Annotated in this window: 54 protein-coding genes, 1 other RNA gene and 1 pseudogene (2 of these 56 cut by a window edge); 15 read left to right on the forward strand and 41 right to left on the reverse strand. The window is 55.3% G+C overall.

Annotated features, from left to right (window positions below):
• The 6 genes from rodA to FFI61_RS10595 all read right to left on the reverse strand — a co-directional run.
• Window positions 1-228: the 5' end (the start) of a rod shape-determining protein RodA gene (gene rodA, locus FFI61_RS10570; RefSeq protein WP_200202039.1), read on the reverse strand. It extends 915 nt beyond the left edge of the window; 228 of the gene's 1,143 nt are visible here — the first part of the coding sequence; its start codon is at window positions 226-228; its stop codon lies beyond the left edge, outside the window.
• The gene (gene mrdA / locus FFI61_RS10575; protein ID WP_200202040.1) at window positions 228-2,123 is read right to left on the reverse strand and encodes a penicillin-binding protein 2; all 1,896 of its coding nucleotides are present in this window, start codon (window positions 2,121-2,123) and stop codon (window positions 228-230) included. The genes rodA and mrdA overlap by 1 nt, the downstream gene beginning before the upstream one ends.
• Before the next feature lie 9 nt (window positions 2,124-2,132).
• Window positions 2,133-2,603, reverse strand: a complete 471-nt coding sequence (gene rlmH, locus FFI61_RS10580; RefSeq protein ID WP_200370271.1) for a 23S rRNA (pseudouridine(1915)-N(3))-methyltransferase RlmH — start codon at window positions 2,601-2,603, stop codon at window positions 2,133-2,135.
• Between the two features lie 2 nt (window positions 2,604-2,605).
• On the reverse strand, window positions 2,606-2,956 hold the full coding sequence (gene rsfS / locus FFI61_RS10585) for a ribosome silencing factor (RefSeq protein ID WP_200202042.1): 351 nt from the start codon (window positions 2,954-2,956) through the stop codon (window positions 2,606-2,608).
• A gap of 70 nt (window positions 2,957-3,026) precedes the next feature.
• Window positions 3,027-3,677 (reverse strand): nicotinate-nucleotide adenylyltransferase, encoded by a 651-nt coding sequence (gene nadD / locus FFI61_RS10590; RefSeq protein ID WP_200370273.1) that lies wholly within the window; start codon window positions 3,675-3,677, stop codon window positions 3,027-3,029.
• A gap of 5 nt (window positions 3,678-3,682) precedes the next feature.
• Window positions 3,683-4,939 (reverse strand): glutamate-5-semialdehyde dehydrogenase, encoded by a 1,257-nt coding sequence (locus FFI61_RS10595; RefSeq protein ID WP_200370275.1) that lies wholly within the window; start codon window positions 4,937-4,939, stop codon window positions 3,683-3,685.
• Between the two features lie 134 nt (window positions 4,940-5,073).
• On the opposite strand from FFI61_RS10595, the gene FFI61_RS10600 reads away from it, so the two are divergent.
• From FFI61_RS10600 to FFI61_RS10610, 3 genes are read left to right on the forward strand one after another with little or no spacing between them, the layout of a single operon-like run.
• On the forward strand, window positions 5,074-6,090 hold the full coding sequence (locus tag FFI61_RS10600; RefSeq protein ID WP_200370277.1) for a GGDEF domain-containing protein: 1,017 nt from the start codon (window positions 5,074-5,076) through the stop codon (window positions 6,088-6,090).
• The gene (locus FFI61_RS10605; protein ID WP_200370278.1) at window positions 6,087-7,085 is read left to right on the forward strand and encodes a GGDEF domain-containing protein; all 999 of its coding nucleotides are present in this window, start codon (window positions 6,087-6,089) and stop codon (window positions 7,083-7,085) included. The genes FFI61_RS10600 and FFI61_RS10605 overlap by 4 nt, the downstream gene beginning before the upstream one ends.
• The gene (locus FFI61_RS10610; RefSeq protein ID WP_200370280.1) at window positions 7,082-8,533 is read left to right on the forward strand and encodes a bifunctional DedA family/phosphatase PAP2 family protein; all 1,452 of its coding nucleotides are present in this window, start codon (window positions 7,082-7,084) and stop codon (window positions 8,531-8,533) included. The genes FFI61_RS10605 and FFI61_RS10610 overlap by 4 nt, the downstream gene beginning before the upstream one ends.
• Before the next feature lie 5 nt (window positions 8,534-8,538).
• On the opposite strand, the gene FFI61_RS10615 is transcribed toward FFI61_RS10610, so the two are convergent.
• Both FFI61_RS10615 and FFI61_RS10620 read right to left on the reverse strand, forming a co-directional pair.
• Window positions 8,539-9,117, reverse strand: a complete 579-nt coding sequence (locus FFI61_RS10615) for an LON peptidase substrate-binding domain-containing protein (protein WP_200370282.1) — start codon at window positions 9,115-9,117, stop codon at window positions 8,539-8,541.
• Window positions 9,114-10,367, reverse strand: a complete 1,254-nt coding sequence (locus tag FFI61_RS10620) for an HDOD domain-containing protein (protein WP_200202049.1) — start codon at window positions 10,365-10,367, stop codon at window positions 9,114-9,116. Before FFI61_RS10620 ends, FFI61_RS10615 begins: the two co-directional genes overlap by 4 nt.
• A gap of 169 nt (window positions 10,368-10,536) precedes the next feature.
• On the opposite strand from FFI61_RS10620, the gene ilvD reads away from it, so the two are divergent.
• Window positions 10,537-12,372 carry a dihydroxy-acid dehydratase gene (ilvD, locus tag FFI61_RS10625; protein WP_200202050.1) on the forward strand — a complete coding sequence of 612 codons (1,836 nt, stop codon included), beginning with the start codon at window positions 10,537-10,539 and terminating at the stop codon, window positions 12,370-12,372.
• Between the two features lie 83 nt (window positions 12,373-12,455).
• Here the strand turns inward: ilvD and FFI61_RS10630 are convergent, their stop codons facing one another.
• Window positions 12,456-12,848, reverse strand: coding sequence for a peptidoglycan-binding domain-containing protein (locus FFI61_RS10630; protein WP_200202051.1), 393 nt, complete (start codon window positions 12,846-12,848; stop codon window positions 12,456-12,458).
• A 123-nt stretch (window positions 12,849-12,971) separates the two neighbouring features.
• Window positions 12,972-14,051, reverse strand: a complete 1,080-nt coding sequence (locus FFI61_RS10635; protein ID WP_200202052.1) for an AI-2E family transporter — start codon at window positions 14,049-14,051, stop codon at window positions 12,972-12,974.
• Between the two features lie 115 nt (window positions 14,052-14,166).
• Here FFI61_RS10635 and FFI61_RS10640 point away from each other — a divergent pair, with 115 nt between their 5' ends.
• On the forward strand, window positions 14,167-14,520 hold the full coding sequence (locus FFI61_RS10640; RefSeq protein ID WP_200202053.1) for a hypothetical protein: 354 nt from the start codon (window positions 14,167-14,169) through the stop codon (window positions 14,518-14,520).
• Between the two features lie 145 nt (window positions 14,521-14,665).
• Window positions 14,666-15,565, forward strand: coding sequence for a haloalkane dehalogenase (locus FFI61_RS10645; protein WP_200202054.1), 900 nt, complete (start codon window positions 14,666-14,668; stop codon window positions 15,563-15,565).
• A gap of 7 nt (window positions 15,566-15,572) precedes the next feature.
• Here the strand turns inward: FFI61_RS10645 and FFI61_RS10650 are convergent, their stop codons facing one another.
• Window positions 15,573-16,361: an acyl-CoA thioesterase gene (locus FFI61_RS10650; RefSeq protein WP_200370283.1), complete on the reverse strand. Its 789-nt coding sequence runs from the start codon at window positions 16,359-16,361 to the stop codon at window positions 15,573-15,575.
• Window positions 16,362-16,557: 196 nt separating this feature from the next.
• Here FFI61_RS10650 and FFI61_RS10655 point away from each other — a divergent pair, with 196 nt between their 5' ends.
• Complete coding sequence (locus tag FFI61_RS10655) at window positions 16,558-18,090, forward strand: DEAD/DEAH box helicase (protein ID WP_200370284.1); 1,533 nt, start codon at window positions 16,558-16,560, stop codon at window positions 18,088-18,090.
• Here the strand turns inward: FFI61_RS10655 and FFI61_RS10660 are convergent.
• From FFI61_RS10660 to FFI61_RS10675, 4 genes are all read right to left on the reverse strand, one after another.
• Complete coding sequence (locus tag FFI61_RS10660; RefSeq protein ID WP_200370285.1) at window positions 18,069-18,584, reverse strand: dihydrofolate reductase; 516 nt, start codon at window positions 18,582-18,584, stop codon at window positions 18,069-18,071. The two genes, FFI61_RS10655 and FFI61_RS10660, sit on opposite strands and share 22 nt — an antisense overlap.
• 189 nt (window positions 18,585-18,773) lie before the next feature.
• Window positions 18,774-19,613: a thymidylate synthase gene (locus FFI61_RS10665; RefSeq protein WP_200370286.1), complete on the reverse strand. Its 840-nt coding sequence runs from the start codon at window positions 19,611-19,613 to the stop codon at window positions 18,774-18,776.
• Entirely contained in the window at window positions 19,610-20,398 is a 789-nt protein-coding gene (lgt, locus tag FFI61_RS10670) for a prolipoprotein diacylglyceryl transferase (protein WP_200370287.1), read from the reverse strand. Before lgt ends, FFI61_RS10665 begins: the two co-directional genes overlap by 4 nt.
• 10 nt (window positions 20,399-20,408) lie before the next feature.
• Entirely contained in the window at window positions 20,409-21,206 is a 798-nt protein-coding gene (locus FFI61_RS10675) for a sulfite exporter TauE/SafE family protein (RefSeq protein WP_200370289.1), read from the reverse strand.
• A 95-nt stretch (window positions 21,207-21,301) separates the two neighbouring features.
• Between FFI61_RS10675 and FFI61_RS10680 the strand changes: the two genes are divergently transcribed.
• The 4 genes from FFI61_RS10680 to dxs all read left to right on the forward strand — a co-directional run bounded on the left by FFI61_RS10680 (window position 21,302) and on the right by dxs (window position 25,297).
• Window positions 21,302-22,075, forward strand: coding sequence for an NRDE family protein (locus FFI61_RS10680; protein WP_200370358.1), 774 nt, complete (start codon window positions 21,302-21,304; stop codon window positions 22,073-22,075).
• A 55-nt stretch (window positions 22,076-22,130) separates the two neighbouring features.
• On the forward strand, window positions 22,131-22,385 hold the full coding sequence (locus FFI61_RS10685; protein WP_200202062.1) for an exodeoxyribonuclease VII small subunit: 255 nt from the start codon (window positions 22,131-22,133) through the stop codon (window positions 22,383-22,385).
• Complete coding sequence (gene ispA, locus FFI61_RS10690) at window positions 22,385-23,281, forward strand: (2E,6E)-farnesyl diphosphate synthase (protein ID WP_200370291.1); 897 nt, start codon at window positions 22,385-22,387, stop codon at window positions 23,279-23,281. Before FFI61_RS10685 ends, ispA begins: the two co-directional genes overlap by 1 nt.
• Window positions 23,282-23,365: 84 nt before the next feature.
• On the forward strand, window positions 23,366-25,297 hold the full coding sequence (gene dxs, locus FFI61_RS10695) for a 1-deoxy-D-xylulose-5-phosphate synthase (protein ID WP_200202064.1): 1,932 nt from the start codon (window positions 23,366-23,368) through the stop codon (window positions 25,295-25,297).
• A gap of 101 nt (window positions 25,298-25,398) precedes the next feature.
• On the opposite strand, the gene ribA is transcribed toward dxs, so the two are convergent.
• The 6 genes from ribA to FFI61_RS10725 form a co-directional block, all read right to left on the reverse strand.
• Complete coding sequence (gene ribA, locus FFI61_RS10700) at window positions 25,399-26,013, reverse strand: GTP cyclohydrolase II (RefSeq protein WP_200202065.1); 615 nt, start codon at window positions 26,011-26,013, stop codon at window positions 25,399-25,401.
• 63 nt (window positions 26,014-26,076) lie between these two features.
• Window positions 26,077-26,559: a cyclic pyranopterin monophosphate synthase MoaC gene (gene moaC, locus FFI61_RS10705; protein WP_200202066.1), complete on the reverse strand. Its 483-nt coding sequence runs from the start codon at window positions 26,557-26,559 to the stop codon at window positions 26,077-26,079.
• Between the two features lie 107 nt (window positions 26,560-26,666).
• Complete coding sequence (locus FFI61_RS10710) at window positions 26,667-27,650, reverse strand: Nudix family hydrolase (RefSeq protein ID WP_200370292.1); 984 nt, start codon at window positions 27,648-27,650, stop codon at window positions 26,667-26,669.
• Between the two features lie 2 nt (window positions 27,651-27,652).
• On the reverse strand, window positions 27,653-28,870 hold the full coding sequence (gene argJ / locus FFI61_RS10715) for a bifunctional glutamate N-acetyltransferase/amino-acid acetyltransferase ArgJ (RefSeq protein ID WP_200370293.1): 1,218 nt from the start codon (window positions 28,868-28,870) through the stop codon (window positions 27,653-27,655).
• A gap of 121 nt (window positions 28,871-28,991) precedes the next feature.
• Window positions 28,992-31,724: a preprotein translocase subunit SecA gene (gene secA, locus FFI61_RS10720; protein ID WP_200202069.1), complete on the reverse strand. Its 2,733-nt coding sequence runs from the start codon at window positions 31,722-31,724 to the stop codon at window positions 28,992-28,994.
• 179 nt (window positions 31,725-31,903) lie between these two features.
• Window positions 31,904-32,857 carry a peptidoglycan DD-metalloendopeptidase family protein gene (locus FFI61_RS10725; RefSeq protein WP_200370294.1) on the reverse strand — a complete coding sequence of 318 codons (954 nt, stop codon included), beginning with the start codon at window positions 32,855-32,857 and terminating at the stop codon, window positions 31,904-31,906.
• A gap of 212 nt (window positions 32,858-33,069) precedes the next feature.
• Here FFI61_RS10725 and FFI61_RS10730 point away from each other — a divergent pair, with 212 nt between their 5' ends.
• The gene (locus FFI61_RS10730; protein WP_200202071.1) at window positions 33,070-33,516 is read left to right on the forward strand and encodes a DciA family protein; all 447 of its coding nucleotides are present in this window, start codon (window positions 33,070-33,072) and stop codon (window positions 33,514-33,516) included.
• A gap of 11 nt (window positions 33,517-33,527) precedes the next feature.
• Here FFI61_RS10730 and lpxC read toward each other — a convergent pair whose 3' ends face one another.
• From lpxC to rsmI, 18 genes and pseudogenes are all read right to left on the reverse strand, one after another.
• Complete coding sequence (gene lpxC, locus FFI61_RS10735; protein ID WP_200370295.1) at window positions 33,528-34,445, reverse strand: UDP-3-O-acyl-N-acetylglucosamine deacetylase; 918 nt, start codon at window positions 34,443-34,445, stop codon at window positions 33,528-33,530.
• 323 nt (window positions 34,446-34,768) lie between these two features.
• Window positions 34,769-35,810 (reverse strand): annotated as a pseudogene (gene ftsZ, locus FFI61_RS10740) (cell division protein FtsZ); the annotation flags it as partial.
• A 97-nt stretch (window positions 35,811-35,907) separates the two neighbouring features.
• Entirely contained in the window at window positions 35,908-37,143 is a 1,236-nt protein-coding gene (gene ftsA / locus FFI61_RS10745) for a cell division protein FtsA (RefSeq protein WP_200202074.1), read from the reverse strand.
• A gap of 36 nt (window positions 37,144-37,179) precedes the next feature.
• Entirely contained in the window at window positions 37,180-38,019 is an 840-nt protein-coding gene (locus FFI61_RS10750; RefSeq protein ID WP_200202075.1) for a cell division protein FtsQ/DivIB, read from the reverse strand.
• Window positions 38,012-38,977 (reverse strand): D-alanine--D-alanine ligase, encoded by a 966-nt coding sequence (locus FFI61_RS10755; RefSeq protein ID WP_200370359.1) that lies wholly within the window; start codon window positions 38,975-38,977, stop codon window positions 38,012-38,014. Before FFI61_RS10755 ends, FFI61_RS10750 begins: the two co-directional genes overlap by 8 nt.
• Window position 38,978: 1 nt before the next feature.
• Window positions 38,979-40,424 (reverse strand): UDP-N-acetylmuramate--L-alanine ligase, encoded by a 1,446-nt coding sequence (gene murC / locus FFI61_RS10760; RefSeq protein WP_200370299.1) that lies wholly within the window; start codon window positions 40,422-40,424, stop codon window positions 38,979-38,981.
• Window positions 40,417-41,523, reverse strand: a complete 1,107-nt coding sequence (gene murG, locus FFI61_RS10765) for an undecaprenyldiphospho-muramoylpentapeptide beta-N-acetylglucosaminyltransferase (RefSeq protein WP_200202077.1) — start codon at window positions 41,521-41,523, stop codon at window positions 40,417-40,419. The genes murC and murG overlap by 8 nt, the downstream gene beginning before the upstream one ends.
• Window positions 41,516-42,718, reverse strand: coding sequence for a putative lipid II flippase FtsW (gene ftsW / locus FFI61_RS10770; RefSeq protein ID WP_200370301.1), 1,203 nt, complete (start codon window positions 42,716-42,718; stop codon window positions 41,516-41,518). The genes murG and ftsW overlap by 8 nt, the downstream gene beginning before the upstream one ends.
• Window positions 42,718-44,073, reverse strand: a complete 1,356-nt coding sequence (murD, locus tag FFI61_RS10775; protein ID WP_200370303.1) for a UDP-N-acetylmuramoyl-L-alanine--D-glutamate ligase — start codon at window positions 44,071-44,073, stop codon at window positions 42,718-42,720. The genes ftsW and murD overlap by 1 nt, the downstream gene beginning before the upstream one ends.
• A gap of 15 nt (window positions 44,074-44,088) precedes the next feature.
• Window positions 44,089-45,174 (reverse strand): phospho-N-acetylmuramoyl-pentapeptide-transferase, encoded by a 1,086-nt coding sequence (gene mraY / locus FFI61_RS10780; RefSeq protein ID WP_200202080.1) that lies wholly within the window; start codon window positions 45,172-45,174, stop codon window positions 44,089-44,091.
• The gene (locus FFI61_RS10785; RefSeq protein ID WP_200370305.1) at window positions 45,159-46,553 is read right to left on the reverse strand and encodes a UDP-N-acetylmuramoyl-tripeptide--D-alanyl-D-alanine ligase; all 1,395 of its coding nucleotides are present in this window, start codon (window positions 46,551-46,553) and stop codon (window positions 45,159-45,161) included. The genes mraY and FFI61_RS10785 overlap by 16 nt, the downstream gene beginning before the upstream one ends.
• Complete coding sequence (locus FFI61_RS10790) at window positions 46,550-48,034, reverse strand: UDP-N-acetylmuramoyl-L-alanyl-D-glutamate--2,6-diaminopimelate ligase (RefSeq protein WP_200370307.1); 1,485 nt, start codon at window positions 48,032-48,034, stop codon at window positions 46,550-46,552. The genes FFI61_RS10785 and FFI61_RS10790 overlap by 4 nt, the downstream gene beginning before the upstream one ends.
• A 4-nt stretch (window positions 48,035-48,038) precedes the next feature.
• Window positions 48,039-49,778: a peptidoglycan D,D-transpeptidase FtsI family protein gene (locus FFI61_RS10795; RefSeq protein WP_200370309.1), complete on the reverse strand. Its 1,740-nt coding sequence runs from the start codon at window positions 49,776-49,778 to the stop codon at window positions 48,039-48,041.
• A 32-nt stretch (window positions 49,779-49,810) separates the two neighbouring features.
• Window positions 49,811-50,215 (reverse strand): cell division protein FtsL, encoded by a 405-nt coding sequence (gene ftsL, locus FFI61_RS10800; RefSeq protein ID WP_200370313.1) that lies wholly within the window; start codon window positions 50,213-50,215, stop codon window positions 49,811-49,813.
• A 2-nt stretch (window positions 50,216-50,217) separates the two neighbouring features.
• The gene (gene rsmH, locus FFI61_RS10805; RefSeq protein ID WP_200370315.1) at window positions 50,218-51,201 is read right to left on the reverse strand and encodes a 16S rRNA (cytosine(1402)-N(4))-methyltransferase RsmH; all 984 of its coding nucleotides are present in this window, start codon (window positions 51,199-51,201) and stop codon (window positions 50,218-50,220) included.
• Window positions 51,198-51,650 carry a division/cell wall cluster transcriptional repressor MraZ gene (gene mraZ, locus FFI61_RS10810; RefSeq protein ID WP_200202086.1) on the reverse strand — a complete coding sequence of 151 codons (453 nt, stop codon included), beginning with the start codon at window positions 51,648-51,650 and terminating at the stop codon, window positions 51,198-51,200. The genes rsmH and mraZ overlap by 4 nt, the downstream gene beginning before the upstream one ends.
• 302 nt (window positions 51,651-51,952) lie before the next feature.
• An RNA gene (gene rnpB / locus FFI61_RS10815) (RNase P RNA component class A) lies at window positions 51,953-52,315 on the reverse strand.
• Between the two features lie 56 nt (window positions 52,316-52,371).
• The gene (gene rsmI, locus FFI61_RS10820; RefSeq protein WP_200370317.1) at window positions 52,372-53,268 is read right to left on the reverse strand and encodes a 16S rRNA (cytidine(1402)-2'-O)-methyltransferase; all 897 of its coding nucleotides are present in this window, start codon (window positions 53,266-53,268) and stop codon (window positions 52,372-52,374) included.
• 131 nt (window positions 53,269-53,399) lie between these two features.
• On the opposite strand from rsmI, the gene FFI61_RS10825 reads away from it, so the two are divergent.
• Genes FFI61_RS10825 through FFI61_RS10835 form a run of 3 tightly spaced genes read left to right on the forward strand, consistent with a single transcriptional unit; the run spans window position 53,400 to window position 56,257 of the window.
• The gene (locus tag FFI61_RS10825) at window positions 53,400-55,262 is read left to right on the forward strand and encodes a penicillin-binding protein activator (RefSeq protein ID WP_200370319.1); all 1,863 of its coding nucleotides are present in this window, start codon (window positions 53,400-53,402) and stop codon (window positions 55,260-55,262) included.
• A gap of 29 nt (window positions 55,263-55,291) precedes the next feature.
• Window positions 55,292-55,660 carry a YraN family protein gene (locus tag FFI61_RS10830; RefSeq protein ID WP_200202089.1) on the forward strand — a complete coding sequence of 123 codons (369 nt, stop codon included), beginning with the start codon at window positions 55,292-55,294 and terminating at the stop codon, window positions 55,658-55,660.
• A gap of 6 nt (window positions 55,661-55,666) precedes the next feature.
• A complete protein-coding gene (locus FFI61_RS10835; RefSeq protein ID WP_200370321.1) occupies window positions 55,667-56,257 on the forward strand; it encodes an SIS domain-containing protein in 591 nt (196 codons plus the stop codon).
• Between the two features lie 58 nt (window positions 56,258-56,315).
• On the opposite strand, the gene FFI61_RS10840 is transcribed toward FFI61_RS10835, so the two are convergent.
• Window positions 56,316-56,726 carry a ClpXP protease specificity-enhancing factor gene (locus FFI61_RS10840; protein ID WP_200202123.1) on the reverse strand — a complete coding sequence of 137 codons (411 nt, stop codon included), beginning with the start codon at window positions 56,724-56,726 and terminating at the stop codon, window positions 56,316-56,318.
• Window positions 56,727-56,785: 59 nt separating this feature from the next.
• Window positions 56,786-56,883 carry the 3' end of a glutathione S-transferase N-terminal domain-containing protein gene (locus tag FFI61_RS10845; protein ID WP_200202091.1) on the reverse strand. It continues 532 nt past the right edge of the window, so 98 of the gene's 630 nt are visible here — the last part of the coding sequence; its start codon lies beyond the right edge, outside the window; its stop codon occupies window positions 56,786-56,788.

Below are 56,883 nucleotides of genomic sequence, written 5' to 3' on the forward strand. Positions count from 1 at the left end.
CTGGGCGAAAACCAACATCACAACAAATGCGACGGCAAAGCGCACGCCCTGGGCCTTTACGACATCCAGATTTCGGTCGGCGCCGCTGTACAACACGAAAAAGCCGCAGGAAATCAGGACAATGAGCAAGAAAAGCAGAATAGGATCCAGATGCAGTGCAGACCATAAACCTCTCGGGCGACCAAGGGGGTTGCTGGCTGTTGAACTGAACACTTCCCGGGGGGCCATCAAGGAGCCTCTCTTTGCGAATCGGTTTTGCTGACCAGAGAACCTGCAGCGGCAGAAAACTCCAATATCCAGGCATCGAACAGGGCCCGAGCTACAGGAGCTGCTGTGCTGCTTCCTCCGCCGCCGTTTTCAACAATCACAGCGACAGCAATCTGTGGTTTTTTGACCGGTGCAAAGCCAACAAACAGTGCGTGGTCGCGTAACCGCTCCCGCACCTCTTCGGCGTCATACTCTTCATCTTCTGCAAGACTGAACACCTGGGCGGTACCGGTTTTTCCAGCCATGCGGTAGGGGGCACCACGGCCGGCAGCGCGGGCTGTGCCCTTCACTCCATGCATAACTTCAGCCATGGTCTCAGCAATAAACTCCCAGTCACTCGGGTCCTTGAGTTTCAACGGCTCGTGGGTTTCCGACGGTAAAAACTCTTCAACGGATCGGTCACCCTGGATGTCTTTGAGCAACCGCGGTTCTACCCACTCGCCGCGATTGGCAATCAACGCGGTTGCTGTGGCCAGCTGCAGTGGCGTAGACAACATAAACCCCTGGCCAATACCGAGATTAACAGTGTCTCCCGGATACCAGGGTTCATTACGCGTGGCGCGCTTCCAATCCGGGGACGGCAGAATTCCGCTCAATGCGCCGGACACGTCCAGAGTTGCATCCTCGCCAAAGCCAAAGCGGGCCAAATAGTTGACCATGGTATCCACGCCCATTTCCACAGCCGCTTCATAAAAGTAAACGTCACAGGACTGCGCCATCGCGTAGGTCAGATCAACCCAACCGTGCCCGCCTCGCTTCCAGTCCCGCCAACGCCGCCCAGAGGAGTTGATCTGAAAGTGCCCCGGGTCCCAAATGGTGTGATCTCTTGTTACTGCGCCACTATCGAGTGCCGCAATCGCCAACATGGGCTTGAGCGTTGATCCCGGGGGGTATTGCCCCCTCAGAGCCCGATTGAACAAAGGTTTGTCATTACTCTCACTCAGCTCCCGATAATCTGGCACGCTGATTCCAGTCACAAACTTGTTGGCATCGAAACCCGGCACGCTGGCCAGCGCCAGTATCCCGCCTGTGGCAGGCTCAATGGCAACGATTGCTCCCCGGCGTCCGTCAAGGAGTTCGTGAGCCCGCGCCTGCAAACGCAAATCCAGATGCAGTTTGAGATCCTCACCGGGCACCGGATTTTCGCGTTCCAGCACTCTCAGAGTGCGACCTCGGGCGTTGGTTTCTACATGCTGGTAACCAACCCTGCCGTGCAGCAGTTCTTCATAAAATCGCTCGACACCAGACTTGCCAATGTAGTTGGTGCCGGCGTAATTAACCGGGTCAATCCGCTGCAATTCATCACGATTGATCCGGCCAACGAAACCCAGAGCGTGGGCAGTCAGCTCACTGTGCGGGTAATATCTAACCAGCTCCGCCTCCACCTCTACCCCAGGCAACTCGTGTCGGTGCACAGCCAGACGGGCAATCTCGTCTTCGTTAAGGTCGTAGCGCAGTGGAATTTCCTGAAATGGACGGCGAGGCTCGCGCAAGCGGCGCTGAAACCGTTCCAGATCCTCATCGGAAATATCAAGAATACCGACAAGCTGCTCCAGTGCGGCATCAATCTCGCCAACCCGTTCAGGCACTACGGTCACGCTAAAAACGGGGCGATTTTCTGCCAGCAAAACCTGGTTGCGATCATAAACAAGACCACGGGGAGGCGGCACAGACTGGACCTGCACACGGTTTTTATCAGAGAGGGTGGTGTAAATATCATGCTCGACAATCTGGAGCTGATACATACGGGCGACAAGCACCGACAAAAGGAAGAATACGAGCGCCAGCATAACAGTGACGCGACGCTGGAACAGTCTGCGCTCGGCGGCAGTATCCTTGAATTCACCCCACGGCATGGATGTTTCCTAAGCCCGGTGGTACGGGTGGTTACGGGTAATCGACCAGGCTCTGTACAGCTGTTCTGCCAACAGAATCCGAACAAGAGGATGAGGTAAAGTGAGAGGGGACAGCGACCATTGCTGATCTGCGCGCTGACGGCAAGGCTCGGCCAAACCATCTGGCCCACCAACAAGAAAACTCAGATCCCTTCCGTCTTGCTGCCAGCTTTCCAGCTGGCTGGCCAGCTTTTCCGTAGACCAGGGGCGCCCTGTCACTTCCAGCGCGACCACCCTGTCCTTGGAACCGGTAGCGGCCAGAATTGCGTCGCTTTCGCGCTGCATCAACCGGGGAATATCAGGGTTTTTGCCACGATGAGGCATGGCAATTTCTACCAACTCAAGGGGCATTTCCGGAGGCATACGACGAGCATAGTCGTCGTAGCCCTTACTGACCCAGTCGGGCATTTTTTGCCCCACACAGATCAGGCGCAGCCGCATGATTACTCGCTGCCCTCAGCCTCGACATCCGGCGCGTCACGCCAGAAGCGCTCCAGATCATAAAATTCACGTGTGGCGGGGAGCATCAGGTGTACAACCACGTCCCCCATATCCACCAGAATCCAGTCGCTGCCGCCACCACCTTCCACACTGTTGACTCGAACGCCCTTCTCTTTGGCGTCAAGAACAACCGAATCCGCAAGGGATTTAACGTGGCGATTGGATGTTCCGGATGCCAGAACCATAAAATCGGTAACGCTGGTACGGTCCCGCACATCAACAACGCTGATGTCTTTTGCTTTCACGTCTTCAAGTGCATTCACTATCAGATCTTTGAGTTGCTCTGCCTGCATAATTACCCTGTAGTCCGGGTGCCGGCCGGAATGGCCACCCGAAAAGTCATTTTCGATCGCGATTGTAGCACTAAAAGTTCTTTGCGGGGCATGCCCCGTAAAGCCCCATACTCTGAATCTCCGCCAAGACTGCATCCGGAGCCAGATAACGGGGTGACAGGCCACGACCAATCCGGTCACGGATGCCGGTTGCTGAAATATCCAGCCAGGGCGGATTCAGGTTAAGAATCTTCCCGGAGGCACTGCTGTATAGATCTTCGGCGTTACCAACACTGCGCTCCTCCAGCAGCCTGGCAGGCTCACCTTTCGGATCCAACACTATGCCCGGACGCTGCACAACAATAATGTGAGCCAACTCAGGAATTGCCCGCCACTCATTCCAGCGATCAAGGCCGGCAAAGGCATCGGTACCTACAACCATGGCTAGCGGCACCTTGGCACCCAACTCTTTGCGAAGTTGGCGCAAGGTATCTGCCGTGAAGGAAGCGCCTCCCCGGCGCAGTTCGCGATCGTCAACGCTTAAGCGCGGCTCCCCGGCAATCGCCAACTCAAGCAGGCGCAGCCTTTGCTCGGCTGTTGCGCCAGTATCACCCTTATGCGGTGGAATATGGCAGGGCATCAAACTTACAGGCACGCCTCGAAGCCGCTCGCCAACCTCCAGCGCAAGGCGCAAATGCCCATGATGTATCGGATCGAAGGTTCCGCCATAAATTACATGCATCTGCATCAGGCCCGAATGTGCCCATCGCCGAACACCACATATTTTTGCGAGGTCAAACCTTCAAGCCCAACCGGCCCACGGGCGTGTATCTTGTCGGTGGAGATGCCAATCTCAGCGCCAAGGCCATACTCAAAGCCATCCGCAAAACGGGTGGAGGCATTGACCATCACAGAGCTTGAATCCACCTCGGTGATAAAACGCCGGGCACGGGTGTAGTTCTCTGTAATGATACTGTCAGTATGCTGAGAGCTGTAACGGTTGATATGCGCAATGGCACCATCCAACCCATCCACCACACGAATGGCCAGAACGGGCGCAAGATATTCCTCTTCCCAGTCTGCCTCTGTGGCCGCGTTTATATCCGGAAGGATTTCACGGGTCTGCTGGCATCCTCGCAGCTCCACACCCTTTTCAATAAAAGAAGAGCTCAACAGCGGCAGCATATCGGCAGCAATTTCTGTGTCCACCAGCAGGGTTTCCATTGTGTTGCATGTGCCGTAGCGGTGCGTTTTCGCATTAATTGCCACATTCAAAGCTTTTTCTGGGTCAGCATGGCTGTCGATATACACATGGCAAACGCCATCAAGATGCTTGATAACGGGCACCCGCGCGTCCCGGCTGATGCGTTCAATCAGGCCTTTACCGCCCCTGGGCACAATCACATCCACATAGTCCGGCATGGTAATCAGCTCACCAACCGCCGCTCGATCTGTCGTTTTGACAACCTGAACAGCTGTTTCCGGCAAGCCGGCATCTGCAAGTCCCCGGGCCAAACACAAGGCAATGGCCTGGTTGGAATGGATAGATTCGGAACCACCGCGCAAAATCGTGGCGTTGCCAGACTTCAAGCATAAGCTGGCAGCCTCAACCGTCACATTAGGCCGGGATTCGTAGATAATGCCGATAACACCCAAGGGCACACGCATCTTGCCCACTTGAATGCCGGATGGGCGATAGGTCATGTCGGTAATTGCACCAATGGGGTCAGGCAAGGAAGCAACCTGCCGCAGACCTTCAATCATGGCATCAACCCGTGCTGGCGTAAGTTCAAGCCTGTCCAGCATGGCAGCATCCAGACCACTCTCTTTCCCGGCGACAAGATCACGAGCATTTGCCTCAGCCAGCTCACTGCGCGCCGCATGCAGCGCGTCAGCGGTTGCCAGGAGCGCCCGGTTTCGCACTTCGGTGGTAGACCGGGCAACGAGTGTCGCCGCTGCCCGGGCTTGCTGCCCGACTTCGGTCATATAAGCTGCAATATCCATCCCTTTACCTTATGTATTTTTTGCCAGAATTCAGTAATTAGAGCCTAACTTTACCTTTCCCGTTTCAAGTACGCACCCCAAACAGATATTATACCGTTGCGGTACAACGGGAACCCCGAAAAAGGACGAATACCATGGCACAGACGGCCGATAAGTTTTTGCTGAACCGGTTATCACGCGCCAGCCTCGCCGTTTTTGTGGCCATTGCTGTTTTGTGCGCCTTACTGGGCGAGCCGCTTACCGCGGCAAGCGCCGCAGCTGCGGCCGGCGTTATCATCAGCGGGCGCAGCTTTCACCCTGGCCGAGGCACCCCCCCATGGCCAATGCTTCAAAGGCTGTTTTTTGTAGCTCTTATACTCCTGTTGATGACCAGCTTCTGGACAGGTCCTTGGGCTCTCAGCCACTGGCTCTACGGGCTGCCGCTGGTTGTATTTGCCCTTATGCCCCGCGGCATCGCGGCTATCATAACCTTGGTAATAGTGGTACTTGCGGTGATCGCCGCCCATTGGGCAGAAGGCATAGCTGACCGACATCAGATGATCAGCGCACTCCTGCTTACGGTACTCCTTTCTGCCGTGCTGATATTCCTGCGAGAGTATAAAACTCGCCAACTGGCGCCTCTGAGGCGCACCGATGAGCTAACTCAAGCCGCCAGCCGGGAATATCTTTCTGCCGATCTGCATAAAGAAATTCAGCGAAGCGAGCGCGAGGGCACAGACATGTCGGTCATTATGATCGGCCTAGACGCCCATACCAGCGACAACGACCCTGACGAAGACATTCGTTCGATTCTTCCAAGAATTGGCCGCTTTCTGCACTCTCAACTACGGGATTTCGATACCTACTACCGGGCAGCAGACCTGCAGTTTCTGGTGATATTGCCGGGCATAGCCACTCAAGAGGCCATCCTCAGGGCGGAATCAATCCGCAAAGGCCTGGGAAAACTGCTGGAAACCCACGGTATGAACCTGACAGTCAGTACCGGTATCGCCGGGCTGAACATTGGCGACAATGCCGACAGCCTGCAGCAGAGCGCCGCGAACGCTCTACGCCGCGCACAGCAACAAGGCGGCAACCGGACTCAGGCATACAGCACATGGTCACCAGCCACACCCCCAACCCAGCCCCGTGCGGAGGGATCTGCGCCATGACAGAAACCCGGCTGAGAACCTGGACTCACAGCATTGGCTATGGCACTGCCACTCTGTTTATATTTACTCTGGCACTGCAAAACCTTCGATACGGTTTTTACGAGCTCTTCTACCTTGCTGCCGGCATGGCTGCCCTTACCCTTGGCGGACTGGCTTACACGCTCCTGAGTCGCCGGCGCCAACTCTCGGCACCGGGCCACCTGATTATTCTTGCAACTCTGAACAGCGGTCTTCTGGCAGCCATGTTTGTCATCGGCAGCACCAGCATTACCCACTGGGCCATGCCACTGTTGCTGCTCAACCTGCTGATATTGCCCCTTCGCCACGCGCTGATGCTTTCTCTGCTTCTGCTGATACCCATGTCTATCCTGCTACTTGTAAAACAGCCGGCAGCGGATGCAATCACGGCCGTCAGCGGCTTGCTCATCGTACTGACGGTTGCTGCACTCTATATATGGCAGTACGACCACATGGCTCAATCTGCCGAGGATCTTGCCATTACTGATCCGGTTACTGGCGCTCACAATGCCCGCTTTCTTGACGAAACCCTGCAAAAAGAAATAAGCCGGGCCATTGCTACCGGCCATAACCTGTCTGTGATAAACCTCACCATTGATCATGCCGATGAGGCCACTCAACTCTATGGGGAGCCAGGCATGCAAGCGCTGTTTTACAACATGACCCAGCACCTTTTCGGCGTAATCCGCGCTGGCGACACGCTCTACACACTGAATGATTCCGAATTTTTCCTGATTTTGCCTTTCACGCCGGAAGAAGGTGTGCGCGTTATTGCGGAACGTATCCGGCGCACAATCTCTGAAAATGAGTGGCCGGTGACAGGCAAAGCCACAGTGAGCCTGGGCTGCACCACCCGGGGGAGCAGCGACACCCGCACCGATACACTCCGCAAACGTGCCCATCAGGCAATGCTTGAAGCCCGTAAGCGCGGGGCTGACACGGCATGGTTCAGCCCGGGAGAGACGCTCCGTACATGAGCAGCGCCTGGCTTTCGGACCTGACTGCGTGGCTTAGCGCCAACCCCGGCTGGCTATCTTTGGCCCTGTTCAGCACCGCATTTATAGAATCCTTGGCGATCGCCGGCATTCTGGTGCCCGGCGTTGCCTTCCTGTTCACCATCTCGGTTATGGCAGCCCAGATAGACATGCCTCTTATGACCGTGCTGGCCTGGGCCTGGTTAGGTGCGGTCAGCGGCGACACTGTAAGTTTTGCAATTGGCAGGTTATTTCAGGGGCGTCTGGCAAGTGTATGGCCACTAAGCCGCTACCCGGAACACATCAGAAAAGCCGAAATCTTCTTTCATTTACATGGCGGGAAAAGCGTTATTATCGGGCGTTTTGTTGGGCCCTTGCGCCCCATAATACCCCTCGTTGCGGGTGCTCTATTGATGCCTTGGCGCCGTTTTCTGGCTTTCAACATCGGATCAGCCATTGGCTGGGCGCCGGCCTATATTTTGCCGGGCTATCTTGTGGGTGGCGCACTGGCCAGTGAACTACAGCCGCCAGCGCATGTTTATTTGGTGACAGGCATTAGCCTGGCAACGCTGGCAGCCATCTACCTGGTTATCTTCCGTTTTCAGCTGGGCCTTGGCGACAATAGCCGCCTTTACTTGTGGCTTCAGAGAAAGATGGCACAGTATGAAACAACCCACCGTTTCTGGCGTCTCTATTCCAATGAGCGCCCGGCCAAAGAAAGCGAATTCCCTCTGGCCTCACTGATGCTTGCATTTGGTGCATTTGCCCTGTTTATCCTCTGGAGCCAACTGGCAACCATGACCGACGTGATCAAACCGTTCGATCAATTGGCGATGCTGTGGTTCAGTGAATTGCGCCAACCTTTGCTGGATGCACCCGCCATTGCAGCCACACTCCTGGGAGACCCTCCCGTTCTTATCGCTGCAGCCCTGCTGGCATGCCTTGCATTAGCCTTCAGGGGCCACTATGCAGCCGCTGTGCATATATTTTCAGCAGCAATTCTGACGATTTTTCTGGTTTGGGGGCTGAAACACGCCATTGGTTCCGTGCGCCCGGATCAGGTTATGAACCCGCCATCATCAGGCGCCTTTCCCAGCGGCCATACCACGGGCATCACGGTGCTTGTCACTATGCTGGCCAGCTTTATAGCCGCAGAAACACACACCCGGAAACGCTGGCAAACCTACATACTGTTTTCACTGCCACTGATCCCTGTCGCCATTAGCCGGCTCTACTTGGGCGTACACTGGTTCAGCGATATTGTCGGGGGGCTGTTACTCGGGTTGGCGATCACTGGCGCAACAAGAGCCAGCTTCAGCCGGTTTGACCGGGTGCCTATTTCTCTGGATGTATTCAGCGTATCGGCAGCACTAGCCTGGTTGTCGTTTTGCGGGGGCTACATATGGCTCATGTGGTCTGAAGCCATACACCATTACGCGCCGGCTCTTTGACGCCTTCAGCCCTCGTCAAGAGCATCCAGCAACTCCTGCAGACGGGCGAGTCGCGCCAATGGATCCTGCATTTCCAAAAGCTGCTGCTTGTCCTGTTTATCCAAAGGCAGCAGCTCCGTCAATCGCCAACTAACATCGCGGGCATCCTCATAATCGACACTCATCCCCAACTCTTCAATCACGGGGTGTCGAAACAAAGCGCGCAGTACAGATGGCAACTCGTGGAATACAGTGGGTATATCTGCCCGGGACTCGGCAGGCAAAAACTCCATCTCACCCAGGTGCAGCCCATCAGTCTGTTGCCAGAAATCCGTGATGGACACCTTTGAATCGCCTTCAACGGTGATTCCCAGCAACCCGTTGTCCAGCTTTTTGAAATCGACAATGCGCACATAGGTGCCTGTTTCATAGAAGGATGCCGTGCGGCCGGCTTCATTGCCGTTGCGCAGCAGGCTGATAACAAAGCCTTTATCCTCTTTCATGCAACGGCTCAGCATATCAATGTATCGAGGCTCGAACAGTTGCAAGGGGATTCTTCCACCAGGCAAGACAACGGAATTGAGAGGGAAAACCGGTGCCTTCATCGAATCGACAACAACTGTTGGACTTCATCAACCCGGGCTCGCGCCTCGGTGAGAAGTTCCAGACTGCGGGATGCATTCAGTTCAAGGTTGCCCAGCCTGCGATAGGCCGGCACTTCGTCAAATGCGGGCAAACCTTCATTCTGGCTTGATCCGATCATGGCGTGCAGTTGCGCCACAATGACAACATCAACCAACTGCGGCTCGGCCTCGCGGCTCTCGTAGGCCCAGTCTTCTGCATGACGCACAGCCTCTACGAAGGCCGGCGGAAATGACCAGCTTCCCAGCACGGCAGTGCCCACGTCAGCCCGCAGCTCACTGATGGCATTCTTCAGATTGGTATCGTCCGCAAACAGATTTACGTGATGTTCTGCCTGGACCAGAACGGGCACCACACCTATATCGTGAAGCAAGCCCGCCAGTAGCGCCTCTTCCGGATTCAATCGGGTTGCGTGATCCGCCAAAACCCAGCAAAGCGCTGCCACCTCACGGGAATGTCGCCAGAGCTTTTCCATTTCCTTTTGCAATGACGGGTGCCGGCTTTTGAACACTTCCCGCATGGAAAACACGGTCACCAGCTGGCGTGTTGTCCGCATACCAAGGCGAACCACCGTCTCACGCACGTTGCGCACATCGCTAAAACCACGATAAAGAGGGCTGTTACAGGCTCGCACCAATTTGGCCGCCATGGCCGGATCAGCTGACACTGCAGTGGCCACCTCATCCGCTGTGGAGTCATCCCGGTCTACCAGACGCCGCACCTTCCAGGCCACATCGGGAACGCTAGGCAGTTTAAGCTGGTTAGAGCGAAGCTCTGCGTAAAACTCCATCAAAAGATGGTGTTCCTCACTCTCACCACCATGACTCTCGCCAGAATCCATCTCTACCTGAGCCACAGGCGCAGAACGCAACAACTGGTTGAGCACATCCTGCTCCACCACAAGAAACTCACAAGGTTTAACCGCGGTCACGTCGTACATTCTTGGTTGCAGCCTGGCGATGGGGTTCAACGCCTGATCGGTTTCAGCTTCAATAACCGATTTGCGTCCATCCACAGACTCCAGTTCAACTTTTCCGGTTACCAGAAAATAATCAAGGCCATCGCGCACACCACGCTCCAGCACTCGCTGGCCAGGACCATGAGTCCTGCGCTCAGCACGACTGGCCAACACCACCAACTGATCGTCTGTTAGCCGGTTCAGCGGCTGAAATTCCTTCAGGCGGCGCAGCGGCAGGCTTTCCTGGCTAGCCATAGATAATCTCCTAAGTTGACTAAAAGCGGGGCAACAGCGTTTTATAACATCTGTTAGCGATTGTAACCATGACGCCGCAAAACAGCCATGCGCCTGGAGTCTAATCTGGTATCCTTTGTATCTGCATCTGCAATCACCACTTTTTCATACAAAGAGAGATCAGAACACCATGCCTCAGTATCGTTCGCGGACTTCCACCGCAGGCCGCAACATGGCCGGCGCCCGCGCCCTCTGGCGCGCCACCGGCATGAAAGATGATGATTTCGGCAAGCCGATTATTGCCGTTGTTAACTCCTTCACCCAATTTGTGCCCGGACACGTACACCTCAAGGATCTGGGGCAACTCGTATGCCGCGAAATTGAGGCTGCGGGTGGCGTTGCCAAAGAATTCAACACCATCGCGGTGGATGACGGCATCGCCATGGGCCACGACGGCATGCTTTACTCCCTGCCCTCCCGGGAGATCATTGCCGATTCGGTTGAATACATGGTGAATGCCCACTGCGCCGACGCAATGGTGTGCATCTCCAATTGCGACAAAATCACCCCGGGCATGATCATGGCGGCCATGCGCCTGAATATCCCGGCCATTTTCGTATCTGGCGGTCCGATGGAAGCCGGCAAAACCAAGCTATCTGAACACAAGCTGGACCTGGTGGACGCAATGGTGATTGCCGCCGACCCGACAGCCGACGATGAAAAGGTTGCAGAGTACGAGCGCTCCGCTTGCCCCACGTGCGGCTCCTGTTCCGGTATGTTTACCGCCAACTCCATGAACTGCCTGGCCGAAGCCATTGGCCTGGCACTGCCAGGCAATGGCTCTATGCTGGCAACCCACGCCGACCGTGAACAGCTGTTCCTGAAAGCCGGCCGCCAGATTGTGGAGAATACCAAGCGTTATTACGAACAGGACGACGCAAGCGTTCTGCCTCGCAGCATCGCCTCCATGGCCGCATTCGAAAACGCCATGGTCATGGATATCGCCATGGGAGGGTCTACTAACACGATTCTGCATTTGCTGGCAGCGGCTCAGGAAGGCGGGGTTCCGTTTACTCTTAACGAGATTGACCAGCTTTCCCGCAAGGTTCCGCAGCTGTGCAAAGTGGCACCCAACTCACCTAAATACCACATGGAAGACGTGCACCGTGCAGGTGGCATTATGGGGATTCTTGGCGAGCTGGAGCGCGGCGGCCTGATCAACACCGATCTACCAACCGTACACAGCAAAACCATGAAAGAAGCCCTCGAAACCTGGGACATCATGCGCTCCCCGACCCCCGAGGTTGTTGAGTTCTATAAAGCAGGGCCGGCCGGAATTCCTACCCAGACTGCCTTTAGCCAAAGCACACGCTGGCCCAGCCTGGATGGCGACCGTGAAGCCGGCTGCATCCGCTCCGTTGAACACGCCTACAGTGCGGAGGGCGGCTTGGCCGTTCTGTATGGCAACATTGCCGTTGACGGTTGTGTCGTGAAAACCGCTGGCGTGGATGAAAGCATTTTTGTCTTCGAAGGCAAGGCGAAAGTGTTCGAAAGCCAGGACGCTGCGGTGGCGGGTATTCTGGGAGACCAGGTCAAAGCCGGTGATGTCGTCATTATTCGCTACGAAGGCCCCAAGGGCGGCCCGGGCATGCAGGAAATGCTCTACCCCACAAGCTACCTGAAATCCAAAGGGCTGGGTAAGGACTGTGCACTGCTCACCGACGGGCGTTTCTCCGGTGGCACCTCCGGGCTTTCCATCGGGCATGCATCACCCGAAGCTGCTGCAGGTGGCGCGATAGGGCTTATCGAAGACGGCGATACCATCCTGATCGATATTCCGGCGCGATCCATCAATGTGCAGCTAGACCAGCAGGAACTGGACCGTCGTCGCGAAGCCCGCGATGCCAAAGGCTGGAAACCTGAACAACCCCGCGACCGCGCTGTATCCGCAGCTCTGAAAGCCTACGCACTGTTAGCAACCAGCGCTGACAAAGGTGCCGTAAGAGATCTGGAAAAGCTCGGCTGATCCCAAGCCTTACACATAAAAGCCCGCGCAGAACTTGCTGTCTGCGCGGGCTTTTATGTTTTGATGTGCTTGCTGTGACAGCCTTAGAACAGTGACCAGCCGCCATCTTCCTCTTCTTCAATAACTTCCTCTTCAACCGGCTCCGGGTTGCTTGGCGCTGCCGCCTTGGCTTTTGCCGGCGTCGACACGGTCGTATTAGCGGCAACATTAACGCTGATCATTCCCAGCGCTTTTTTTGTTGCCTCATCCAGAATGCCGGTAGCCTGAAGCCCATTTTCCTTCTGAAAGCGAGACAGTTCAGACCGGGTGTTGGTATCCATTCCAGGGTCTACATTAGTAATATTGTACCCAGCGCCGTGAAGGGCGTTCTTGAGCGCAACCGTTTCATCAGCGAACGCGGCGGGCGCGAAACCCAGCATAACGGTTGTACCAACTGCAACGACAAAGCGGCCCACTCGGGTAGTCGTGTATTTCATGATACTCACCTGCTTTACTCCTGATACCTTAACGATATCCGTTTCTTTCTTGTTATGTGGTGCCAATCTCCACAGGCTGAGGCGAACGGATAAAAGCCTAACATACTTTTGTCTCATGTCGCCTTAACCGACCTCGTCACCTGTGGTTTCGACCCGTTGGGCCTCCTCACTGAACTCGCGAATAAATATTCCCCAAAATGCCATGAACAAGGCTGCAACCAAAGGCCCCATAACAAAGCCGTTAATGCCAAACATGGCCAAGCCACCCAGTGTGGACAGCAGCACAATATAATCCGGTAGCTTTGTATCCCGACCCACCATAATCGGACGTAAAACGTTATCCGCAAGTCCTATCACGACCACACCGAATATCGTAAGCACCACGGCGTGAACGATGTCACCCACAGCAGCAAGGTAAATTGCCGCAGGCACCCACACCAAAGCGGCGCCTACTGCTGGCAGTAGTGAAAAGATGGCCATGACCACACCCCACAACAAGGCGCCACTAATGCCAAGAATCCAGAAAATAATGCCGCCGAGCGCACCCTGAATAATAGCAATCAACAGGTTGCCTTTAACCGTCGCCCGCGTGACTTCAGCAAACTTGGCAAACAGCAACCGCTCACGCTCATCGCCCAGAGGAAGTGCACGTATCATCAGCTCTATCAGCTTGCTCCCATCACGGAGCAGAAAGAACGACAAGTACATCATCAGAGCCAACCCGAGGAAAAACTGAAAGGTATTCTGGCCAATACCCAGCGCTTGCTTTGCAAGAAACTGGCTACCACCCACGAACAGACTAACCACCCGGTCCCGGATTTCGCTGAAGTTGACATCAAACTGCGCAAGGAAAGTCTGTATGCCCGGGAAAGATTTGCTCACCTGATCAATATATTCGCCAGGCTTGATATTGCCGTCCTGAATTTGTTGATAAATCCCCAGCCCTTCACTCACCAGAGAAGTCACCAGCAACAATACCGGTATAACCACGATCAGCATGCACACCGTCAGGGTTATCAACGCATTTATATTTGGCCTGTCACCAAGCCGCCGCACCAGAAAGACCTGAAACGGATGAAAGATCAACGCAATGGCGATTGCCCAGAATATGGGCCCGACAAAAGGCTTCATGAGCAACACGAAGGCAAGTGTTACACCGACCAACATGGCAAGAAAAGTTCGTGTCTCAAGTTTTGCGTACATAATTCCGTTTTATCCCTGGCAGATTCAGTCGAATAATAGCCTAACACGACCTCATGGCCACCGGAGCATGCTTCAGGGTATAGTGGACTGTTGTTGATCAACTATTAAACAGGTCATGGTGTTGGAACTGGAAACCTTTACCACGGAAACGGCTCTGGACGCCGCAGCAGAACTGCGCCGGGTGCTCGCTGCCAGAACGCATCGCAGAAAAGTGCTGGGCCAGGAAGTCATAGTGCCGGGGCAACTGGGCGAAGCTCTTCAACTGCCGCGCATTATCAACCGCCTTCAGAGCAAGCAACAACGGTTCCGGGACCAGGGGCTGGATGATTTCCAGGAACTCTGGCCAACGCTTTCTGCAGCAACCCGTAAAAAAGTGCTCAACGCCATCGGCTGGTATGACCCCAAAAACCTCAGTTGGGAAGACAAGCGCTCCAATCGCCGCCCTGTAGTGGCCCCGGACAACTCCTGATTCAAAGCCACAACGCACTGTTACGCAACTCAAACACAGCAACTTGTGAACTGACTTATCCTAGTGATTGAAGATTGTTGAACAGGCTCTGGATTAGCAAAGCCGGCAACGATCACGCAACCAATCAGTCAGGACAGTCGATGGCATGCGTATTCTGAGAACCGATGAGAGCCGTTTCGCAGGTCTTCCGGATTACCCGTTCACCCCCAATTATATGGATGTAGAGCCCGGCCTCCGCATGCATTACGTTGACGAAGGCCCAACTGGCGCCTCGCCTGTTCTGATGCTCCACGGAGAGCCATCCTGGTCATACCTGTACCGCCACATGATCCCTATTGTCGCGGCTGAAGGCCACCGGGTGCTGGCACCAGATCTGATAGGCTTCGGAAAATCCGACAAGCCGGCATCTGTTGACGACTACAGCTACGATCGCCATCTGGCATGGCTCACCCACTGGATGGAAGCTCTGGATCTCCAGAATATCACCCTGGTTTGCCAAAATTGGGGTTCACTTCTGGGCCTGCGCCTTGCTGCTGCACTACCAAACCGGTTCCAGCGCATCATTGTGGGTAATGGCATGTTGCCGACCGGAGAAACCCGCGCGCCCGCAGCGTTCAGCGTATGGAAAGCCTTTGCCACCCACAGCCCCTGGTTTCCCATTGGCCGAATTGTGCAATTGGGCACCGAACGAACCTTGAACAAACACGAGTTAGCAGCCTACGAAGCACCCTTCCCTTCAGCAGAATATAAAGCAGGGGCGCGAGCATTCCCGAAACTGGTACCTTTATCGCCCGGGGATCCGGCAAGCAGCGCCAATAAGGCCGCGTGGAAAGTGCTGGAAAAATGGCGGAAGCCATTCATCACCTGTTTCAGCAGTGGCGACCCCATCACCCGAGGCGGAGACCGCTACATGCAGCGCCGCATCCCCGGCGCACTGGGGCAGCCTCACATTACCCTGAGCGGCGGACACTACCTGCAGGAAGACTCGCCCGAAGATTTTGCACGAATGATAATTGATGCATTAAAGGCGGAATTGGCGGCCTGAGCTACCATTAACCAAAAACAGCCACCGTTTGGCGGCTCAGTGCCAACAATTCGCCACGAGGTGTCCATATCCGGGCTTCGCAATGGCAATAGCCATCTCCTGACTGATCAATCGTCGCCTTGTACAAAAGCCAGTCGTCGGCTTTCAGAGCCGGCCGGGGATGGATAATATCCAATGCCCAGGATAGAGAACTAGCTGGTACGGCCGATTTAAAATGCTGGAGAATCGCCGGGGGCCAGGCATCAACCAGGGCGACAATATGAGCGTCTGTAAGCTCTGCAGGCTCCTCCCGAAAGCGCATCCACCCTCCCATTTCTCGCCCGCCCACACCACTGAACGGCATGCCTCCGTAAGCCCAGCGCATCTCTATGTGACTTATAAAACCTGGGGTTACGCCTTCAATGAAAGGCAGTTCCTGACAGCCTTCAACCGGCTTCGCGTCCGGAGCGGATTCCCCCACAAGCTGCACAATCGATTCCCGGTCGCCTGCAAAAGCACCAATGCACACCACCCGAGGTTCTCCGTTCTGAATAATTCGCCCTTCTACCTGAGTAACCGCTCTTCCCTCACGTAGTATTTGGATATCGAAAACGGCTGGTACCTCTGCCTCTACCGGCCCGACAAAAGATACGCTCATGGACCTCATTGGCCGGCCATCTACCACCGCATGCTCCATGCGATCAAAAACCAGGGCAGCCACCAGACCACCAAACGTTGCGCGCCCTTGGGTCCAGGTTGCAGGCATTACCAGTTCTTTGCCGGCACGGCCAGCAGCAATCAGTTCATCAAAGGTCATAGCGCTTCCCTGTTAGCAACCTATCAGTCAAAATGAAAGCCTGCACAAAACGCGAAAACAATGCAATGGCAGTGCCCCGGCAACTACCTACAGAGCGTGATGGATTTCACGTATTAAATCAGACTAAAAGCGGTTATAATATCGCCACATATGCATTGCCCGGCAATGCTTTACCTTCCGAATACCGAGTAAATCAATGTCTGAATTGTCCTTTGCCGAACTGGGGCTTGATCCAGCCGTACTTGAAGCTGTATCTGCTATTGGCTACGAAACCCCAACGCCCATCCAGGCCCAGTGCATCCCTGCACTGCTCGCTGGCAAACATCTACTGGGCGTTGCCCAGACCGGCACGGGTAAAACCGCCGCCTTCGCATTACCGCTGCTAAGCCGGGTTGATGCATCTGTAACTGAACCTCAAATTCTGGTTCTGGCCCCTACCCGGGAGCTGGCTATCCAGGTGGCGGAGGCTTTTACCTCTTACGCTGCAAAATTTCGCAATTTCCACGTACTGCCAATTTACGGCGGCCAGGACTTTTATCCTCAGATCAAGGGTCTCAAGCGTGGTGCGCAGGTTATTGTCGGCACACCAGGCCGTATGCTCGATCACCTGCGCAAAGGTACCCTGCGTCTGGAGAACCTGAAGGCACTGGTACTGGATGAAGCCGACGAAATGCTGCGCATGGGCTTCATTGATGACGTGGAAGCCATTCTGGCCAAAACACCAGCCAACTGTCAGCGTGCACTGTTCTCAGCCACCATGCCTCCGCAGATCAAAAAGGTTGCTCAAACCTACTTGCGCGATGCTGTGGAAGTAAAAATCGAGAGCGAAACCCGCACAGTTGAGCGTATTTCCCAGTATTTCCTGCCGGTTTATGCAGAGCGAAAGCTCGACGCTCTGACCCGCATTCTGGAAGTGGAGCCAACCGAAGGTGCCATTATCTTTGTACGCACCAAGGCTGAAACCACACTGCTGGCCGAGAAGCTCAGTGCCCGCGGGCATGCAGTGGCACCTCTGAACGGCGATCTGAACCAACGTCAGCGCGAGCAGACTGTTGAAGATCTGAAGCGTGGCAAGAAAGATATTATCGTTGCAACGGACGTTGCCGCTCGTGGCCTGGACGTGCCCAGAATCACTCACGTTATAAACTATGATGTGCCCTATGACACCGAAGCCTACATCCACCGGGTGGGTCGTACCGGCCGCGCCGGTCGCGTAGGCAAGGCTATTCTTCTGGTCACTCCACGTGAGCGGAGCTGGTTGCGCACACTTGAGCGCGCCACCAACTCGCCTATGATGGCTTATGAACTGCCCTCGCCGGTTGAACTGAAGAAAATGCGCGAAGAGCAGTTTGAAACCCAGCTATTGGGCTATGCTGAAGACAAAAAGCTCGCCAAGTCCATGGCACTGCTGGATGAGATCGCTGAGCGCAACGAGATGGATATTGCCATGGTTGCGGGTGCTTTGGCGTGCTGGATGGAGGCAATGCAGCCTGGTTTGCTACCCCTGGAACAACCAGAAGCGCTGCCGGTAGTGTCTGCTTCTGCACCTGCTCGCCGTGATCGCAAAGGTGGCGGTGGTCGCCCGGGTGAATTCCGCAAGGGACCACCTAAAGGTGGTTACAAAGGACGCGGTGGCACTGGCGGTGCCGGCGCTCGTGGCAAGCCACCCGGTAAAGGCGGCAAGCCTGCAGGTAAGCGGCCTCCCCGTCAGTCTGACGCCAAGCGCTGATAGACGACGAAGCTGTAGTCGTAAGGATTGTTATCGGACGCGGAGAAATCCTCCCGTCCGATTTCTTCCCACTCATCCCAGTTCACTTCCGGGAAGTACGCATCGCCATCCACCTCGGCGTGCACTTGAGTGATATAAATGCGGTCTACCATGGGTAGCGCTTCCGCATAGATTTGCCCTCCCCCGATCACCATTACCTCATCGACACCGTCCAACTCTGCTTGTGCTTCGGCTTTTATCAGCGCGTCATTCAGTGATTTTGAGCTTACCGTTCCTGCGGGTGCTTCCCAGTCTGCATTACGGGAGATGACCACATTCATTCGGCCCGGCAGCGGTCTGCCAATGGAGTCCCAGGTTTTGCGCCCCATTATGATGGGCTTGCCCATGGTGGCCTGTTTGAAGTACTTGAGATCACCCGGCAGATACCATGGCAGATTGTTGTTCCGGCCAATAACGCGGTTTCGGGACATGGCAACAATCAAAGCTTTTCGCATTTCTTTTCCTCTCGAATTCGTACACCTACATTTGGACCGGGCGAGCGGGAAGGGCATTCCGAAAATGTGCGGAGCCATGGATGGCGGAGCCAAGCGTACACGGACGTATTCACAGCGTTTTTCGGAATGCCCTTCCCGCTCGTCCGCCCCCCAGGTTTACGGTCAGATTTTTAAAGGCACGCGCCGAGCTTAAATAGCTATAGGTGCTTTGATGCCGGGGTAAGGGTCGTAGCCTTCGAACTCGAAGTCGTCCAGTTCGTAGTCAAAAATTGAATCTGGCTTACGCTTGATAACCAGCTTAGGCAGGGCCTTTGGCTCGCGCTTTAGCTGTTCGAAAACGATGTCATCGGTGAGGTGATTTTGATACAGATGACAGTCGCCAAAGGTATGCACAAACTCGCCAACTTCCAGTTCACACTGCTGCGCAATCATATGCGTTAACAAGGCGTATGACGCAATGTTGAAGGGTACGCCCAAAAAAAGATCTGCACTACGCTGATAAAGCTGGCAAGAGAGCTTGCCGTCGAGCACGTAGAACTGGAACAGGCAGTGGCAGGGTGCCAGTGCCATCAGGCCTTTCTCGGCGTTTTCCTGAGGTCCAATAGATTCATCCGGAAGCTCGGCCGGGTTCCAGGCGGATACGATCAGGCGACGGGAGTTTGGCTTTTTGCGGATCTGGTCGATTACTTCGCTGATCTGGTCGACTACCCGTCCGTCCGGGCACTCCCAGCTTCGCCACTGCTTGCCGTAAATCGGGCCAAGGTCGCCATTTTCCAGCGCCCACTCGTTCCAGATGGAGACTTTGCGTTCTTTCAGCCAGTTGTTGTCTGTGGAGCCTTTCAGGAACCAGAGCAACTCGTAAATGATACTGCGCAGGTGAACTTTTTTGGTGGTAACCAGAGGAAAACCTTCCTGGAGGTTAAACCGGATCTGGCGTCCGAAAACAGAGCGGGTACCAACGCCGGTACGGTCGCCTTTGTCGAATCCGTTGTCCACTACGTCGCGCATCAGGTCGAGATAGGCTTTCATTCCGCGTTTCTCCGGTAAGCAATAAACATCAAGGCCAGGCCGGCCAGAAGCATCGGTAAGGACAGCACCTGCCCCATGGTGACCCAGTCAAACGCCAGGTACCCCAACTGCGCATCCGGTTGGCGTACAAACTCAACCAGGAAGCGAAAAATGCCGTAGCAAATCAGGAACAGTCCTGACACGGCCATTCTTGGGCGTGGTTTTGCAGAGAACCACCATAGGATGACGAAGAATAGAACCCCCTCGAGGGCAAACTGGTATAGCTGGGAAGGATGGCGGGCCAGCGCGTCCGGGGCCTGGCGGAATACCATTCCCCACGGCATATCCGTGGGCTTGCCCCAGAGTTCACCATTGATAAAGTTACCAATTCGCCCTGCCCCAAGACCTACTGGCACAAGAGGGGCTACAAAGTCCGCTAGATGCCAGAAGCCGGTTCCGATTTTTCGGCCGTACCACCAGATAGCGAACATTACACCCAACAGCCCGCCGTGGAAGGACATTCCACCTTCCCAGACCCGCAGGAGCCAAAGAGGGTCTGCCAGGAAAGCGTCAAAATTGTAGAAGATGACGTATCCAAAGCGCCCGCCCAGAATAACGCCCAACGCAAGATAAAATAGCAGGTCGCCCATTTGCTCTTCAGTAATCGGGGACCAGGGTTTACGTGTGCGCAATCTGCCCAACCACCAGCCTGCCAGAAAGCCGACCAGGTAGGTGAGTCCATACCAGTGAATTTTGAGCGGCCCGATGGCAATGGCTACGGGGTCTATCTGTGGATGCTGGAGCATCAATAACCTCTCAACTCAAAAGAAAACGTAGGCCAACCACCAGAAGCAGGATGGCAAATACGCGTTTCAGCGCCTTGGCGTTAAGCCGGTGCGCCAGGTTTGCCCCCACTCGGGCAAACAGCACACTGGTAAGAATAATCCCGATCAAAGCAGGCAAATAGATATAACCAAGGCTGTATTCCGGCAGGGCCGGCTCGTTCCATCCTGTCCAGGCATTGCCCACAGCACCGGCAACCGCAATTGGCAATCCGCAGGCGGCGGAGGTGCCTACCGCCTGCTGCATACGAACATTGCTCCAGCTCAGGTAGGGCACAGTAAGCGTTCCGCCGCCTATCCCGAAAATCGCTGAGGCCCAGCCAATACCTGCACCCGCACCTGCAAGGCCGGCTTTGCCTGCAACATTTCGGCCTGGCGAGGGGTTTACCTCGAACAGCATTTTCAGCCCGACCAGAATGACAAACACACCGATAATAAGTTCCAGCATAGCTCCGCTTAGCAGGGCAGCTGTCCAGGCGCCTATAAGCGCGCCAGCAACGATACCGAAGGCCATCGGCCGGAATACATCCCAGCGGATAGCCCCATGACCGTGATGCGAACGAATGGAGCTGAGGGATGTAAACACGATGGTCGCAAGTGAGGTGCCAACGGCCATGTGTGCCGCAATTTCCAGACTAAAATCCTGAGCCCCGAAACTGAAAATCAGTACTGGCACAATAATAAGGCCACCGCCAATTCCAAAAAGGCCTGCAAGGGTGCCAGCAAAGGCTCCGAGTATCAGATAGATGGCAAATACGGATAACAGGGACATACACACTCACACATCCGGGAAAACAAGGCTGGTATGATACACACCGGCCGTACAATATGCAGCGCCCGAAATTAAGCATTGGAGACCAACCCGGCATGTGCCTGATCGCTTTTTCTCTTAGCCAGAGTGCCCGATTTCCGCTGGTGGTAGCCGCTAACCGTGATGAGTTTTTTCGCAGACCCACCGCACCTATGGACTGGTGGACAACAGATGCTGGCAACCGAGTGCTCTCCGGCCGGGATTTGCAATCCGGCGGCACCTGGCTGGCCGTGTCCCCGGAAGGGCTGGTCACCGCGGTAACGAATGTCCGAGAAGGGTCGCCAGAAGCCGGCAGTATAAGCCGTGGAGAGCTACCCCTCAGGGCGCTTGCAGAATCAGAAGTGCAACTGCAAAACAGCCTGAAAGGCACATCATCCTGCTACTCAGGGTTCAATCTGGTTCGCCTCGGTGAGAGCTCTGGCTGGTACTACAGCAACCGCGATGCTCACCCGGGCCGCAACATTTACCGTGGCACTTATGGTCTGAGCAATCACCTGCTCCAAACACCTTGGCCCAAGCTTTTGCGCCTCAGGGAAGCGGTTGGCCACACAGTTAAATCTGCTGACAGGAACACAGACACTCTGCACAAAGAGCTTACCAGCCTGCTGCAAGACACCACGCCCGCGCCAGACCACCTGCTCCCAAACTCAGGCGTACACCGTGATACCGAGCGCTTTCTTTCATCTCCATTTATAACCGGCACAGAATACGGCACCCGCGCCACTACCGTAATCAGCATCTCCAACACCGGCGAAATCCATGTGAGTGAGCAAAGCTGGGCACCTGAAGGGCATCCTGTGGAATACCGGGAGTTCCACTGGCAGCGATAGCGCTCAGCCTCTGATATAATCCGCGAAATTCGTCCACCCGATCGGAGGGCCGCAGATGGCCGGTCAACAAGACGCTACATCCATTGCCGACTTTGAAAAGTCTCTTGATGAGCTGGAAACACTTGTTCGCAACCTCGAACAGGGGGAGTTATCTCTCGAGCAATCCCTGACGGCCTTCGAGCGCGGCGTGAAGCTTACCCGCGCTTGTCAGCAGGCCCTCAAAGGCGCTGAGCAGCGAGTTGAACAACTGGTGCAGAATGATGACGGCACCCTGGAAACCCGCCCTTTTTCTCCGGACGACGCCGACTGATGCCTAACGGAACCCTGCCGACCATGGATTACCTTGAAACCTGCCGCAGCCGTGTGGATGCTGAGCTGGACCGCCTCATTGCATCCGGGTCGACCTCTAAGCGACTTCAGGAAGCCATGCGCTACAGTGTTCTGGGCGGAGGTAAACGTATACGCCCGGCGTTAAGTCTGGCCGCTGCAAGAGCTTTGGGACAGGATATGGAGATCGCTCTGGTGCCCGCCTGTGCGGTCGAGTTGATCCACGCTTATTCACTTGTTCATGACGACCTTCCAGCCATGGACAACGACGAACTGCGCCGGGGCCGGCCCACTGCCCATATTGCTTTTGATGAGGCTACAGCTATTCTTGCCGGCGATGCCCTGCAGGCATTGGCGTTTGAGTGGCTGGCAGAAGCGCCCGGGATAGAAGCTCCAGCACGGCTTGCCATGATTCAGGAACTGGCCCACGCAAGTGGCCATAGTGGTATGGTCGGAGGCCAGGCTATTGACCTTGAATCTGTCGGCAAGAGCCTGACACTGGCACAACTTGAAAATATGCACCGACATAAAACCGGTGCATTAATTGAAGCCAGCGTTCGCATTGGTGCGCTGACCGCCCCTGATGTCAGCAAACGCTCACTGGAAGCCCTGACAACCTACGCCAAAGCGCTCGGGTTGGCGTTCCAGGTTCAGGATGACCTCCTGGACATTGAAGGCGATACTGAAATCATCGGTAAGCCTCAGGGCTCCGATATCGCCCGCGCCAAGCCGACTTATCCGGCACTGCTTGGGCTGGACGGAGCGCGGCAGCACCTCTCCTCTTTGCTGAACAGTGCCCTTGAGAGCCTGCAGGACTTCGGGCCGGAAGCCGACCCTCTCAGAGCCATGGCGGATTACGTAGTGGCAAGAACTCACTGAACCTGCTGACATATGTGAAATAGGCCTCCCTGTTCCCTTATAATGCCAGCCAGTTATCGAACATCCCGGAAAAGACCCGTACAGATGCAGGACACTTATATTTTCAAGGAAATCCCGTCACAGCGACCCAACACACCGTTGCTGGACCGGATTGACGTACCCGCCCAACTGCGGGAGCTGCCGTCTGATCAGCTGACCCAGTTTGCGAGAGAGCTACGGGCCTTCCTGCTGTGGTCTGTCGGGCAGACCGGTGGCCATTTTGGCGCCGGGCTGGGCGTGCTCGAACTCACGGTAGCCTTACACTATGTTTTCAACACACCGGAAGACCGACTGGTGTGGGATGTTGGCCACCAGGCCTACCCACACAAGATCCTGACCGGCCGCCGTGAGCAAATGGGCAGCATCCGGCGCAAAGACGGCCTTGCCGGTTTCCCCAAACGTGCGGAAAGCGTGTACGACACCTTTGGTGTGGGCCATTCCAGCACCTCCATCAGCGCAGCCTTGGGCATGGCCATCGCCGCCCGACAGCAGGACACTGGCCGCAAGAGCATTGCCGTAATCGGTGATGGCGCCATGACAGCAGGCATGGCTTTTGAGGCACTGAACCACGCTGGGCACCTGCGCGCCGATATGCTGGTGATCCTGAACGATAACGACATGTCGATTTCGCGCAATGTCGGAGGTCTATCCAACTATTTCGCCAAATTGCTATCAAGCCGTACCTACAACCAGGTTCGCGACAGCAGCAAAAAAGTTCTTCAGGGTGCACCCCACCTGATGGCCCTGGCAAAGAAAACCGAAGAGCACTTCAAAGGCATGATTGTGCCGGGCACGCTGTTTGAAGAACTGGGTTTCAACTACATCGGGCCTATTGATGGCCACGACCTGCCCTTACTGGTTGAGACGCTGGAAAATATCCGCGAGCTTGAGGGGCCTCAGTTCCTCCACGTGGTAACGACCAAGGGCAAGGGCTTTGCCCCGGCGGAAGCCGACCCCATTGGCTACCACGCTATAAACAAAATTGAACCTGTACCCGCCAGCAAGCCAGAGCCAGTCAAATCTGTCGCGACGACGCAAAAGTATGCGAACGTTTTCGGCCAGTGGCTGTGTGATGCGGCTGAACTGGATGATCGTGTGAGCGGTATTACCCCCGCCATGTGCGAAGGCTCGGATTTGCTGGCGTTCTCTGAACGCTTCCCGGACCGATATTTCGATGTCGCCATTGCGGAACAGCATGCCGTAACGCTAGCAGCGGGCATGGCCTGCGATGGCGCAAAACCGGTGGTTGCAATCTACTCGACGTTTTTACAACGCGGCTACGATCAGCTGATTCACGATGTGGCCATCCAGAATCTGGATGTACTGTTCGCTATCGACCGGGCGGGTCTGGTCGGTGAAGACGGGCCGACCCACGCAGGCGCGTTTGATATCAGCTACCTGCGCTGCATACCGAATATGGTGTTGATGACGCCATCGGACGAGAACGAAACCCGTCAACTGCTTCAGACTGGCCTGATGTTTGATGGCCCAGCAGCTGTGCGCTACCCGCGCGGAACCGGGCCAGGTGCAGAGATCCAGAAAGAACTTACCCCACTGGCAATCGGCAAGGGACGCAAGGTTCGCGAAGGCAGCGGCATCGCTATTCTCAACTTTGGCACGCTACTCACACCGGCTCTGGAAGCCGCCGAAAAGCTGGGGGCAACCGTGGCCGACATGCGCTTCGTCAAGCCTTTGGACGAGGCGCTGGTTCTGGAACTCGCAGAACAACACGACCTGCTGGTTACTCTCGAAGAGAATGCCATTGCCGGCGGCGCAGGGAGTGCTGTTACGGAGTTTCTGAACAGCCAGGAGGTTTCCATGCCGGTGCTTCAACTCGGGTTGCCAGACAGCTTTATTGATCACGGCAAACACGAAGAACTGCTCAAGGATTGCGGGTTGGATGCCAATGGCATATTCGCCGCCATAAGCACGCGCATGGAACGCCTGCAGCACCAAAGGCTCAAAGCGGTCAAATAACACCGCCAGCCAGAAGTCTTCTTACCAATACGCAAAAAGCCCGCTTATTTAATAAGGCGGGCTTTTTTGTGTCTGCCAGAAGTACCAGGCCAAAACTGGAATTATAGCTGGGGGTCATCGTCCTGATGGGTTTCCAGCCAATGCCCAAGCTTACTTTGCTTGGTGTCGAGATAATGCTCGTTATGAGGATTGCGACCAACATGCAAGGGAACGCGCTCGGTTACTGCAATGCCATAAGAGGTCAGTGCTTTGACCTTGCGAGGATTATTCGTCATCAGGCGCAGGCTTTTGATACCCAGATGTTCCAGCATATCCTTGCACATGCTGTAATCGCGCAAGTCTGCGGCAAAACCCAGGCGCTCGTTTGCCTCAACGGTATCTGCGCCCTGATCCTGCAGACGGTAGGCGCGGATTTTATTCAGCAAGCCGATACCCCGGCCTTCCTGACGCAAATACATCAAAATACCGCGGCCTTCACGAGCAATGCTGCGTAACGCCTCTTCAAGCTGATAACCACAGTCGCAACGCATGCTGTACAACGCATCGCCTGTAAGGCATTCAGAGTGCGTGCGGGCCAGCATGGGCTCGTCGCCGTCCAGCGACCCCAGGGTCAGGGCAACATGCTCCTTTCCCGTGTCCGGTTCTTCAAAGCCATGCATATCGAATACCCCGAAAGGGGTCGGCAACCGGCAGGTCTCGATGTAACGAACAGCCACAGTGCTTCCTCGTGGTTCAATAAATCTGGGCGCGTATTCTATCACGGGCGCGCCCATCAGGCATCAGTGGTCGTCGGCAATCCAATGCCCACTGCGACCGCCCTTCTTCTCCAACAAACGCACCTTGCCAATTTCCATACCCTTGTCGACGGCCTTGCACATATCGTACAGAGTCAGGGCTGCGATACTGGCGGCTGTCAGGGCTTCCATTTCCACACCGGTCTGGCCGGCAAGCTTGCACCTGGTCAGTATATGCACCGATGCGCCGTCTGCTCCCGCAGTAAGCTCCACCTTCACTGAGGTGAGGTTCAGGGCGTGGCACAAGGGAATCAGATCGTGGGTTCGTTTGGCGGCCATTATTCCGGCAATACGGGCGACGGCCAGCACATCACCTTTCGGGTGCTCCCCGTCGATGATCATCCGGAGGGTTTCTGCCGCCATATGAATGGTCGCTTCGGCGCGCGCTTCACGCTCCGTTACGGCTTTCTCCGTAACGTCCACCATGCGGGCTTCACCCTTGTCGTCAAGATGCGTCAGTTTACTCACGGTGTCTCCCGGGTTTCAGTTTCAGTAAGTGGTGAGCAGGTTGCACTAAAATAAAGTATCAAGGGCCGGAGCATACCAGAGATGCAGGACAGCGCGGCGAATCCAGGTCAACCCTGAGGCCACCAGTACCGGATCCCGGCGATACCTTGAGCGCCTGCCTGCTGAGCTTCATCAAGATCTTCTGGCTGCAGCCCTCCCAGCCCGAAAACCGGAATGGGTGCGTTTGCGACCAGATCACGGAATCCCGCCCAGCCCAGTACGGGAGCGCCCGGGTGCGTCTCTGTGGGCTTTACCGGGCCAAGCGTCACATAGTCTGCCCCAATCGCCACTGCATGATCTATCTCACGGGCGTTGTGGCAGGAAACCCCAAGCCATACCCCATCAGGCACAGGCCTTGCCTCAAGTTTTTGGGCCTCTCGCCACGGCAGGTGCAGCCCAGCCGCATCGGGGGTGTCATCGAATGCTGCAGGCGAGCCATGCACCAAAAGGCCGGCTCCAGCTCGCTCGCACAGCTCCAGTGCAGTTTCAGCAACAGAAGCATAGCTCTCTGAATCCAAAGCTGGCGCTCTCAACAGAATCAACGCCGAACGATCCTGCTCTGACAAGCGCTCAAGGGCCCTGCCCAGCAGTTGACCAGGATCGGCATCAGGACTGAACTCGCCGGTTAACGCCAGCAAGCAAGGGAGTTGCAGCGCCCGGATAATTGGCCGGTTAGCTGCCGGAAAATCCTCATCCCGCAGGCTTTCAGGGCGAACCCACTCTATGGGCTGCCCTTCACGGCCATGAGCGTCACCCTCGGCCTGATCCGTTCGCCAAACATCCAGAAAGACCCGCTTGTCGCCGTAGTCGTGGCGGATACCAATCACTGGTCGCAAGGAGCCCTCCGGTATGTGTAAACCGGTTTCTTCGGCAATCTCCCGAACCAAGGCAGCCTGTACCGTTTCATCCGGCTCAACTTTGCCACCGGGAAATTCAAGCAAACCACCTTGATGGACATGGTCCGGGCGGCGGGCAATAAGTACACACCCATCACGAACGATGACGCCAACGGCCACGTGGATCTCCCGAACACCAACGTCTGTTTTGGCCATGCTCAGCTGCGATAATCTGCGTTGATGGTGACATAGTCATGGGAGAAATCGCAGGTCCAGACGGTTTCCCTTATGTCGCCCCGTTTAAGGTTGATAGCAATCGTAATCTCCTCCTGATCCATTACTGCCTGACCCCGCTCCTCGGAATAATCCTCAGCACGTCCACCGTCTCTCACAAGACATACATCTCCGAGGTGGATTTCCAGGGCATTAACGTCCAGATCCACTACTCCAGCCCGGCCTACGGCCGCCAGAATGCGCCCCCAGTTGGGGTCTGATGCAAACAGCGCGGTCTTAACCAGAGGAGAGTGAGCGACTGTATAGGCCACATCCAGCGCTTCCTGCTGAGCCGCTGCACCACTAACGTGAATGGTGATGAACTTGGTGGCGCCTTCACCGTCACGCACGATGGCGTGAGCGAGATCCATGTAGATATCTTTCAGCGCGGCCTTGAGCACAGGCAGGTGCGGGCTATCGAGAGTGATTTCCGGGCCGGAATACTGGCCGCTGGCGATGAGCGTGCAGGCATCGTTGGTGGAGGTGTCACCATCAATAGTGATTCGATTGAAGGATTGCTCCCCCAGTTCTGATGCCAAAGCCTGCAACGCATCTTGCGCAATACGCGCATCGGTGGCGATAAAGCCCAGCATGGTCGCCATATTGGGGCGAATCATACCAGCGCCCTTGCTGATGCCGGAAATAGACACTGTGTGGCCGCCCAGATCAACCTGAACCGACGCACCCTTCGGCCGCGTGTCTGTGGTCATTATACCGCTCGCCGCTTCCGCCCAGCGATTGTCCGCCGTGCTGCCCAAGGCTTCTGGCAGAGCGCCCACAATCTTCTGAACCGGCAATGGCTCACCAATCACCCCTGTTGAATAAGGCAGTACCTCTGCAGCAGTGACTCCGGCATGCTCTGCCAAGGCCTGACAACAAGCAAGCGCATCATCCATGCCACGGGCACCTGTACCCGCATTGGCATTACCTGTGTTGATCAAAAGGTAACGCGGGGCTTTTTCAGCCAGATGTTTGCGACTCAAGGTTACCGGGGCTGCGCAGAACTGGTTGCGGGTAAACAAGCCGGCAACACGGCTTCCCGGTGCCAACTCAAACACCACAATGTCCTTGCGTCCAGGCTTCTTGATGCCCGCGCTGGCAATACCCACCTTGACACCTGCTACGGGGAAAAACTCGGGTAAGGTTCCTGGTCCAACCGCCATCCTGCCGCTCCTTTTTATAATGCTACTAGTATGAATAGGTCTGAAAACGAAAAACCCGCAGTCTGCCAGTTAACTGGCCGATTGCGGGCTCCGTACTTTACTTCCTGTCTGTGCAGGGTGGTCAGCTTACCTTGCCACAGCACTGTTTGAATTTCTTGCCGGATCCGCATGGGCAGGGCTCGTTACGGCCCACTTTACGCTCCTGGCGCACAAAGGTTTCTGGCGCACCCTGATCTTCATCCCTTCGCTCGCCTTCGCCCTGCGCTGTCGCACTGGATTCATCGTGACGCAGGCGTGCCCGTGCCAGCTCCTGCTCAAGTTCTTCCTTGCGGCGACGCTCAACCTCTTCCATTTCTTCCCGGCTCTGAACCCGAACATGACACAGCACACGGGTTACATCGCGCTTCATGGTTTCCAGCATGGTTTCAAACAGATTAAACGCTTCGCGCTTGTATTCCTGCTTGGGGTTCTTCTGAGCATAGCCACGCAAGTGGATGCCGCGCCGCAGGTGATCCATGTTGGAAAGATGTTCTTTCCACAAGGTATCCAGGACCTGCAGGAACACCTGCTTTTCAAACCTGCGCATGGACTCTGCGCCAGCAATCTCTTCCTTCGCCCGGTATGCTGCAACGATTTCGTCCAGAATTTTCTGGCGCAGGTTGTCTTCGTATAGTTTCTTGTCCTCTTCCAGCCATGCCTGAACAGGCAAGTCGATAGACATTTCAGACTGTAACTGCGCTTCCAGCCCGGCCACATCCCACTGCTCTGGCATGCTCTGGGGCGGAATATGCTCGCTGACCAGCGAATCAACAACATCCGCACGGATGGTATCAACCATTTCGGAGACATCCTCTGAGGACATCACTTCGTTACGCTGATCGTAAATAACCGTACGCTGATCGTTCGCTACATCGTCATACTCAAGCAGCGTTTTACGCATATCGAAGTTACGACCCTCGACCTTGCGTTGGGATTTCTCAATGGCGTTGGTAACCATTCGATGCTCAATGGCCTCGCCTTTCTTCATTCCCATAGCCTGCATCAGGCTTTTGACCCGATCCGGCGCAAAGATACGCATCAGGTTATCTTCCAGAGACAGGAAGAAACGGGAAGAACCCGGGTCACCCTGACGCCCGGCACGGCCGCGTAACTGGTTGTCTATACGGCGGGATTCGTGGCGCTCGGTGCCCACAATGTGCAGACCACCCGCTTCCAGAACCTGATTGTGGCGCTCTGTCCACTCAGCCTTGAGGCGAGCAACCTCTTCTTCAGTGGGATTATCCAGGGCAGCAACCTCGTGCTCCCAGTTACCACCCAGTACAATATCCGTGCCCCGTCCAGCCATGTTGGTAGCGATGGTCACAGCACCCGGCCGCCCTGCCTGGGCGATGATCTGCGCCTCTGACTCATGCTGCTTGGCGTTAAGGATCTTGTGCTCAATGCGCGCCTTTTTCAGCAGCATGGAGAGTAATTCAGAGGCTTCGATGGAAGCGGTACCAACCAGGATTGGCCGTCCCTCCGCTGTCACATCTTTGATTTCATCAATGATGGCGTGGAATTTTTCATCCTGGGTGAGATAAACAAGGTCGTTGTAATCAATTCTCTGAATCGGCTTGTTGGGCGGTATCACCACCACGTCAAGACCGTAAATCTGGCGGAATTCAAAGGCTTCGGTATCTGCAGTACCCGTCATGCCGCCGAGTTTTTCATACAACCGGAAATAGTTCTGGAATGTTGTTGAAGCCAGCGTCTGGCTTTCGGCCTGAATTTTCAGACCTTCTTTAGCCTCTATCGCCTGATGCAGCCCTTCACTCCAGCGACGACCGGGCATAGTGCGCCCTGTATGCTCGTCAACAATAACAACCTGGCCACCCTGAACAATGTAATCTACATCCTTCTGGAACAAGTGATGGGCACGAAGCGCTGAGTGCACGTGGTGCAGCAAGCTCAGGTTGGCCGCTGAGTAGAGGCTCTCACCTTCTTCCAGTAGCTGGCGACCCAGCAGAAGTTCTTCAACCCGCTCGTGGCCCCCTTCAGTCAATTCAACCTGGCGCGATTTCTCGTCGATGGTGAAATCGCCGGAGGATTCCCCCTCTTCACTGACCTCCCCTTTCTCAAGGCTGGGGATCAGCTCGTTGATAGCCAGGTATGCTTTGGAACTATCCTCCGCAGCGCCAGAGATGATCAGCGGCGTCCGGGCTTCGTCAATAAGGATGGAGTCAACTTCGTCGACAATCGCGTAGTAAAGGCCACGTTGCACTTTGTCATCTGTGCTAAAGGCCATATTGTCACGGAGGTAATCAAAACCGAATTCGTTGTTGGTACCGTAGGTGATATCTGCCTGATAGGCGGCGCGTTTCTCTTCGGGAGGCTGGCCAGCGACAACTACTCCAACCTGCAAACCGAGAAAGCGATAGAGTTTACCCATCCATTCAGCATCACGACTGGCAAGGTAGTCGTTTACAGTTACTACGTGTACGCCTTTGCCAGGTAAGGCATTCAAATAAACAGCAGCAGTGGCGACCAGGGTTTTACCCTCACCGGTCTTCATCTCAGCAATCCTGCCTTCATGCAGGGTAATACCACCGATCAGCTGCACATCGTAGTGGCGCATGCCCATAACCCGGCGCCCAGCTTCACGTACAGTAGCAAAAGCCTCAGGCAGTAATGCATCGAGACTCTCTCCCTCGTCCAGCCGACGACGGAACTCGGCAGTCTTGCCCTGCAACTCGGAGTCCGTAAGATTGCCAAACTGCTCTTCAAGCTCATTAACACCCAAGGCCAGCTTGCGCATTCTCTTGATTTCTCTGGCATTTTTACTGCCGAACATCTTGGTTGCAAACTTTGAGAACATAGACCACTGCTTCTTTGATTAAACGGAGGAAGCCGGCATTCTAACCTTATTTTGCGGGAGTACAAAAGGCAGGGCTCACATAGCCGAAGTTATGCGGCTATCCTGTGCCAAATACCGGGAGCTAAAGAACCTGATGAGGCTGGCGGGGGCTAAGCGAACGTCAGGCGACACCTGAGCAATTAACGACTGGCTCTTTTCATGTAGGTTTCGGGGTTTTCTGTTTTACCGTTACGAATCACCTCGAAATGCACGTGGGGACCCGTTGAGCGACCAGTGCTTCCCATCAGCGCAAGCACCTGCCCCTTCTGAACCACGTCACCCACTTTTACCTTGATTGTCTTGCTGTGGGCGTAGCGGGTAACCAAGCCATCACCGTGGTCAACTTCAACCAGGTTGCCGTAGCCATGGCGTTCCGAGGCATAGGTCACTACACCACCAGCGACAGAAATAATATCGCTGCCATCCTTTCCGGCCAGATCAACCCCGGCGTGCCAGGTACGCTTGCCAGTAAACGGGTCTGAACGGTAGCCATAACGCGACGACAACCAACCCCAAGTGATAGGGCGGCCTTCCAGATACAATTCATCCTCCAGCTTCTGGCGGGAGGAAACTTGATCAAGGAGGCGCAACTGTTGTTCGCGGTCGAGCATTTTGCGCTCCAGTTCATCAATCATCCGGGTTAAATCGGGTGCTGAGAACGAATCTGCAGGATGCGAGTCTTCCGGGCCACCAACCGCTGCTGGCTGATTAAAGTCAAATTCATCGCTGGCAACCAGTCCAGACTCCACGAAGCGCTGTCCCAAGGCATCAAGGCGCAACAAACGACCCTGAATCTCACCAAGGCGCAGGGTCAGAGCATCTACCTGGTCCTGAACATTCTGCTGTAAACCGGCAAGTTCAACTTTTTGCTCCCCCAGTTTGCTCCGCCAATGCGCAACAAGCTCGGAGTCAGTCGGCTCACGCGCTTCAGCCTTACTTTCCGCCACGCTATATCCCGCCCAGCCTGCAGCTGTTATCAGCGCAACACAAACAAGTGCCATAGCCACAACAACCGTGCTATTCAGCGCCAGTACGCGGGACTTGCCGTGACTCTTGCCAACAAGAATGATATTCATAGTGTTTTCTGATTTCATCAATGAACCGCAACCATCTCCTGTAGTGTTGCGGCCCCGAATAATCCGAGTGGGTTTGCCATCCTTAGCAACAACTACGTACTGATATATCGCAGCGCCCGGTAGACATACTGATTTACAACAAGGTAAAACAAGAGTAACACCGGTGCTACGCACAAAGCGTGCCGAAGTGTAACCAATCGTTATCGTGGTCGTCGAGAAGAAAACGCCTTATGAAACGAAAAAATGAGCAAAAAATGACCTTCGACAACCTGGGCAGAACGCCGGTCCTGCGCGATCTGGTCGCAAAAGCCAACACTCACCGCAAGGCAGAAGAGGAGGTTATTGCCTCTTTACCGCCAACACTGGCGCCCGGCACCCGATTTGTCTGCTGCCTGGAAGGAGAACTAACCCTCTCTACCGAAAGCGCCGGAAAGGCCAGCCAGATTCGTTTCCGCCAGCACGAGATCATGGAAAAACTACGGGAGAACGAACTGTTCCGGTTCGTGTGGAAACTCAAAGTAAAGGTAGTACCACCAAGGTTTAACGAAAAACCACCGGCGAAAAAACTGACGCTTAGTAAAGAAAATGCCCAGCTCCTCAAAGAGGAAGCCGGGCACACGAAGGATAAAAAACTACGCGAGGTTCTCGAAAAACTCGCAAGCCACGTACGGGATTAAGGCATCCAGCCTTAAGCCGGCACCGCCAGCACAGGTTTCATATAGGAGATAGGTGCGGTCTCTTCGTTATCGAAGGTTACCACTTCCCATGCATCCTCTTCCGCCCTGAGCTTGCGCAGCAGCTTATTATTCAGATCGTGACCGGACTTGATGCCACGGAATTCACCAATCAGGCTATTGCCTAACAGGTAAAGATCACCGATTGCGTCCAGTACTTTGTGCTTGACGAACTCATCCTCATAACGAAGGCCGTCTTCGTTCAGGATTTTGTAGTCGTCTACCACAATGGCGTTATCTACACTGCCACCTAGCGCCAGATTCATCGCTCGAAGCTTTTCAATGTCACGCATGAACCCGAAAGTTCTTGCGCGGCTGACTTCCTTCACGAAAGACGTGCTTGAAAAGTCTACCGTCGCGGTCTGGGCACGGCCCTTGAACACCGGATGATCAAAGTCGATGCCGAAGCTCACCTTGAAGCCCTCAAACGGCAGGAAGGTAGCCTTCTTGTCGCCTTCTTCAACAGTGACTTCCCGCTTGATGCGAATGAATCGCTTGGCCGCTTCCTGCTCGGCAATGCCGGCAGACTGCAGCAGAAAGACGAATGGGCCGGCAGAACCGTCCATGATCGGCACTTCTGCAGCGCTCAGTTCCACATAGCAGTTATCGATACCGAGACCAGCCATGGCTGACAACAAATGCTCAATTGTCGCCACACGGACACCGTCTTTTACCAGCGTCGTGGACAGCATGGTCTCACCCACATTTTCAGCGCAGGCCAGAATCTCGACCACTGGGTCCAGATCGGTGCGGCGGAAAATGATTCCCGAGTCTATCGGCGCAGGCTTCAGGGTAAGGTAAACCTTTTCCCCTGAGTGCAGCCCGACACCGGTAGCACGGATCGTGTTTTTAAGTGTCCGTTGTCTGATCATCGGTTCGTTATTCCGTAAAAATTGGCGATATTCTAAACAAAACTGTGTGTCGAGAATACCAAAAAATACGACTGATTGCCATTTGCGCGGCTCAAAATTGCTTAAATTTTAAACAACATGACCGCAACAGCCAGCGTATCGTTATCCGGGCTCGTGATTGATGATTACAACAATCACTCCAGACCGGATGTCATTTGCAACAGATTATCAGTCAGCCTGTCTGCGAAGGAATGCGGGAATATCGAGATAGTCGACACCCTGCTCTTCACTTTCTTTGCTCTGATCAATCGCCACATTACCGTGAGATACCGCACGGCGACGCAGGATTGCTGGGCGATCCAGCTGTTTGTAATCTGTTTTGCCGTCCAGGGAGCGGGTGTTATCCACCACCTTGGTAGGCTTTTCACGGTCTCCGCCCAGGCCTGTGGCAACCACGGTCACCTTCAGCTCGTCGGTCATCTCCGGATCGATAACGGTACCTACAACAACGGTAGCGGAATCGGATGCAAACTCACGCACAATGTCGCCAACCTCGGAGAATTCGCCCAGGTTCAGATCCATACCGGCAGTAATGTTGACCAGAATACCCTTGGCACCCTGCAAGTTGACGTCTTCCAGCAGCGGGCTGCGGATGGCCGCTTCGGCAGCTTCCCGCGCACGGTTCTCACCGGTGGCGGTTGCCGTACCCATCATTGCCATGCCCATCTCGGACATGACTGTCTTAACGTCCGCAAAGTCAACGTTGATCATACCGTTGCGGGTAATCAGATCAGCAATACCCTGAACCGCCCCAAGCAGAACGTCGTTCGCAGCAGCGAATGCGTCCAGCAGGCTGGTCTTTTTACCCAGGACCGCCAGCAGCTTTTCGTTAGGGATGGTAATCAGCGAGTCAACGCATTCTTCCAGCTCTCTGAGCCCTTCTACGGCCAAGCTCATGCGCTTGCCGCCTTCAAAGTTGAACGGCTTGGTTACCACGGCAACGGTCAGAATGCCCATTTCCCGCGCAACTTCTGCAACCACAGGTGCAGCACCGGTACCCGTGCCACCACCCATTCCTGCGGTGATGAACACCATGTCCGCGCCTTTGATGGCTTCGGCGATACGGTCGCGATCTTCCAGAGCAGACTGCCGCCCGATTTCAGGATTCGCGCCTGCGCCCAGACCTTTCGTGATGTTACCGCCCAACTGAATGATCTGGCGTGCATCCATACCAGCCAATGCCTGGGCATCTGTGTTGGCGCAGATAAAATCTACACCCTCAATGTCACTGTTCAGCATGTGCCGTACGGCGTTACCGCCACCACCGCCCACACCGATTACCTTAATGACAGCGTTTTGTTGGACATTATCGACTAGTTCAAACATTCCCCTTCCCCTTCGTGCTGTTTTCAGCCTTGTTCCAGGCTGTTAATTCGAGATTGTATTTTTCGAGATACCTTCGTTTACTGCCTTCCCGGAACCGTCAGAAATGACCGGTAAACCAGGCTTTCATGCGCTCAAACAGCGAGGGTGCGTCTTCACCCTTGAGCACCGGTACCCGGCCAAGATCCATCTGCCGGAAACCATGAATCAATAACCCCACGCCGGTGGCGTAGATAGGGTTATTAACAACTTCTGTCATGCCGGACACTGCGTGCGGACACGCCAAGCGTACCGGCATATGGAAAATTTCTTCAGCAAGCTCCACCACGCCTTCCATGGTGGAGGAGCCGCCTGTAATCACGATTCCCGCCGGAATCATGTCTTCAAATCCTGAACGGCGCAGCTCTGATTGCACGAGGGTAAACAGCTCCTCGTAACGGGGCTCTACCACTTCTGCCAAGGCTTGCCGTGAGAGATCCCTCGGTGCCCGGTCGCCAACGCTGGGCACCTTGATGGTTTCATCTGCGCCAGCCAGCTGAGTCAAGGCACAGGCATACTTGATCTTGATTTCTTCTGCGTTCTGCGTGGGCGTACGCAGAGCCATGGCTATGTCGTTTGTAACTTGATCACCAGCAATGGGAATAACAGCGGTGTGGCGAATGGCCCCGCCGGTGAACACGGCAATATCCGTGGTGCCGCCACCCATATCCACTACACAGACACCCAGTTCTTTTTCGTCATCTGTGAGAATTGCGTGGCTCGACGCCAGCTGCTCCAGAATGATGTCGTCGGCTTCTAGACCACAGCGGCGAATGCACTTTTCAATATTCTGGGCTGCGTTGACGGCACAGGTAACCAGGTGCACCTTCGCCTCCAGACGCACACCGGACATACCCATTGGCTCTTTGATGCCCTCCTGGTTATCAATCACAAATTCCTGCGGCAAAATGTGCAGGATCTTCTGATCAGCAGGAATGGCGACGGCCTGTGCAGCGTCTATAACCCGGTCGATGTCAGCCTGAGTCACTTCCCGGTCACGAATAGCGACGATGCCGTGGGAGTTGAGGCTCTTGATATGACTGCCTGCAATCCCTGCATACACAGAATGAATGCGACAACCGGCCATCAGCTCGGCTTCCTCAACCGCTCGCTGGATTGCCTGAACCGTGGTTTCGATATTAACCACCACACCCCGCTTCAGACCCCGGGAAGGATGGGAACCAATACCCACCACCTCAATGGTTCCGTCCATCTTGCGTTTGCCGACAATAGCAACCACTTTCGAGGTTCCAATATCGAGGCCGACAATCATGTTTTCCGTTTCAACCGATGACATGCGTTCCACCAAACCGTAGGTCTGAATTTACTGTTTCTATGTTTTCGGGCCGGAAGCAGCCTGCGCCTGCTTCCATTGAACCGCCACACCATTGGTGTAACGGGCATCTACCCGGCTAACTTCATCCGACCGCGATATCAGCCGGTTTTCGTACACTGTGATAAAGCGCTCAAAGCGCTTCGCGACCTGATCCCGGCCGAGTACCACTTCAATTCCATTTGAGAGACTGAGCGTCCAGGCACCCCGCCGTTCAAGTGAAAGCCCTGCGAATCCCAGGCCGTGCCCGACCAACTTGTCACTCATGGTGCGCGCCATGTCGATCACATCACGCACCCGCTCATCGGGGCCCGCAAGCTGTGGCAACCTTCCCGCAACTTCCGGGTTTGGCGGCATGAACAGCTCACCAGTGCGGCTAACCAGGCGGCCGTCCGTCCAGTAAGCCAGCGGCCTTTTCTCCCGGATGTTAATTTCCAGTCGATCCGGCCATACGCGTCGCACCGCTACGGTTTCAACCCAGGGGCGCCTTTCAAGATCTGCCTTGATGTCCGAAAGATCCGTCGAAAAGTAGCTCTTACCGATCCAGTTGCCGGCCTGACGTTCAATGGCAACGCGGCTATCGCCGACAAAATCGCCATTCACATCAATAGCCAGAATTTGTTGATCCATGGCCCCCAGCACTTTGCCCGTTGCCCAAGGCACAAGGCCCGCCGCTAGCAGAATCGCAATGCCCATACCGGCCTGAAGCCAGGGCACCGCAGCCAGAATTGCTTTTAACACTCCAAACCGGTCCTTCTCGGGGCCGAGGGTTGTTGCTCCCCGGCGCCGGGGAGGGTCGGACGGTATCGCCCGGCTCCGGATTAGCAGTGTGTCAAGCATCGGCTCCCTCCAACGTGTCGTGCAAAATCCTCACAACCAGTTCTTCAAAACTGATGCCAGCAGCTTTTGCCGCCATTGGCACCAGGCTGTGATCAGTCATGCCCGGAACTGTGTTGACTTCCAGAAGCCAGAATTCACCCTCTGCATCCTGCATGATGTCTACACGGCCCCAAGTGCGGCAGCCCACGACCCGGAATGCCTCCAGCGCAAGATTCTGCAACTTCGCTTCATCCTGAGGCGACAGACCGCAGGGAATCCGATAACGGGTGTCGTCCGCCAGATATTTCGCGTCATAGTCGTAGAACACGTGATCGGTGCTCAAGCCGATGGCCGGCAGAGCCTTGTCCTGCAATAAGCTGACCGTAAACTCAGGGCCTTCAACCCACTCTTCTACCAACACTTGGGTATCCAGTGCGGCGGCAGCCTCGTAGGCTTCTACCAGCTCTGCAGCAGTATTCACTTTGCGGATTCCAATGCTGGAACCTTCCCTTGACGGCTTAACACTCAAAGGCATGCGCAACGCTTGAACAATCTGTTCGGCGTCACTGGCTGCCGTCATGGTTCTGAACTTCGGTGTTGGCAAACCACAGCCAGCAAACACGTACTTGGTTCGCAATTTATCCATCGCCAGAGCGGAAGCCATTACCTCACTGCCGGTATAAGGAATTCCCGCCTGAGCAAGAATGGCTTGCAGGGTTCCGTCTTCTCCGCCACGGCCATGCAGGGCAATGAAGACCCGGTCAAAGTCCGGATTTTCTGCAGTCTTCAGAAGACACCCCTGAACATCCATTGCAAAGGCATCTACGCCCGCAGAAATCAGAGCTGCGAGAACCGCCTTGCCACTTTTGAGGGAGACATCCCGCTCAGCCGAGTCCCCGCCCATAAAAACAGCGACGCGCCCAAGCGCCTTAACCACCTCTGGATCGGCCTGATACGCCGGTATTCCGGGATGCTGCATATCACTCACCTGAAACAACTCCTTGCGCCGCCAACCGGATCGCTATCCCGCCAATGTCCCCAGCACCCTGGGTAATCAAAAGATCGCCGTCTTGCAAAACGTTGGACAGCAAACCCTCAATCTCACGGTTATCTTCGACAAATAGAGGTTCTATCTTGCCCCGCTGCCTTATGCTGCGGCACAAGGCCCTGCTGTCGGCACCAGGAACTGCAGTTTCTCCGGCAGAGTACACATCCATCAGCAGCAGACCATCAACCTCCGACAACACTCGAACAAAGTCCTCATACAAGTCACGAGTCCGGCTGAATCTGTGGGGCTGGTACAGCATCACTATGCGACGCCCGGGCCAGGCACCCTGAGCAGCACGAATGACTGCCTCGACCTCTGTAGGGTGGTGTCCATAGTCGTCCACCAGAGTGATGGTGCCTTTGGGTATTTTGTAATCGCCGTAAACCTGAAAGCGGCGGCCAACGCCGGCAAAGGCTGCCAGCCCGCGACAAATTGCTTCATCTGCAATACCGTCATCCGTCGCCACAGCGATCACGGCCAAGGCGTTCAGAACGTTGTGCCGCCCGGGCATTTTGAGTTCCACAGTAAGGTCGCTTCGGCCGCCGGGGCGTTTCACCACGAAATGAGTTCTCAAACCATCAGAAACAATATTCTCAGCCCGATAATCTGCATCCTGGTTACTGATGCCATAGGTGATGATGGCACGGGAGATTCGGGGGATGATTTCGTTCACATAGGGATCATCCACGCACATCACAGCCAATCCGTAAAAAGGCAGGTTATGAAGGAAATCCACAAACGTTTGTTTAAGCTTTTCCACGTCGCCGTCGTAGGTGTCCATATGATCGGCTTCGATGTTGGTGACCACTGACACGGTCGGCGTCAGGTGCAGAAAGGAGGCATCGCTCTCATCCGCTTCAGCAACCAGATATCGGGACCCACCCAGCTTGGCATTGGTACCTGCACTGTTCAGTTTGCCGCCGATCACGAAAGTGGGATCAAGCCCGGCTTCACCCAGCACCGACGCAATCAGGCTGGTTGTAGTGGTTTTGCCATGGGTTCCGGCTACGGCAATGCCGTGGCGGTAACGCATGATTTCCGCCAGCATTTCAGCACGGGGCACAATAGGCACCCGCCGACTGCGGGCCGAAACCATCTCGGGGTTGTCAGATGCAACAGCAGACGACACTACAACCACGTCGGCCTTAGCGCTGTTTTCCTCACGGTGGCCAATGTGAATCTCAATGCCCATGGCTTTGAGACGATCTGTAACTACACCTTGTTTGATGTCTGAGCCAGACACGTCGTAGCCCTGGTTTTTCAGCACTTCTGCAATGCCACTCATGCCGGCACCACCGATACCCACAAAGTGAATGTGGCGAATCCGGCGCATTTCCGGTACTTGAAAAGCAAGCGGCGGATTGTTTGTATCAGCCATTAGCGGCCTCCAGGCAATAATTTACGACTCGCTCCGTTGCATCGGGGCGAGCCAAAGTATGTGCAGCCTTAGCCATTTCCATGACTCGGGCGCGATCCCCGGCAAGGTCGCCAAGGGTTTCTGCCAGCACGGCCGGTGTAAGCCGTGACTGTGGTATCAGGATGGCCGCTTTGGCACTCACCAATTGCTGACCATTTTTCGTTTGATGATCGTCCACCGCATGGGGGAATGGCACCAGCACTGCGCCGATTCCTGCGGCACACAATTCAGATACCGTCAGTGCGCCAGCGCGGCACAACACTACGTCGGCCCAACCGTAGGCTTCCGCCATATCCTTAATAAACGGTTCAACATCGGCACTCACGCCGTGCTGCTCATAAGAGGCGCGGGCATCTTCAAGATGTCGTTCCCCACACTGATGCCGCACCTGTGGTCGCTCCTGTTCTGGCAGCATTGCCAGGGCTTCTGGCAATTGCTGATTGAACACCTGGGCACCCAAACTGCCACCGATCACCAGAATTCGCAGCGAATTGTTCTGATCTCCGGATTCGTTCGAGCGCCCGGCCATTCTTTCTTCCGGGGACGCTAAGGTCGCCAGATCTTCCCGCACCGGATTACCGGTACACCGGGTGACCACGTCTGTTCCAAAACTTCCCGGGAAGGCTTCCAGCACTGTTTTTGAAAACCGCACCAGAATCCGGTTGGTCATTCCTGCAATGGCATTCTGCTCATGAATCACTAGCGGCGTTTTCGTAAGCCAGGCTGCCAAGCCTCCAGGGCCAGTCACAAACCCACCCATGCCAACCACACAATCCGGGCGAATGCGGCGCATGATGGTGAACGCTTCACCCAGCGCACGCATCAGGCGGAACGGCGCTGCCAGCAAAGCAAGCTTGCCTTTTCCCCGGAGCCCCGAAATGTGGATCAACGACATAGGTATGCCAGTGTCAGAAATCAACCGTTCCTCCATGCCGCCGACAGCACCCAGCCAGTGCACTTCATGCCCCTTGGCTTCGAGTGCCCGTGCCGTGGCAAGTGCTGGAAACACGTGGCCACCAGTGCCTCCAGCCATCATCAGAAAGCGGCGAGGTTCATTCATAGCGCGCACCTCCTCGCTTCCGGGGGGCCGTCTTTTCCGAAGCCTGCTTTTCCTTATCCAGCCGTTCCATTTCAACCCGAGCGAGAATGCCGATACACACACAGCTGATCATCAAGCTGGAGCCGCCATAACTCACCAACGGCAAGGTCAGCCCTTTGGTGGGAAGCAATCCGGTACTGACTGCCATGTTGATTCCGGCCTGCAAGCCGATCAGCAATGTGATGCCGTAGGCGAAGCAGGCACCAAACGGCATATCTGCCTTTTCTGCCCGCCGTGCAATCACGAATCCGGTTACAACCAGCACAGTAAACAGCCCCAGCACGATCAGTGAGCCAATCAGCCCGAACTCTTCCGCGATGATGGCGAAAATAAAGTCTGTATGAGCCTCCGGCAGGAAGAACAGCTTCTGTATTGAGTTTCCGAGGCCAACGCCACTCCAGTCGCCGCGACCAAAAGCAATCAATGACTGTGTTAGCTGGTAGCCGCTGTCGAACTGATCTTTCCAGGGGTCGAGGTAACTCACTACGCGCTTCAGCCGGTAGGGCTGCGTCAGTACCAGAATCACCCCAAGCACCACCAGAATGGCGATCAGCGGTACAAACCGGCTAAGCCGCACACCGCTAAGGAAAATCATGCCCGCAGCTGCGGTCACCAGAACCACTGTCGCCCCAAAGTCAGGCTGAATAACCAACAAGGCAGATGCCACGCCAAGAACGACCAGCGGCTTCAAAAAGCCCGGCCAGGTATTCAGCAACTCATCGCGGCGCCTTACAACGTAGCCGGCCAGGTATGCAATCAGGCATAGCTTTGCCACTTCCGACACCTGCACGTTGAATAGCCCAAAGGGGATCCAGCGCGTAGAACCGTTCACGGTGCGGCCCAGAGGCGTAAGAACCAGAACCAGCACCAGCAGGCCTATTCCGAGCAACAACCAGCCGCTGCGCTCCCACCAGGCCACTGGTACATTGACCGACACCAGCGCCAGCATGCAGCCCATGACTGCAAACATAAGTTGGCGAATCACATAGTGATAACCATTGCCCATGGTCTCTACTGCCAGGTCCATGGAAGCAGAGGAAATCATCACAACCCCGATAATCAGCAAGGCGACCGAGCTGATAACCAGAACCGGCAGGGGCTGAATTTCGCCCAACCATTGGGTCCTTACGGGTGCTGCTGATAGCCCTAACTGCATCAGTTCACCTCCCGCAGTGATTGGACCTGGGTGCGGAATTGCTCACCACGATCCATATAGTCCGCAAACATATCGAAGCTCGCGCAAGCGGGGGAAAAGAGTACCCGATCGCCTTGCTGCGCAAGCTCGGCAGATTTTTCCACCGCAGCCTTCAAGGTTTCGGCCCGGTATACCGGCGTCTCGGAGGCCAGAGCCCCAGCAATACGATCTGCATCGCGGCCAATCAATACAACCGCGCGGCAACCGTCACTGACGGGGGCCGCCAGCTCTGTAAACTCGGCACCCTTGCCTTCTCCACCAGCAATCAGCACGAGTTTCCCTTCGCCTTCCGGCACCAGGCTTTTTATGGCGGCGACGGTGGCTCCAACATTCGTGCCCTTGGAGTCATTGATGTAATCCACGCCTGCAAGCCTGCGCACAAGCTCACAGCGGTGCGGCAACCCACTGAAGTTCCGCGCGCTATCCAACATGATGTCCATTGGCAGTCCCGCGGCCTGCCCAAGTGCCAACGCAGCCATTACGTTGCTGAGGTTGTGCCAGCCCATCAGTTTCAGCTCGCTGGCATTGAGCAGGTTATCGAAGCCGAAGGTCAGCCATAGGCCCTGATCGTCTTCCCGGGTACTGAACGTTTGCGGGTTCACCCGATTAAAGCCAAAACACACAAACCGCAGGTTGTCCCGCGCCATGGGAGTGCTGAGCGCATCGTCCAGGTTCACGATAGCGTTCTTGCAGCCCTGGAAGATTCGTTGCTTTGCCTGGAAATAAGCCATCTTGTCCGGATAGCGATCCAGATGATCATCACTGACATTCAGCACGGTTGCCGCCAGCGCATTCAGACCTGTAGTGGTTTCCAACTGAAAGCTGGAGAGTTCAAGCACGTACAAGTCGGCGCCCAGGCCCAGCAAATCCAGTGCCGGTGTGCCGATGTTTCCGCCAACCTGAACCTTGCGACCCGCAGAACGAGCCATCTCACCCAATAAAGTGGTAACAGTGGTTTTGCCGTTGGAACCTGTTATGGCCACAACAGGTGCGTCGGCAGCCTCAGCAAACAGATCAATATCGCCCCGTATGCGCGCGCCCTGCTCAGCGGCGTAGGCTACAGCCGGCTCAGCAATGCTGATTCCCGGGCTTACGATCAGTTCGTTGAACCCCGCAAATAGTTCGGGGCTGAACGATCCAAGATGGACAGAAACATCAGGCCACCCGGCACGAAGGTCATCCAGGCACGGCGGCGCTTCGCGGCTATCCGCCACGGCAACCTCTCGCCCCTGCGCAGTCAGATAGCGCACGCAGGAGAGCCCGGTTTTACCGAGCCCTACTACCAGTGTGCGACGATCTGAAGTGATGACACTCATAATCAGTCCGGCTTCCTATCGTAATTTCAGACTGGACAAGCCAATCAGAACGAGAATTACAGTGATGACCCAGAAACGCACAATCACACGCGGTTCTGGCCATCCTTTAAGTTCAAAATGATGATGCAGTGGTGCCATCCGGAATATCCGGCGACCAGTCAGCCGGAACGAGGCAACCTGAAGGATCACTGACACTGTTTCCATCACAAACACGCCGCCCATGATGAAAAGAATGATTTCCTGGCGCACGATCACTGCGACCACACCCAAAGCTGCACCCAGGGCCAAGGCACCAACGTCACCCATGAATACTTGGGCGGGATAAGTGTTAAACCAGAGGAAGCCAAGACCGGCGCCCACGAGGGCCCCGCAAAAGACAATCAGTTCGCCGGTACCCGGCAAGTGCGGGATCAGCAGATAATTTGCGAACTGCACGTTGCCGGATACGTAGGCGAAAATGCCCAAGGCACCTGCAACCATGACGGTGGGCATGATTGCGAGGCCATCCAGACCATCTGTCAGGTTCACCGCGTTGCTGCTACCGACAATCACAAAATAAGTAAGCAGGATAAAGAGCACCGGCCCGAGGGTCAGTGACACATTTTTAAGAAATGGCAGGTACAACGAGGTTTCCTGGGGCAAAGCGGAACTGAAGTACAACACTATGGCTGCGGCTGCACCAATCAAAGACTGCCAGAAGTACTTCCACCGTGCAGGCAGGCCACGAGGGTTGCGCTCAACCACTTTCCGGTAATCATCCACCCAGCCAATAGCGCCGAACAGCAAGGTAACCAGCAACGTCACCCATACATAACGGTTGGACAGGTCCGCCCACAACAATGTGCTGATGCCGATAGAGACCAGGATCAGCGCGCCGCCCATGGTTGGCGTTCCAGCTTTACTGAGGTGTGTCTGGGGACCATCATCACGAATCGCCTGACCAATCTGATACTGACTCAGTTTGCGGATCATCACTGGTCCGATAAGCAAAGAGATCAGGAGCGCGGTTAACGTGCCCAGAATTCCGCGCACGGTCAGGTACTGAAACACCGTCAGCGCCGAAAAATAGTCTGAAAGAACCCCTGTCAGCCAGAGCAACATGCTTTATTCACCTTGTTTATAATTCCATCCGCCACGAGATCCATGGCGGAACTTCTGGACCCTTTAACCAGCACGGTCATTGGCCGCTCTTTAGCCCGATAAATGACCTGCACGGCCTCATCGTGTGTTTCATACATCTCTGTCGCTTCACCAAAACCCTCGGCGTAGCCTTCGCAGCCGGGACCTACCGTTACCAGGCGGGCAATGCCCAACTCCGAAGCAAAGGCACCCACTTCACGGTGAAGTTCGCGAGCGGTTGGCCCGAGCTCGCCCATCGCTCCTAAAACCGCAATATGCGCGCCTTGGCGCTTTGCCAGAACACCCAACGCTGCTTTCATGGAGGCCGGGTTTGCGTTGTAACTGTCATCAATAACTGACAATTCTCCCGGAAGATTGACTACCTGGAGGCGCCCACATGCTGGCTGGACCCCGGCCAAACCGTCTTTGATTGCCGAATCCGTTGCACCCAGCTCACGGGCTGCTGCAATCGCCAGCAGAGCGTTGGTTACGTTGTGTTCACCTTCGAGGGGCAACAGGAACGTGAGCCCCCATCCGTCAGGCCCTGCACACACAACTTCCGCCTGCAGACTTTGCTTTGGTTCGACAGCTGCGCTGTAGTCTGCCTCGGAGTGCCCCAAGCGGCTGACACTGACAACCCGTCGGTTCCCGGCTCGGGCAAGCCACTGTTCAAACGCAGGGTCATCCCGGTTCAGAACCACCAGACCCGCATCGCTAACGCCTTCGATAATTTCGCCCTTGGCCTGCACGATATTCTCGTAACTGCCAAAGCCCTCGAGGTGAGCTTCCCCCGCATTCGTGAGAATCACAACCTGAGGTTTGGTCATTGCAACGGTATGGGCGATTTCACCAATCCCGCTGGCACCTAATTCAACAACACCATATTCGTGCCTGGGCTCCAGGCCGAACAGGGTCAAGGGCACACCAATGTGATTGTTCAGATTGCCGCGGGTCGCAAGGGTTTCCCCCATACGCGCCAGAATGGCAGCGACCAGTTCTTTAACGGTGGTTTTGCCACTGCTACCGGTAATAGCAACCAGCTTCGCGTCGCTTTCATTACGATTGCCGGCGGCCAGAGCCCCCAGTGCTTCAACGGTGTCCGCCACAACCAACTGAGGCATACCGGGACCGCTATCAGCCGGCGTATCAACCACGGCAGCACTGGCACCCAGCTTCTGCGCAGCCTGTAAAAATTTGTGGCCATCAAAGTTGTCACCGCGCAGGGCGACAAATAGCTCACCTGCTTTCAATACGCGCGTGTCTGTGGACACGCCAGTGAACTGAACCGCATCCAGCCCCTGCGACACACACTTTGCGCTGGTAAAACACACAGCCTCAGCAATAGAGAAGGCGCGCATCATAGGTCTGCCCCCTCAATATTCAAGCATTGGCGTACATGATTTGCATCGCTGAACGGGAGCTTCTGACCCGCTATCTCTTGCCATGATTCGTGGCCTTTACCTGCAACAAGAACCAGGTCATCTGGCGCTGACATGCTAATGGCTGTGCGAATTGCCTCGGCCCGATCGTGAATGACTGTTGCGGCTTCCGGCCGGGAGAAGCCCGCCAGAATGTCCCGCACAATCTCTACCGGGCTTTCTGTCCGCGGGTTGTCGTCTGTAACGATAATGACATCGGCGCACTTTTCAGCTTCTTTCGCCATTTCAGGCCGCTTGCCGCTGTCCCGGTCGCCACCGCAACCAAATACACAGATCAGCTTGCCTGTTACATGAGGCCGCAGCGCCGCTAAAGCATTCGCAAGCGCATCGGGTGTGTGCGCATAATCGACCACAGCGCGAACGCCGCTTGCGCCACAGAAACGCTCAAGCCGTCCGGGCGGCGGTGTTAACAACTTTACCGCCTGCTGCACCTGCTCAACCGTAACGTTCAGGGTCATAACCGTTGCAATTGCCGCAAGCACGTTGCTGGCATTGAAACTCCCCATCAGCGGCGCGGAAAAGCCAAATTCGCCCCACTCGCCATCAACCACAGCATCAAAGCCGTTATCTGTGGGACGAAATTCTTTCAGCCACAGCTCGACTTCGGATTCGTGAAGGCTGTAGCGAATGCGATCACACTTACCTTCAAGCTTTTCATAGAGCTGACGGCCAAAGGGATCATCAAAATTTATTACCGAGAAGTGCACATCCTCACGCTCGAACAATCGTGCCTTGGTCGCACCGTAGGACTCCATTGAACCGTGATAGTCCAGATGGTCCCGCGTCAGATTGGTAAACACGGCACCGGTTATTGCCAGGCCGTCTACTCTGCCTTGATCCAGACCATGGGAAGACACTTCCATCGCTGCTGCGCGGCCGCCACTGGCAAGAATGCCCGACAAAGCACGATTAATCTGAGCCGCGTCAGGCGTAGTATGGCTGGCCTTCTGCAAGGAACCGGGCATGCCGTAACCCAAAGTCCCCAGAACACCACAGGGCGTGTCTGCCGCGCCTAGTAACTGGGCGATGTAATGGCTCACCGAGGTTTTTCCGTTGGTACCGGTAACGCCGATCAACCGCAGCCTGCGCGAAGGGTGCTCGTAAAAGCGGGCTGCAATTTTCCCCAGTAGTTGTCGGAGTTCCGGAACAGGCACAATCAATGCACCCCGATATTCCTGGCACTCGCCGCTGCTCTCCGTTTCCAGAAGCACAACTGTGGCGCCTGCCGCTATTGCTTGATCCACATACTGGTCAGCCGGCGTCTTTGCGCCTGCCAAAGCAACAAATGCATCTCCGGAACGAACTTCACGGCTATCCGTTTGCAGCCCGTGGATGGTCACATCGAAAACAGAAGGCACGGGCGCAATACCCTGCAACAACGTACTGAGAGATGTTATGCACATAGGCCTACCCCCTCGCCCCGATGTTTACCGGCTGCCGACTTGTTGCGCCAACCTCCAGCTCAGGCTTTACGTTAAGCAGACGCAGCGCATCGCTCATCACCCGAGAAAACACTGGCGCGGCCACTTCGCCGCCGTAGTATTCACCTGACTGCGGCGCATCCACTGCTACAACTGTGACAATTCTTGGGTTGTCGATGGGGGCCATACCGGCAAAAATTGCCTTGTACTGGCTGTCTTCGTAGCCTTGGGCACCAACCAGATGAACCGTTCCTGTTTTGCCTCCGGCACTATAAAAGCCAGGCTGAGCACGTTTGCCAGAACCTCTGGAAACCACTTCTCCCAGCATTGCCCGAACATCACTTGTTACCCGCTCGGAAAGAACCCTTTCACCAATAGGCTTTTCGTTCAGCTTCATCAGGCTTAGGGGGTAACGCACACCGCCATTGGCGATAACCATATAGGCCTGAGCTAACTGAAGTGCGTTCACACTCATTCCGTAACCGTATGAGAGCGTTGCTTCTTCGGAGGGGCGCCACTTCGGTGGTGCTGGCAATACCCCTACAGCTTCTCCCGGAAATCCAATACCAGTTGGCTGACCGAACCCGAGGCGGGCGTAGAGGTTGCGAATCGTGTCACCACCTAGTTCCGTGGCGATCTTGCTGATACCTACGTTGCTCGATTTCACAATAATGTCTGTAAGGCTAATAACGCCGTAGTTCCGGTAGTCGCGAATTGTGAACCTGCCGAAGCGCCGATAACCTGGTGAGGTATCAATGGTTTCATTCGCGGTGTATTGCCCGGATTCGAGCGCAGCTGCCATAGAGATGGGCTTCATGGTTGAGCCGGGCTCAAACAAATCAGTAATGGCTTTGTTGCGGAGATTTTCCGATGCGAACTGGCTGCGATCGTTGGGGTTATAGGACCCCTGATTGACCATCGCGAGCACTTCACCTGTCTCGACGTCCAGCATCACAAGAGTGCCGCCACGGGCCTTATGCGCACTAACCACAGCTTTCAGCTCGCGATAAGCCAGATACTGCAGGCGCAGATCTATGCTGAGTTCAAGATTGTGACCAGGAGCCGCATCACGGATCAGCGCCAGATCCTTGATGATCCGCCCCCGATTATCCTTCAGAACACGTTTGCGTCCCGACTCACCAGATAGCCAATCGTTATAAGCCAGTTCCAAGCCTTCCTGGCCACGCTCGTCGATGTTGGTAAACCCGACGATATGCGATGTCACCTCGCCCGCAGGATAATAACGGCGATATTCCTGCCGCGTGTAGATACCGGGAATATCCAACTCCATCGCTTTTGCAGCCAGCCCGGGCTGCACCTTTCTGCGCAGATAAATGAATTCGCGGCCAGCGTATGTTGCCAGCCGCTCCCGCAGCCTGGCTTCACTGATGTCCAGCACCCGAGCCAGATTGGTCAGGCGTGGCTCGGCGGGATCGGTCTCGGAAGGGTTGGCCCAGAGTGTCTGAACCGGGGTACTTACAGCCAGGGGCTCACCATAACGATCGGTCACTACGCCACGGTGGGCGTCAATGGTCTCTACGCGAATCGTGCGCACGTCACCCTGCTTGCGCAGAAAATCGTTATCCACAACATGCAGATCAACCAGACGCCATCCAAGGGCCAGCACAACAACCAGAAACACACCCAGCACAGAGCCAAAGCGCCAGGCTTTCAGGCCCGCCGCGACTCTCTGGCTCAATGTTCTTGCTGACTCCTGATTGGACAATCAGATCACCCTGAAGTTGTTATTGTTGTAAATTACCGGGATGCCAGCGGCGACATCAGGGGCACCAGAACAATATCCTGACGCCCAGGCACCACCATATTGAAACGTTCTGCCGCTAGCCGCTCGACGCGACCGTGGCCACCCATGGAGCTTTGCTCCAGAAGCAACTGACTCCATTCGGCCTGAAAACTGTCACGCTCTGCCTGCAGCTGAGACAGGGTATTGAACAGCGCGCGGTTCTCATGGGCACTCACAACAACACCTATGGACGAACCCACAAGCAGCACAGCCAAGCCCAGAGACACCAAAACATTTTTTTGGCGCGTGGCATCGAAAACCCGTCGGGAGATTCGCACAGCTGCCACGACACCCTCACGAACCTTTTCCTTGTTCAACTTTGCCGGCTTTACAGCCGTTTCTATGGCTATGGCGCCCATAATTACGCGCTCCCCTGCGACGTCTTTGTATTGTCGATACGCTCAAGAACCCTCATAACAGCACTACGGGCCCGAACATTCTCACTAACCTCACCGGCACCGGCCTTGCTCGCCTTGCCTATCAACCTGAAATCCGAAGTCTCCTGTGCCGCCGTTACCGGAATACCCTTGGGTAACCTGGGGCCGCGAGCGAGATCTCGCATAAAGCGCTTTACCAGCCGGTCTTCCAGCGAGTGAAAACTGATCACAACCAACCGTCCACCAGGCGCAAGCCTGTCGACCGCCGCCTGCAACCCGATTTCCAGATCTTCCAACTCGCGATTTATAAAGATTCGTATCGCCTGGAACGTCCGGGTTGCCGGGTGTTTATGCTTCTCTTTCCTGGGCACGGCTTCGCTGACCAATGCGGCCAACTGAAGTGTTGTTTCGATCGGTGCTTCTTTACGCCGCTCAACGACCTGCCGAGCAATGCGGCGGGAGAATTTCTCCTCGCCGTAGCGAAAAATCACATCTGCAATTTCCTGTTCTTCGGCATACATCAACCACTCTGCCGCACTTGGCGACTGCTGGGGGTTCATGCGCATATCAAGGGGACCATCACGCATAAAGCTGAAGCCTCTGGACGCATCATCCAGCTGCGGCGACGAGACACCAAGATCCATCAGCACGCCATCAACCTGCTCCCAACCTGCTTCAGACACAGCGCGGCCGAGCTCAGCAAAGGAGCCGTGAAAATACTTGAAACGGGAATCGGCTTCCGCAAGCTTTTCAGCTACGAGGATCGCCTCGGGGTCTTTGTCGATGCCCAGCAACTGGCCAGAGGTACCCAAACACCCCAAAACGAGCTGACTATGCCCACCGCGGCCGAATGTTGCGTCTACATAGCTACCATCGGGATCGCTGACCATATAGTCGACCGCCGAATCCAGGAGCACCGAGCGATGGGAAAATTCCGCTCCGGCCTCCGGCTTGCGATCAGAGGTCATAGGGAAAGCGCCTCCATCTCGGGCGGAATGTCTTCATCGCATGAAGTCTCGTCCAGCCATTCGAACCAACGCTCTTCACTCCATAACTCCAGCTTCTTGCCCTGCCCGACGAGCATCAGCTTTTTTTCCAGATTGGCGTGCCTGCGCAAGGTTGGTGGTACCAGAATGCGACCGGCCGAGTCCATTTCCATGGGCGCTGCATTACCTAAGACCAGGCGCTGCAGACGACGAACTGGCTTTTTCATGTTGGGAAGATCTTCGATCTTCACACGAAGAATCTCCCACTCAGGCTCCGGGTAAACCAGTACACAGCGCTCTTCATCAGCATTTGCAGTCAATACAATGCGGCCACCACAGGCTTGCGCGAGGGTCTCGCGCACCTTGGCGGGGATCGCCAAGCGACCCTTTGCATCCATATTGATGGCATGACTGCCGAGAAAATTGCTCATTTACACCGTCTCTGGAGACTCAAATTCCACAAATAACCACTAGAAACCACTTTTTCCCACTTGTGCACACTATAGAAACACGCAATTCACAATGCAAGCGCCGTCAACGACGCCACTCTTGGGAAAGTTCCTTTTATGACAACAGGTTACGGCGACTCGTGTGAGTCAGAGGTGACATTACGGAAAAGAAAAGAAGGAAAATCAAACACCTGCAAAAATGTCTGAAGAAGACAAGTGAGGTTTAAGATTTTTTGGCTATAAGAAATATGCAGTGATAATAAACAGGCTTCATGAAGGGAAAAAAGGCGAGCTCGCCGATAAGCCGGGTTCTGTCTTGGACAGTCATTCATCTAGGGCCTGCGTCACCACAGGCCTCAAGCAACCTACCCGAGTCCAGCGCGGGCCACGCCATAGGACTCCTATTTGGTCTTGCTCCAGGTGGGGTTTACCATCGCCGTGGACTGTTGCCAGCCACGCGGTGCGCTCTTACCGCACCGTTTCACCCTTACCGGTGTCCGCGAACGAATCACGAACACTTAGGCGGTCTACTTTCTGTTGCACTTTCCGTCGGCTCACGCCGCCCAGGAGTTACCTGGCACCTTGCCCTGCGGAGCCCGGACTTTCCTCCCCCGGTAAAAACCGGCGGCGACTGTCTGGCGAGCTCGGGCGAGACAATACTATTGCACCACGCACCATGCAAGGAAAAGCGCAGAACAAAAGGTCAACCCTCCTTGAGCTCCAAGGCACGCTGATACAGTTCGTTCTTGCTAAGGCCACTCAAACCGGAGGCTATCTTTGCCACTTTTTTCAGCGGCAGCTCCGCCATCAGAAGGCCCAGCAAATGATCAACATCCAATTCACCGGCCATCAACCCGGCCTCGGCCTTTTCCGCTCCTCGCACCATCACAACGAACTCGCCACGACTGCCGTGGGGGTCATCCGTCAAGGTGGCGTGCACATCTGCTACCGTACCAGAATAGAACGTTTCAAAGGCCTTGGTGATCTCGCGACCAAGCACAATCTCCCGCTGCGCCCCCATAACCTCCGCTATATCCGCGACTGTATTCAGTATCCTGTGAGGCGACTCGTAAAACACCAGCGTCGCAACCTCCTTGCGAAGCTCTTCCAGGGCTGTGCGCCGACCAGCACCCTTTGCGGGCAGAAAACCCACGAACAAAAACCGGTCGGTGGGCAGACCCGCAGCACTCAGGGCAGCTACCAGCGCGCAAGGCCCGGGTATCGGGCTAACCCGCAGCCCTTCCGCCCTGGCTTCCCGAACCAGCACATAACCCGGATCGGAGATTAACGGCGTGCCCGCGTCTGAGATCAAAGCAACATCAGCACCAGCCAACAGCTGCTCCAGTATATTCTGAACCCTGCCCCGCTCATTGTGATCATGTAATGCGATCAACGGCTTGCTGATACCAATATGTTGTAACAACCGCCCACTGTGGCGAGTATCCTCTGCCGCAATGACGGCCACGCTCGAAAGCACCTTAACCGCGCGCGGTGATAGATCATCCATATTGCCAATAGGGGTCGCAACGATATAGAGCGTTCCCCGATTATCACCTGACCTTATTACCTGCACGGCAGGCTGATCCGATTCAGATTTCAAAATGTGTGCCTCGCATGGAGAGACGGCGCCACCATGACACCTGCGTCATGTGAATTGGCCCGGGAGCTGTTAAACTTGCCACCATCAGATCGACGCCACAAGCCAAAACTCCGGAATCTATAGAGCTTGCCATGACAAAGAATCCTGCTAATCATCGTGCCCTGGCCGGTATTTTCATGCTCACCCTGCTGTTTGCAGGGTGCGCCAGTATCGACCTGGACTCGCACATTGCCCAGTCTCCTTCCCAGGCACTTGAGCTTGCGGCAAAAGAAAGCAACCCTGAAGTTGCGCAGCGATACCTTCTAAAGGTCGCCAGCCAGTTCCAGGATCGGGATGACCACCGCGCCGCCCGCACATTACTGCAGAGCACTCAACTGGCGCAACCCGCACCTGCCCTCCATGCACAAAAGCAACTACTCTCCATGGCCAGCGCAGTGGCCCTCGAAGATCGCGAGTGGGCAGGTAGCATTGTCACCAAAATTTCTCCAGACAACTTCAAAGGCTACAACTCGGAACTCGTTAGCCGGGCTGCCAACCTTCAGGCCGAAACCTATGCCCTCGTAGATGACCGTCTCTCCGCCGCCATGACACTAGTGCTGCTCTCCCAATCTGACGGCAATGTAAATCCGCAGCAGATACATGACCAGATCTGGGCATTCCTGAAAGCGGTTCCAGATCAAAAACTCGCAGCCGCAAAAGAGCGGAGCATCGGTTTTGAAACTGAGGGATGGCTCGAACTCGCAGTCAGCATTCGTACACCCGGACTCAGCATCGACGATCAAGGCCGAATTATCAGGCGCTGGCAAAATAGCCGGCCCGGGCACCCTGCTGCGCAGATACTGCCGTCAGAACTTCAACTCATCGCCAACCTGGCGGAAAGCCGGCCAGAAAAAATCGCGCTCGCCCTGCCACTTAATGGCCCTTTGGCCAGTGCTGGCAAAGCCATTCGAGATGGGTTCCTGGCGGCTTACTATCAGGATAAATCAGCAGATCGAAGCAAAACCGACATTCGCGTCATTGATACATCCGGCAAACCGTTTGAAAAACTCTACAAAGAACTTGCTGCTGAAGATATGGACCTGATTATCGGCCCCCTTGAGAAGGAAGCCCTGGCAAGCCTTACAAACATGAAAACTCTACCCGTTCCAGCGCTGGGACTTAACTACCTGCCTGATGGCACAACGCTGCCCGATGGCTTGTACCAGTTTGGCCTATCGGCTGAGGACGAAGCCCGTCAAATTGCAGACAGACTGTCCGGGCAAAACATCAACCAGGTTCTGGTGCTGATTCCCCAGGGTGAGTGGGGTGACCGCGTCGAGGCAGCCCTGCTGAAGCGTATGCAGCAGAACGGCGCAATTGCTCTGGATATAGAACGCTTCTTCCGCGAGGACAACCTGCGAGCTGTCACTGCAGACCTGCTAGGCATCACCGTGTCGCGGGACCGAGCCATTCAGGTTGAGCGAACCATTGGACTGAACGTAGAGTTCGAACCGCGCCGCAGACAGGATGCAGAGGCGATTGTCATGGTGGCCGAGCCAGCCGTTGCTCGCCAACTCAAACCCCTGTTCGCCTACTATTTTGGAGGCGACCTGCCGGTCTATTCACCTTCAATTATTTACGAAGGCACACCAGATGCTGGCCGCGATCGCGATCTCAACCGGGTAGTTTTCACGGACATCCCCTGGGTGCTAAACGATAAAAACCCATTGCGTGAAGAGGCAGCCAAGGCCTTACCGGGTACCCGAGGCCAACTCGGTCGGCTATTTGCCATGGGAGCCGATGCATGGCAACTGAGCAAACGTCTCCCCTTGCTTCGCCAGGTCCAGACCGCTTCAATCGATGGACAAACAGGTCAACTTACCATGACCCCTGAAGGAAGCATTCACAGGCAGCAACTTTGGGCTCAATTCAGGAACGGGACACCCAAACGGCTACCCGAACCAGCCCCTGAAGACAATGAAGACGCAGCGAGCCCTCAGATGCTGACAAACTGACAGCCACTCTCACATGGAAAGCAAGCGCCATGGAAGGCCGAAAAGCCATTGGAACGTATTTTGAAGGTGTAGCCGCGCGATACCTTGAGGCTCACGGAGTACATATCCGGGAGCGCAACGTGTACAGCCGCGGCGGCGAGATAGATCTAATAGGGCAAGACCAGGACACCCTCGTTTTCTTCGAAGTGCGATACCGAGGCAGTGGCAGTCTTGTTGACCCAGCCAGCTCGATTTCTTACCCGAAGCAAAAGCGGCTTCTGAAAGCTGCATCCTTCTATCTGCATCGCCACCACCTCTGGGACGCCAACACCCGAATAGACGTAGTGGCAATCAGCCCGGGAACCGTAAAAAAATACCGGGTACAATGGATCAAAAATGCAATCCAGGCGGATATATAGACTCTGATGAACGACATGGGCAACATGATCAACCAGTTATTTGCCAGCCACATGGAGCACACTGCACAAGCGGCAAGCAGTGTTGGCCCAGCCATAGAGCAGGCAGCGGACGCCTTCGTAAACGCACTACTCCATGACGGGAAAATCATCACCTGCGCCAATGGTAACGCCAACGTAGTCGCTCAGTATTTCTGTACGGCTTTTCTTAATCGCTTTGAACAAGACCGGCCAGCCCTTCCAGCCATCAACCTGGGAGCAGACGCCACTACCTATTCAGCTATCTGTCGTGACAACCGTTTTAATGACACCTTCTCACGCCAGGTTAAAGCCATAGGCAAACCTGGAGACCTTCTGTTCGTGATTGTTGATGACGGCCACAAAGCCAACCTCATTCAGGCTATCCAGGCAGCCCACGACAGGGAAATGAATGTGGTTGTGCTAAGCGCACGGGAGAAGTCCGACATAACCTCCCTGATGCACTCAGAAGACCACGAGATCGCATTAAACGACCTGTCTCCCACTGAGGCCACACCTCTGCTTATGCTGGTGATCAATGCCCTGTGTTCGCTGGTAGACGGAAAACTATTTGGGAGCTGAACAAAAATGCCGGCTTGCGCCGGCATTTTTGTCAGAACTTGAACCTAATACTTGTAACTTACTTCACGACCTTCAGCGTAGGCCGCCCAGAAGGCCGCTCTTCCTGACCATTCTGCCTGGAATTCTCGCGATCATTAGTGCCGTCCGGATCCGGAGAGCCCGGCTCACTACCAAACACCATGCCTTCGCCATTCTCTTTCGCGTAAATGGCCATGACCGCCTGCAGAGGAATGAACACCTGCATAGGCACACCGCCAAATCGCGCACTGAACTCCAGAGCACTATTGCCAACAACCAGCGAACGCACTGCACCCGGGCTAATATTCAGAACAATCTGGCCATTCGCCACATGCGCTGTCGGCACCTGAACACCCTGAATGCCCGCATCCACTACTATGTACGGAGTGCAGTCATTATCCAGTATCCACTCATTAAAAGCGCGCACCAAATAGGGGCGACTGGAAGTCATGGTGATCTTGTTATCAGGCACTGCGTTTCTCCTGTTCTCTATCGCGGACGCCAGCCAAATCAGCTACGGATGTCTTCTTCGAGATCAGAAAGGCTAGCCTTGAAGCCCTCACGAGCGAACAAGTTGTCCATATACTTCTGGAGTGGCTTGGCCTGCT

This window comes from Marinobacter sp. DY40_1A1, from assembly GCF_016597815.1.
GTDB lineage: Bacteria > Pseudomonadota > Gammaproteobacteria > Pseudomonadales > Oleiphilaceae > Marinobacter > Marinobacter xiaoshiensis.

What these genes read in the sequence shown, in the direction of transcription:
- FFI61_RS10650 (WP_200370283.1), bottom strand. Translation starts at nt 16,361, where the DNA reads ATGACCTTTGATGAACTGATTGCTGCTGGCCGTGCCGGCAAAGAACTG.
- FFI61_RS10605 (WP_200370278.1), top strand. Translation starts at nt 6,087, where the DNA reads ATGACAGAAACCCGGCTGAGAACCTGGACTCACAGCATTGGCTATGGC.
- FFI61_RS10835 (WP_200370321.1), top strand. Translation starts at nt 55,667, where the DNA reads ATGAACGACATGGGCAACATGATCAACCAGTTATTTGCCAGCCACATG.
- FFI61_RS10825 (WP_200370319.1), top strand. Translation starts at nt 53,400, where the DNA reads ATGACAAAGAATCCTGCTAATCATCGTGCCCTGGCCGGTATTTTCATG.
- FFI61_RS10680 (WP_200370358.1), top strand. Translation starts at nt 21,302, where the DNA reads ATGTGCCTGATCGCTTTTTCTCTTAGCCAGAGTGCCCGATTTCCGCTG.
- FFI61_RS10755 (WP_200370359.1), bottom strand. Translation starts at nt 38,977, where the DNA reads ATGCAGCATCCCGGAATACCGGCGTATCAGGCCGATCCAGAGGTGGTT.
- rsfS (WP_200202042.1), bottom strand. Translation starts at nt 2,956, where the DNA reads ATGCAGGCAGAGCAACTCAAAGATCTGATAGTGAATGCACTTGAAGAC.
- lgt (WP_200370287.1), bottom strand. Translation starts at nt 20,398, where the DNA reads ATGCTCCAGCATCCACAGATAGACCCCGTAGCCATTGCCATCGGGCCG.
- FFI61_RS10660 (WP_200370285.1), bottom strand. Translation starts at nt 18,584, where the DNA reads ATGCGAAAAGCTTTGATTGTTGCCATGTCCCGAAACCGCGTTATTGGC.
- mrdA (WP_200202040.1), bottom strand. Translation starts at nt 2,123, where the DNA reads ATGCCGTGGGGTGAATTCAAGGATACTGCCGCCGAGCGCAGACTGTTC.
- FFI61_RS10600 (WP_200370277.1), top strand. Translation starts at nt 5,074, where the DNA reads ATGGCACAGACGGCCGATAAGTTTTTGCTGAACCGGTTATCACGCGCC.
- dxs (WP_200202064.1), top strand. Translation starts at nt 23,366, where the DNA reads ATGCAGGACACTTATATTTTCAAGGAAATCCCGTCACAGCGACCCAAC.
- rsmH (WP_200370315.1), bottom strand. Translation starts at nt 51,201, where the DNA reads ATGACCTCTGATCGCAAGCCGGAGGCCGGAGCGGAATTTTCCCATCGC.
- mraZ (WP_200202086.1), bottom strand. Translation starts at nt 51,650, where the DNA reads ATGAGCAATTTTCTCGGCAGTCATGCCATCAATATGGATGCAAAGGGT.
- murD (WP_200370303.1), bottom strand. Translation starts at nt 44,073, where the DNA reads ATGAGTGTCATCACTTCAGATCGTCGCACACTGGTAGTAGGGCTCGGT.
- FFI61_RS10790 (WP_200370307.1), bottom strand. Translation starts at nt 48,034, where the DNA reads ATGTGCATAACATCTCTCAGTACGTTGTTGCAGGGTATTGCGCCCGTG.
- FFI61_RS10645 (WP_200202054.1), top strand. Translation starts at nt 14,666, where the DNA reads ATGCGTATTCTGAGAACCGATGAGAGCCGTTTCGCAGGTCTTCCGGAT.
- lpxC (WP_200370295.1), bottom strand. Translation starts at nt 34,445, where the DNA reads ATGATCAGACAACGGACACTTAAAAACACGATCCGTGCTACCGGTGTC.
- rlmH (WP_200370271.1), bottom strand. Translation starts at nt 2,603, where the DNA reads ATGCGGCTGCGCCTGATCTGTGTGGGGCAAAAAATGCCCGACTGGGTC.
- murC (WP_200370299.1), bottom strand. Translation starts at nt 40,424, where the DNA reads ATGGCTGATACAAACAATCCGCCGCTTGCTTTTCAAGTACCGGAAATG.
- FFI61_RS10630 (WP_200202051.1), bottom strand. Translation starts at nt 12,848, where the DNA reads ATGAAATACACGACTACCCGAGTGGGCCGCTTTGTCGTTGCAGTTGGT.
- argJ (WP_200370293.1), bottom strand. Translation starts at nt 28,870, where the DNA reads ATGGCGGTTGGACCAGGAACCTTACCCGAGTTTTTCCCCGTAGCAGGT.
- secA (WP_200202069.1), bottom strand. Translation starts at nt 31,724, where the DNA reads ATGTTCTCAAAGTTTGCAACCAAGATGTTCGGCAGTAAAAATGCCAGA.
- ftsW (WP_200370301.1), bottom strand. Translation starts at nt 42,718, where the DNA reads ATGCAGTTAGGGCTATCAGCAGCACCCGTAAGGACCCAATGGTTGGGC.
- FFI61_RS10595 (WP_200370275.1), bottom strand. Translation starts at nt 4,939, where the DNA reads ATGGATATTGCAGCTTATATGACCGAAGTCGGGCAGCAAGCCCGGGCA.
- FFI61_RS10840 (WP_200202123.1), bottom strand. Translation starts at nt 56,726, where the DNA reads ATGACTTCCAGTCGCCCCTATTTGGTGCGCGCTTTTAATGAGTGGATA.
- nadD (WP_200370273.1), bottom strand. Translation starts at nt 3,677, where the DNA reads ATGCATGTAATTTATGGCGGAACCTTCGATCCGATACATCATGGGCAT.
- FFI61_RS10725 (WP_200370294.1), bottom strand. Translation starts at nt 32,857, where the DNA reads ATGAAATCAGAAAACACTATGAATATCATTCTTGTTGGCAAGAGTCAC.
- FFI61_RS10620 (WP_200202049.1), bottom strand. Translation starts at nt 10,367, where the DNA reads ATGGCTAGCCAGGAAAGCCTGCCGCTGCGCCGCCTGAAGGAATTTCAG.
- ilvD (WP_200202050.1), top strand. Translation starts at nt 10,537, where the DNA reads ATGCCTCAGTATCGTTCGCGGACTTCCACCGCAGGCCGCAACATGGCC.
- FFI61_RS10685 (WP_200202062.1), top strand. Translation starts at nt 22,131, where the DNA reads ATGGCCGGTCAACAAGACGCTACATCCATTGCCGACTTTGAAAAGTCT.
- FFI61_RS10730 (WP_200202071.1), top strand. Translation starts at nt 33,070, where the DNA reads ATGAAACGAAAAAATGAGCAAAAAATGACCTTCGACAACCTGGGCAGA.
- murG (WP_200202077.1), bottom strand. Translation starts at nt 41,523, where the DNA reads ATGAATGAACCTCGCCGCTTTCTGATGATGGCTGGAGGCACTGGTGGC.
- ispA (WP_200370291.1), top strand. Translation starts at nt 22,385, where the DNA reads ATGCCTAACGGAACCCTGCCGACCATGGATTACCTTGAAACCTGCCGC.
- FFI61_RS10665 (WP_200370286.1), bottom strand. Translation starts at nt 19,613, where the DNA reads ATGAAAGCCTATCTCGACCTGATGCGCGACGTAGTGGACAACGGATTC.
- FFI61_RS10640 (WP_200202053.1), top strand. Translation starts at nt 14,167, where the DNA reads ATGGTGTTGGAACTGGAAACCTTTACCACGGAAACGGCTCTGGACGCC.
- FFI61_RS10675 (WP_200370289.1), bottom strand. Translation starts at nt 21,206, where the DNA reads ATGTCCCTGTTATCCGTATTTGCCATCTATCTGATACTCGGAGCCTTT.
- FFI61_RS10750 (WP_200202075.1), bottom strand. Translation starts at nt 38,019, where the DNA reads ATGCTTGACACACTGCTAATCCGGAGCCGGGCGATACCGTCCGACCCT.
- FFI61_RS10610 (WP_200370280.1), top strand. Translation starts at nt 7,082, where the DNA reads ATGAGCAGCGCCTGGCTTTCGGACCTGACTGCGTGGCTTAGCGCCAAC.
- FFI61_RS10830 (WP_200202089.1), top strand. Translation starts at nt 55,292, where the DNA reads ATGGAAGGCCGAAAAGCCATTGGAACGTATTTTGAAGGTGTAGCCGCG.
- ftsL (WP_200370313.1), bottom strand. Translation starts at nt 50,215, where the DNA reads ATGGGCGCCATAGCCATAGAAACGGCTGTAAAGCCGGCAAAGTTGAAC.
- FFI61_RS10615 (WP_200370282.1), bottom strand. Translation starts at nt 9,117, where the DNA reads ATGAAGGCACCGGTTTTCCCTCTCAATTCCGTTGTCTTGCCTGGTGGA.
- FFI61_RS10655 (WP_200370284.1), top strand. Translation starts at nt 16,558, where the DNA reads ATGTCTGAATTGTCCTTTGCCGAACTGGGGCTTGATCCAGCCGTACTT.
- FFI61_RS10785 (WP_200370305.1), bottom strand. Translation starts at nt 46,553, where the DNA reads ATGATGCGCGCCTTCTCTATTGCTGAGGCTGTGTGTTTTACCAGCGCA.
- ftsA (WP_200202074.1), bottom strand. Translation starts at nt 37,143, where the DNA reads ATGTCATCGGTTGAAACGGAAAACATGATTGTCGGCCTCGATATTGGA.
- mraY (WP_200202080.1), bottom strand. Translation starts at nt 45,174, where the DNA reads ATGTTGCTCTGGCTGACAGGGGTTCTTTCAGACTATTTTTCGGCGCTG.
- FFI61_RS10635 (WP_200202052.1), bottom strand. Translation starts at nt 14,051, where the DNA reads ATGTACGCAAAACTTGAGACACGAACTTTTCTTGCCATGTTGGTCGGT.
- FFI61_RS10710 (WP_200370292.1), bottom strand. Translation starts at nt 27,650, where the DNA reads ATGGCCAAAACAGACGTTGGTGTTCGGGAGATCCACGTGGCCGTTGGC.